Annotated in this window: 66 protein-coding genes, 1 tRNA gene and 1 pseudogene (1 of these 68 cut by a window edge); 50 read left to right on the top strand and 18 right to left on the bottom strand. The window is 52.0% G+C overall.

Features of this window, described 5'->3' with window-relative positions; genetic code table 11:
• From tuf to WNY38_RS05650, 5 genes and pseudogenes are all read left to right on the top strand, one after another.
• Positions 1–183: pseudogene (tuf, locus tag WNY38_RS05670) on the top strand (elongation factor Tu); the annotation flags it as partial.
• A gap of 345 nt (positions 184–528) precedes the next feature.
• Positions 529–837, top strand: coding sequence for a 30S ribosomal protein S10 (gene rpsJ / locus WNY38_RS05665; RefSeq protein ID WP_342856354.1), 309 nt, complete (start codon positions 529–531; stop codon positions 835–837).
• A gap of 14 nt (positions 838–851) precedes the next feature.
• Entirely contained in the window at positions 852–1,577 is a 726-nt protein-coding gene (gene rplC / locus WNY38_RS05660; RefSeq protein ID WP_342856353.1) for a 50S ribosomal protein L3, read from the top strand.
• Positions 1,574–2,194, top strand: a complete 621-nt coding sequence (rplD, locus tag WNY38_RS05655) for a 50S ribosomal protein L4 (RefSeq protein WP_342856352.1) — start codon at positions 1,574–1,576, stop codon at positions 2,192–2,194. The genes rplC and rplD overlap by 4 nt, the downstream gene beginning before the upstream one ends.
• A complete protein-coding gene (locus WNY38_RS05650) occupies positions 2,191–2,487 on the top strand; it encodes a 50S ribosomal protein L23 (RefSeq protein ID WP_085848209.1) in 297 nt (98 codons plus the stop codon). The genes rplD and WNY38_RS05650 overlap by 4 nt, the downstream gene beginning before the upstream one ends.
• A 72-nt stretch (positions 2,488–2,559) precedes the next feature.
• On the opposite strand, the gene WNY38_RS05645 is transcribed toward WNY38_RS05650, so the two are convergent.
• On the bottom strand, positions 2,560–3,504 hold the full coding sequence (locus tag WNY38_RS05645; RefSeq protein ID WP_342856351.1) for an NYN domain-containing protein: 945 nt from the start codon (positions 3,502–3,504) through the stop codon (positions 2,560–2,562).
• A 407-nt stretch (positions 3,505–3,911) separates the two neighbouring features.
• On the opposite strand from WNY38_RS05645, the gene rplB reads away from it, so the two are divergent.
• From rplB to WNY38_RS05610, 7 genes are all read left to right on the top strand, one after another.
• Entirely contained in the window at positions 3,912–4,751 is an 840-nt protein-coding gene (rplB, locus tag WNY38_RS05640) for a 50S ribosomal protein L2 (protein WP_342856350.1), read from the top strand.
• A gap of 3 nt (positions 4,752–4,754) precedes the next feature.
• The gene (gene rpsS / locus WNY38_RS05635) at positions 4,755–5,033 is read left to right on the top strand and encodes a 30S ribosomal protein S19 (RefSeq protein ID WP_342856349.1); all 279 of its coding nucleotides are present in this window, start codon (positions 4,755–4,757) and stop codon (positions 5,031–5,033) included.
• A 3-nt stretch (positions 5,034–5,036) separates the two neighbouring features.
• Positions 5,037–5,417, top strand: coding sequence for a 50S ribosomal protein L22 (rplV, locus tag WNY38_RS05630; protein WP_342856348.1), 381 nt, complete (start codon positions 5,037–5,039; stop codon positions 5,415–5,417).
• Positions 5,417–6,124 (top strand): 30S ribosomal protein S3, encoded by a 708-nt coding sequence (rpsC, locus tag WNY38_RS05625; protein WP_342856347.1) that lies wholly within the window; start codon positions 5,417–5,419, stop codon positions 6,122–6,124. Before rplV ends, rpsC begins: the two co-directional genes overlap by 1 nt.
• 13 nt (positions 6,125–6,137) lie before the next feature.
• Positions 6,138–6,551, top strand: coding sequence for a 50S ribosomal protein L16 (rplP, locus tag WNY38_RS05620; RefSeq protein WP_123794175.1), 414 nt, complete (start codon positions 6,138–6,140; stop codon positions 6,549–6,551).
• Between the two features lie 113 nt (positions 6,552–6,664).
• Entirely contained in the window at positions 6,665–7,609 is a 945-nt protein-coding gene (locus WNY38_RS05615) for a hypothetical protein (protein WP_342856346.1), read from the top strand.
• Positions 7,610–7,840: 231 nt separating this feature from the next.
• Positions 7,841–8,617: an ion transporter gene (locus tag WNY38_RS05610; RefSeq protein ID WP_342856345.1), complete on the top strand. Its 777-nt coding sequence runs from the start codon at positions 7,841–7,843 to the stop codon at positions 8,615–8,617.
• Positions 8,618–8,629: 12 nt separating this feature from the next.
• Here the strand turns inward: WNY38_RS05610 and WNY38_RS05605 are convergent, their stop codons facing one another.
• Both WNY38_RS05605 and WNY38_RS05600 read right to left on the bottom strand, forming a co-directional pair.
• The gene (locus WNY38_RS05605) at positions 8,630–9,115 is read right to left on the bottom strand and encodes a hypothetical protein (protein WP_342856344.1); all 486 of its coding nucleotides are present in this window, start codon (positions 9,113–9,115) and stop codon (positions 8,630–8,632) included.
• A gap of 7 nt (positions 9,116–9,122) precedes the next feature.
• Positions 9,123–9,743, bottom strand: coding sequence for a TIGR02466 family protein (locus tag WNY38_RS05600; protein WP_342856343.1), 621 nt, complete (start codon positions 9,741–9,743; stop codon positions 9,123–9,125).
• A gap of 155 nt (positions 9,744–9,898) precedes the next feature.
• Here WNY38_RS05600 and WNY38_RS05595 point away from each other — a divergent pair, with 155 nt between their 5' ends.
• From WNY38_RS05595 to WNY38_RS05440, 32 genes are all read left to right on the top strand, one after another.
• The gene (locus WNY38_RS05595; protein ID WP_342856342.1) at positions 9,899–10,384 is read left to right on the top strand and encodes a bacterioferritin; all 486 of its coding nucleotides are present in this window, start codon (positions 9,899–9,901) and stop codon (positions 10,382–10,384) included.
• 258 nt (positions 10,385–10,642) lie between these two features.
• Positions 10,643–10,843, top strand: a complete 201-nt coding sequence (rpmC, locus tag WNY38_RS05590) for a 50S ribosomal protein L29 (protein WP_215944158.1) — start codon at positions 10,643–10,645, stop codon at positions 10,841–10,843.
• A gap of 14 nt (positions 10,844–10,857) precedes the next feature.
• Positions 10,858–11,085, top strand: coding sequence for a 30S ribosomal protein S17 (gene rpsQ / locus WNY38_RS05585; RefSeq protein ID WP_342856341.1), 228 nt, complete (start codon positions 10,858–10,860; stop codon positions 11,083–11,085).
• Positions 11,086–11,196: 111 nt separating this feature from the next.
• The gene (gene rplN, locus WNY38_RS05580) at positions 11,197–11,565 is read left to right on the top strand and encodes a 50S ribosomal protein L14 (RefSeq protein WP_215944160.1); all 369 of its coding nucleotides are present in this window, start codon (positions 11,197–11,199) and stop codon (positions 11,563–11,565) included.
• On the top strand, positions 11,565–11,870 hold the full coding sequence (gene rplX, locus WNY38_RS05575) for a 50S ribosomal protein L24 (RefSeq protein WP_342856340.1): 306 nt from the start codon (positions 11,565–11,567) through the stop codon (positions 11,868–11,870). The genes rplN and rplX overlap by 1 nt, the downstream gene beginning before the upstream one ends.
• The gene (gene rplE, locus WNY38_RS05570) at positions 11,870–12,433 is read left to right on the top strand and encodes a 50S ribosomal protein L5 (RefSeq protein WP_342856339.1); all 564 of its coding nucleotides are present in this window, start codon (positions 11,870–11,872) and stop codon (positions 12,431–12,433) included. The genes rplX and rplE overlap by 1 nt, the downstream gene beginning before the upstream one ends.
• 19 nt (positions 12,434–12,452) lie before the next feature.
• Entirely contained in the window at positions 12,453–12,758 is a 306-nt protein-coding gene (rpsN, locus tag WNY38_RS05565) for a 30S ribosomal protein S14 (RefSeq protein ID WP_215944163.1), read from the top strand.
• A gap of 12 nt (positions 12,759–12,770) precedes the next feature.
• A complete protein-coding gene (gene rpsH / locus WNY38_RS05560) occupies positions 12,771–13,163 on the top strand; it encodes a 30S ribosomal protein S8 (protein ID WP_215944164.1) in 393 nt (130 codons plus the stop codon).
• A 10-nt stretch (positions 13,164–13,173) separates the two neighbouring features.
• Positions 13,174–13,707, top strand: a complete 534-nt coding sequence (gene rplF / locus WNY38_RS05555; protein WP_215944165.1) for a 50S ribosomal protein L6 — start codon at positions 13,174–13,176, stop codon at positions 13,705–13,707.
• 11 nt (positions 13,708–13,718) lie between these two features.
• The gene (gene rplR / locus WNY38_RS05550) at positions 13,719–14,078 is read left to right on the top strand and encodes a 50S ribosomal protein L18 (protein ID WP_215990156.1); all 360 of its coding nucleotides are present in this window, start codon (positions 13,719–13,721) and stop codon (positions 14,076–14,078) included.
• A 137-nt stretch (positions 14,079–14,215) separates the two neighbouring features.
• Positions 14,216–14,797: a 30S ribosomal protein S5 gene (rpsE, locus tag WNY38_RS05545; protein ID WP_342856338.1), complete on the top strand. Its 582-nt coding sequence runs from the start codon at positions 14,216–14,218 to the stop codon at positions 14,795–14,797.
• 12 nt (positions 14,798–14,809) lie between these two features.
• A complete protein-coding gene (gene rpmD / locus WNY38_RS05540) occupies positions 14,810–15,001 on the top strand; it encodes a 50S ribosomal protein L30 (RefSeq protein WP_085848229.1) in 192 nt (63 codons plus the stop codon).
• A gap of 138 nt (positions 15,002–15,139) precedes the next feature.
• Positions 15,140–15,919, top strand: coding sequence for an MBL fold metallo-hydrolase (locus WNY38_RS05535; RefSeq protein ID WP_342856337.1), 780 nt, complete (start codon positions 15,140–15,142; stop codon positions 15,917–15,919).
• A gap of 232 nt (positions 15,920–16,151) precedes the next feature.
• Positions 16,152–16,370 carry a DUF1127 domain-containing protein gene (locus WNY38_RS05530; protein WP_342856336.1) on the top strand — a complete coding sequence of 73 codons (219 nt, stop codon included), beginning with the start codon at positions 16,152–16,154 and terminating at the stop codon, positions 16,368–16,370.
• A 266-nt stretch (positions 16,371–16,636) separates the two neighbouring features.
• The gene (gene rplO / locus WNY38_RS05525; RefSeq protein WP_342856335.1) at positions 16,637–17,107 is read left to right on the top strand and encodes a 50S ribosomal protein L15; all 471 of its coding nucleotides are present in this window, start codon (positions 16,637–16,639) and stop codon (positions 17,105–17,107) included.
• Between the two features lie 102 nt (positions 17,108–17,209).
• Entirely contained in the window at positions 17,210–18,568 is a 1,359-nt protein-coding gene (secY, locus tag WNY38_RS05520) for a preprotein translocase subunit SecY (RefSeq protein ID WP_342856334.1), read from the top strand.
• Positions 18,565–19,140 (top strand): adenylate kinase, encoded by a 576-nt coding sequence (locus tag WNY38_RS05515; protein WP_342856333.1) that lies wholly within the window; start codon positions 18,565–18,567, stop codon positions 19,138–19,140. The genes secY and WNY38_RS05515 overlap by 4 nt, the downstream gene beginning before the upstream one ends.
• Positions 19,141–19,514: 374 nt before the next feature.
• Positions 19,515–19,883, top strand: coding sequence for a 30S ribosomal protein S13 (gene rpsM, locus WNY38_RS05510; protein ID WP_342856332.1), 369 nt, complete (start codon positions 19,515–19,517; stop codon positions 19,881–19,883).
• Positions 19,884–19,898: 15 nt separating this feature from the next.
• Entirely contained in the window at positions 19,899–20,288 is a 390-nt protein-coding gene (gene rpsK, locus WNY38_RS05505; RefSeq protein WP_215942223.1) for a 30S ribosomal protein S11, read from the top strand.
• Positions 20,289–20,408: 120 nt separating this feature from the next.
• A complete protein-coding gene (locus WNY38_RS05500) occupies positions 20,409–21,425 on the top strand; it encodes a DNA-directed RNA polymerase subunit alpha (protein WP_215942224.1) in 1,017 nt (338 codons plus the stop codon).
• A gap of 154 nt (positions 21,426–21,579) precedes the next feature.
• Positions 21,580–22,005 carry a 50S ribosomal protein L17 gene (gene rplQ / locus WNY38_RS05495; RefSeq protein WP_342856331.1) on the top strand — a complete coding sequence of 142 codons (426 nt, stop codon included), beginning with the start codon at positions 21,580–21,582 and terminating at the stop codon, positions 22,003–22,005.
• Between the two features lie 316 nt (positions 22,006–22,321).
• A complete protein-coding gene (locus WNY38_RS05490) occupies positions 22,322–22,933 on the top strand; it encodes an autoinducer binding domain-containing protein (protein ID WP_342856330.1) in 612 nt (203 codons plus the stop codon).
• A gap of 53 nt (positions 22,934–22,986) precedes the next feature.
• The gene (locus WNY38_RS05485; protein ID WP_342856329.1) at positions 22,987–23,574 is read left to right on the top strand and encodes an acyl-homoserine-lactone synthase; all 588 of its coding nucleotides are present in this window, start codon (positions 22,987–22,989) and stop codon (positions 23,572–23,574) included.
• Between the two features lie 85 nt (positions 23,575–23,659).
• A complete protein-coding gene (locus tag WNY38_RS05480) occupies positions 23,660–24,973 on the top strand; it encodes a replication-associated recombination protein A (protein ID WP_342856328.1) in 1,314 nt (437 codons plus the stop codon).
• Between the two features lie 68 nt (positions 24,974–25,041).
• Positions 25,042–25,416, top strand: a complete 375-nt coding sequence (gene crcB / locus WNY38_RS05475) for a fluoride efflux transporter CrcB (protein WP_342856327.1) — start codon at positions 25,042–25,044, stop codon at positions 25,414–25,416.
• Positions 25,413–26,453, top strand: coding sequence for an RluA family pseudouridine synthase (locus WNY38_RS05470; protein WP_342856326.1), 1,041 nt, complete (start codon positions 25,413–25,415; stop codon positions 26,451–26,453). Before crcB ends, WNY38_RS05470 begins: the two co-directional genes overlap by 4 nt.
• On the top strand, positions 26,450–27,118 hold the full coding sequence (locus tag WNY38_RS05465) for an HAD-IA family hydrolase (protein ID WP_342856325.1): 669 nt from the start codon (positions 26,450–26,452) through the stop codon (positions 27,116–27,118). The genes WNY38_RS05470 and WNY38_RS05465 overlap by 4 nt, the downstream gene beginning before the upstream one ends.
• 3 nt (positions 27,119–27,121) lie before the next feature.
• Positions 27,122–27,832 (top strand): ATP12 family protein, encoded by a 711-nt coding sequence (locus WNY38_RS05460; protein ID WP_342856324.1) that lies wholly within the window; start codon positions 27,122–27,124, stop codon positions 27,830–27,832.
• 314 nt (positions 27,833–28,146) lie between these two features.
• Entirely contained in the window at positions 28,147–29,181 is a 1,035-nt protein-coding gene (locus WNY38_RS05455) for an amino acid ABC transporter substrate-binding protein (RefSeq protein WP_342856323.1), read from the top strand.
• A 137-nt stretch (positions 29,182–29,318) separates the two neighbouring features.
• Positions 29,319–30,539, top strand: a complete 1,221-nt coding sequence (locus WNY38_RS05450; protein WP_342856322.1) for an ABC transporter permease subunit — start codon at positions 29,319–29,321, stop codon at positions 30,537–30,539.
• 1 nt (position 30,540) lies between these two features.
• A complete protein-coding gene (locus tag WNY38_RS05445; RefSeq protein WP_342856321.1) occupies positions 30,541–31,845 on the top strand; it encodes an amino acid ABC transporter permease in 1,305 nt (434 codons plus the stop codon).
• A 15-nt stretch (positions 31,846–31,860) separates the two neighbouring features.
• Entirely contained in the window at positions 31,861–32,652 is a 792-nt protein-coding gene (locus WNY38_RS05440) for an amino acid ABC transporter ATP-binding protein (RefSeq protein ID WP_342856320.1), read from the top strand.
• Positions 32,653–32,730: 78 nt separating this feature from the next.
• Here WNY38_RS05440 and WNY38_RS05435 read toward each other — a convergent pair whose 3' ends face one another.
• The 9 genes from WNY38_RS05435 to rpmH form a co-directional block, all read right to left on the bottom strand.
• Entirely contained in the window at positions 32,731–33,228 is a 498-nt protein-coding gene (locus WNY38_RS05435) for a histidine phosphatase family protein (RefSeq protein ID WP_342856319.1), read from the bottom strand.
• A 12-nt stretch (positions 33,229–33,240) separates the two neighbouring features.
• Complete coding sequence (gene argB / locus WNY38_RS05430) at positions 33,241–34,122, bottom strand: acetylglutamate kinase (RefSeq protein WP_342856318.1); 882 nt, start codon at positions 34,120–34,122, stop codon at positions 33,241–33,243.
• A 71-nt stretch (positions 34,123–34,193) separates the two neighbouring features.
• Positions 34,194–34,841, bottom strand: a complete 648-nt coding sequence (gene yihA / locus WNY38_RS05425; protein ID WP_342856317.1) for a ribosome biogenesis GTP-binding protein YihA/YsxC — start codon at positions 34,839–34,841, stop codon at positions 34,194–34,196.
• A 17-nt stretch (positions 34,842–34,858) separates the two neighbouring features.
• Positions 34,859–36,670: a membrane protein insertase YidC gene (yidC, locus tag WNY38_RS05420; protein WP_342856316.1), complete on the bottom strand. Its 1,812-nt coding sequence runs from the start codon at positions 36,668–36,670 to the stop codon at positions 34,859–34,861.
• Between the two features lie 103 nt (positions 36,671–36,773).
• Positions 36,774–38,306, bottom strand: a complete 1,533-nt coding sequence (locus WNY38_RS05415) for a bifunctional diguanylate cyclase/phosphodiesterase (RefSeq protein WP_342856315.1) — start codon at positions 38,304–38,306, stop codon at positions 36,774–36,776.
• An 80-nt stretch (positions 38,307–38,386) separates the two neighbouring features.
• Positions 38,387–39,280: a tRNA 2-thiocytidine(32) synthetase TtcA gene (gene ttcA / locus WNY38_RS05410; protein ID WP_342856314.1), complete on the bottom strand. Its 894-nt coding sequence runs from the start codon at positions 39,278–39,280 to the stop codon at positions 38,387–38,389.
• Between the two features lie 3 nt (positions 39,281–39,283).
• On the bottom strand, positions 39,284–39,541 hold the full coding sequence (gene yidD, locus WNY38_RS05405; protein WP_342856313.1) for a membrane protein insertion efficiency factor YidD: 258 nt from the start codon (positions 39,539–39,541) through the stop codon (positions 39,284–39,286).
• Positions 39,538–39,984, bottom strand: a complete 447-nt coding sequence (rnpA, locus tag WNY38_RS05400; RefSeq protein WP_342856312.1) for a ribonuclease P protein component — start codon at positions 39,982–39,984, stop codon at positions 39,538–39,540. Before rnpA ends, yidD begins: the two co-directional genes overlap by 4 nt.
• A 24-nt stretch (positions 39,985–40,008) precedes the next feature.
• Positions 40,009–40,143 carry a 50S ribosomal protein L34 gene (rpmH, locus tag WNY38_RS05395; protein WP_342856311.1) on the bottom strand — a complete coding sequence of 45 codons (135 nt, stop codon included), beginning with the start codon at positions 40,141–40,143 and terminating at the stop codon, positions 40,009–40,011.
• A gap of 361 nt (positions 40,144–40,504) precedes the next feature.
• Here rpmH and WNY38_RS05390 point away from each other — a divergent pair, with 361 nt between their 5' ends.
• From WNY38_RS05390 to WNY38_RS05370, 5 genes are all read left to right on the top strand, one after another.
• Entirely contained in the window at positions 40,505–41,173 is a 669-nt protein-coding gene (locus tag WNY38_RS05390; protein WP_342856362.1) for a TVP38/TMEM64 family protein, read from the top strand.
• A 22-nt stretch (positions 41,174–41,195) separates the two neighbouring features.
• On the top strand, positions 41,196–42,617 hold the full coding sequence (locus WNY38_RS05385; RefSeq protein WP_342856310.1) for an FAD-dependent oxidoreductase: 1,422 nt from the start codon (positions 41,196–41,198) through the stop codon (positions 42,615–42,617).
• A 16-nt stretch (positions 42,618–42,633) separates the two neighbouring features.
• A complete protein-coding gene (locus WNY38_RS05380; RefSeq protein ID WP_342856309.1) occupies positions 42,634–44,064 on the top strand; it encodes a HAMP domain-containing sensor histidine kinase in 1,431 nt (476 codons plus the stop codon).
• Between the two features lie 88 nt (positions 44,065–44,152).
• Positions 44,153–44,229, top strand: a tRNA-Arg gene (locus tag WNY38_RS05375).
• A 257-nt stretch (positions 44,230–44,486) separates the two neighbouring features.
• On the top strand, positions 44,487–45,164 hold the full coding sequence (locus WNY38_RS05370) for a YdcF family protein (protein ID WP_342856308.1): 678 nt from the start codon (positions 44,487–44,489) through the stop codon (positions 45,162–45,164).
• A 378-nt stretch (positions 45,165–45,542) separates the two neighbouring features.
• On the opposite strand, the gene WNY38_RS05365 is transcribed toward WNY38_RS05370, so the two are convergent.
• The 6 genes from WNY38_RS05365 to WNY38_RS05340 all read right to left on the bottom strand — a co-directional run bounded on the left by WNY38_RS05365 (position 45,543) and on the right by WNY38_RS05340 (position 51,397).
• Positions 45,543–46,943 (bottom strand): FAD-binding oxidoreductase, encoded by a 1,401-nt coding sequence (locus WNY38_RS05365; RefSeq protein ID WP_342856307.1) that lies wholly within the window; start codon positions 46,941–46,943, stop codon positions 45,543–45,545.
• Positions 46,940–48,241 carry a cytosine deaminase gene (locus WNY38_RS05360; protein ID WP_342856306.1) on the bottom strand — a complete coding sequence of 434 codons (1,302 nt, stop codon included), beginning with the start codon at positions 48,239–48,241 and terminating at the stop codon, positions 46,940–46,942. The genes WNY38_RS05365 and WNY38_RS05360 overlap by 4 nt, the downstream gene beginning before the upstream one ends.
• Positions 48,238–49,053, bottom strand: coding sequence for a creatininase family protein (locus WNY38_RS05355; protein ID WP_342856305.1), 816 nt, complete (start codon positions 49,051–49,053; stop codon positions 48,238–48,240). The genes WNY38_RS05360 and WNY38_RS05355 overlap by 4 nt, the downstream gene beginning before the upstream one ends.
• Positions 49,050–49,445, bottom strand: coding sequence for a RidA family protein (locus WNY38_RS05350; RefSeq protein WP_342856304.1), 396 nt, complete (start codon positions 49,443–49,445; stop codon positions 49,050–49,052). The genes WNY38_RS05355 and WNY38_RS05350 overlap by 4 nt, the downstream gene beginning before the upstream one ends.
• Before the next feature lie 91 nt (positions 49,446–49,536).
• Entirely contained in the window at positions 49,537–50,463 is a 927-nt protein-coding gene (locus WNY38_RS05345; RefSeq protein ID WP_342856303.1) for a LysR family transcriptional regulator, read from the bottom strand.
• On the bottom strand, positions 50,453–51,397 hold the full coding sequence (locus WNY38_RS05340; protein ID WP_342856302.1) for a LysR family transcriptional regulator: 945 nt from the start codon (positions 51,395–51,397) through the stop codon (positions 50,453–50,455). The genes WNY38_RS05345 and WNY38_RS05340 overlap by 11 nt, the downstream gene beginning before the upstream one ends.
• A gap of 609 nt (positions 51,398–52,006) precedes the next feature.
• Between WNY38_RS05340 and WNY38_RS05335 the strand changes: the two genes are divergently transcribed.
• Positions 52,007–52,190, top strand: the start of a protein-coding gene (locus WNY38_RS05335) for an ABC transporter substrate-binding protein (protein ID WP_342856301.1). Its footprint extends 812 nt past the window's final position; only the first 184 of its 996 coding nucleotides appear in the window; it begins with the start codon at positions 52,007–52,009; the stop codon falls past the right edge of the window.

Genomic DNA, 52,190 nt, shown 5'->3' with positions numbered 1-52,190 from the left:
ACAACTGACGTGACAGGCACTGTTGTTCTTCCTGAGGGCACAGAAATGGTCATGCCAGGCGACAACTTGAAGTTCACCGTTGAACTCATCGCCCCAATCGCGATGGAAGACGGTCTTCGCTTTGCGATCCGCGAAGGCGGCCGCACAGTTGGCTCCGGTGTTGTGTCTAAAATCATCGAGTAATTTACTCTTCGAATGATCTACACAAAGAGCCGCCCTTCGGGGCGGCTCTTTTCATTTGAGGCTTAGGTCGAGCTGGATGATGTTGATCAAAGTCGCCACAAATCTTTGTCCGAAATGGCCCAAATGATGCAGGTCTCAGGCCACTGATCGTCTACCCTGTCTGACTCATTTCACATTTTCACACCAAGGGTATTGCCACACAGCATTTCGCGCTGTATTGGGCGTGAATTCGTATCTAACGAAGTCTACGGGTGAGATTCGTCTCGCCCTTTTTCGAGTTCGATGTGGGGATCGCAATGGTGCGGTTTCGACCTCTCAATTCGTGAAGCCGCGAAAGGCTATATTATGCAATCGCAAAATATTCGCATTCGGCTGAAGGCATTCGATTTCCGCGTTCTTGACGCATCTACACAGGAAATCGTGAGCACTGCTAAGCGCACCGGCGCTCAAGTACGTGGCCCGATCCCACTGCCAACCAAAATCGAAAAATTCACTGTTCTTCGTGGTCCACACGTCGACAAGAAATCCCGCGATCAGTTTGAGATCCGTACGCACAAGCGTCTTCTCGACATCGTAGACCCAACACCACAGACTGTGGACGCGCTGATGAAGCTCGACCTCGCTGCCGGCGTTGACGTCGAAATCAAAGTATAAGGGGGCAATTGAATATGTTGCGCTCTGGTATTATCGCGAAAAAAGTGGGCATGACCCGCTTGTTCATGGAAGACGGCAAACAGATCCCTGTAACCGTCCTTCAACTCGAAAACTTGCAAGTTGTTGCGCAGCGCACATCTGAGAAGCACGGCTACACAGCTGTTCAACTCGGTTGCGGCAATGCAAAAGCAAAACGCACATCCCAAGCTATGCGTGGCGTTTTCGCCGCTGCGAATGTTGCGCCAAAACGCAAAATCGCAGAATTCCGCGTAGACGAAGCGAACCTCATCGCTGTTGGTGAAGAAATCTCAGCTGAGCATTACTTCGAAGGCCAATACGTTGACGTTGCCGGTACATCTATCGGTAAAGGCTTCCAAGGTGCGATGAAGCGTCACAACTTTGGCGGTTTGCGTGCGACACACGGTGTGTCTATCTCTCACCGTTCGCACGGTTCAACCGGTCAGTGTCAAGATCCAGGTAAAGTTTTCAAAGGTAAGAAAATGGCTGGTCACATGGGCGCTGCTCGTGTCACGACACAAAACCTTCAGGTTGTCCGCACAGACGCTGACCGTGGCTTGATCATGGTCAAAGGCGCTGTTCCTGGCTCCAAAGGTGGTTGGGTCACCGTCAAAGACGCTGTGAAAAAGCCGTTCCCTGAGAACGCGCCACTTCCAGCTGCTCTGAAATCTGCTGTTGTAGAAGCTCCGGCTGAAGCACCTGCTGAAGGAGGTGAAGCATGAAACTTGACGTAATCAAACTTGACGGCGAAAAAGCTGGCACATTGGATCTCGACGAAGCACTTTTCGGTCTTGAACCACGTGCAGACATTCTTCACCGTGTGGTTCGCTGGCAGCGCAACAAAGCGCAAGCTGGTACACACAAGGTAAAGACACGCTCAGAAGTTAGCTACTCCACGAAGAAGATCTACCGCCAAAAAGGCACCGGTGGCGCTCGTCATGGTTCCCGTAAAGCGCCGATCTTCCGTAAAGGTGGTATCTACAAGGGTCCTACACCGCGGTCTCACGCTCACGAGCTTACGAAGAAATTCCGTAAACTTGGCCTGAAACACGCGCTCTCCGCGAAAGCTGGAGCAGGTAACCTCGTAATCCTCGACGACGCCAAATTGGCTGGCGCGAAGACTGCGATGCTTGCAAAAGCCGTCAAAGAGCAGGGCTGGAAACGCGTCCTCATCATTGATGGTGCAGAAATCGACACAAACCTCAAAGCCGCAGCTGCGAACTTGACCGGTGTTGATATCTTGCCAACTATGGGCGCCAACGTATACGACATCCTGAAGCGTGACACACTCGTGCTCACCAAATCAGCTGTCGAAGCTCTGGAGGCTCGCCTCAAATGACCACTAAAGCAGATATGTACGACGTAATTCGTAAGCCTATCATCACTGAGAAAGCCACTATGGCATCTGAGAATGGTGCGGTTGTGTTCGAAGTTGCGATCGACTCTAACAAACCACAAATCAAAGAAGCCGTCGAAACGCTCTTTGGTGTGAAAGTTAAAGCCGTGAACACATCGATCACAAAAGGTAAAGCAAAACGCTTCCGCGGGATGCTCGGCAAACGTAAAGACGTTAAAAAAGCCTACGTGACACTTGAAGAAGGCAACTCCATCGACGTGTCCACTGGTCTCTAAGTTCGATCCGAACTGGAACTGGTTAGAAATTGAAAAGCCCTCCGAGCAATCGGGGGGCTTTTTGTTTTGGCGTTAAGTTGACAGGTGTTTTGCGATGTAGGTCTCAATGTACTTAAAAACCAAAGCAGCGCCTTCGTCTGTTTCAAGCAGGTCGATCGGCCTCTTGTTTTGCAGATACTCGCTCTGCTCATGGGCCCAACGTAACGTTTGTCCCTCTGTTTTCTTAACGAGTTTTGATAATTCTATCATCTTCTCTACATGATGAGGTTTTCGATACCACGATTTGGGCTTTTTGCTATGTCGCCGAGCTCCGCTGATTGTATACGGCAATTGAGAACTGTGCAGCTCTTCATCGGTAATGTAAGTCCGTGTCCAGTCCGCCAAATCGCTTAAGTCTCGGTTTGCAAGGCGTTCAACGTTTCCGCTTTTAGCGTGCTTCCGAGTAGGGATGACAAGGCCTCTGACAATATTTGGTTTGCGGTCTTTGATCATTTGAAGTGCAGGAGCTAAGTCGGTGTCGTTTGTGACTAATATGATTTGGTCGACGTCACCTGATATTGCGTCATCGTACATCTGCAATGCGATATTCACATCAGATTGCTTTTCTTCTAGCTTCCAGACTTGAACTTTGGCGCAGTCTCTGGGGAGACGGTTAGGTTGGCTTTCGTCAACTAGAAATTGATTGGACTTAAATTTGGAGTAGCTACCTAATATTATTTCTATTTTGTTGCCGCAGTGTTTTGCTAGAGCATTATGGTAAGTTGCTTGTGAGGATACTGAATCTTCGGCTCGTGCGGCACTGTCAATGATCTTTGCTGTGAAGTACTTGAGTGCACTCGCGTCAGTTAAGCGCATTTTACTCGGTGGTAGGCTTTGATTTGGTTGATATAAAATCGTTGGTAGTATGTGTTTTTCAAATAATGCTGGAACATCTAGCCATTTAAACGGTGTCCCGCGTAGGCAGCCGTAATAGAAGTTATACCCATCTATATAAATACGGGTTCGAAGTTCGGCCATAATTGCCTCCCGAATGCAAAAAAACCGGCTTGCGCCGGCTTTTTATCCCAACCCCTATGAGTTCAAGCCTCGCTAGGTGAAGGGTTAGTTGTTACCTCTAACTACCTCTTCCAACCGGCTATTGTCAACAAAAATTTGACCGCGAAACTAAGTGGATCGATCGATTCTAAGTTCTTTAGTGGGTTTAAGTGTTTATATCAGATTCTATAAAGATAGTTGAAGAGAGCGTAAAACCCCACTCCCCACTAGACACCCTACACCCCCTCTGATACTTCCCAGCAATCTTGTGGCTATAGATTCGTTCTATGGCCTCTCGATATTTGAATTTGGGCACCTACGGGGGCCTACACACAGACCTTCAGGGCAACCTGAGCACAAGGTCACAAAGCAAACGGAAGACAGAAACTATGGCACTAAAGTCGTATAAACCAACGACGCCTGGCCAGCGCGGGCTGGTTCTGATCGACCGTTCGGAGCTTTGGAAAGGACGTCCAGTTAAATCTCTCACTGAGGGTTTGACGAAAAAGGGCGGCCGGAACAACACCGGACGGATCACGATGCGTCGCATCGGCGGGGGCGCTAAGCGTCTTTACCGCATCGTCGATTTCAAGCGTAATAAATTTGATGTTCCTGCGATTGTTGAACGGATCGAATATGACCCGAACCGCACCGCGTTCATCGCACTGATCAAATACGAAGACGGCGAGCAAAACTACATCATCGCTCCTCAGCGTCTTGCAGTTGGTGACACAGTCATCGCATCTGCTAAAGCTGACGTGAAGCCTGGTAACGCTATGCCGTTCTCCGGTCTCCCAATCGGTACCATCGTACACAACGTTGAGATGAAACAGGGCAAAGGCGGCCAGATCGCTCGTGCTGCTGGGACATACGCTCAGTTCGTTGGTCGTGACGGTGGCTACGCTCAGATTCGCCTTTCTTCGGGTGAGTTGCGCATGGTTCGTCAAGAATGCATGGCAACGGTTGGCGCAGTTTCCAACCCTGACAACTCGAACCAAAACCTTGGGAAAGCCGGCCGTAACCGCCACAAGGGCATCCGCCCATCCGTACGTGGTGTTGTTATGAACCCGATCGATCACCCGCACGGTGGTGGTGAAGGTCGTACGTCAGGTGGTCGTCACCCAGTGACACCTTGGGGTAAGCCGACTAAAGGCGCGAAAACGCGTAAAAACAAAGGGAGCGATAAACTTATCATCCGTTCCCGTCATGCTCGGAAGAAGGGTCGCTAGAATATGGCACGTTCTGTCTGGAAAGGCCCATTTGTGGACGCTTACGTCCTCAAGAAAGCCGAGAAAGCTCGTGAGTCTGGTCGTAATGAGGTCATCAAGATCTGGTCACGCCGCTCAACAATTTTGCCTCAGTTCGTTGGTCTCACCTTTGGTGTGTACAACGGCCGCAAGCACATTCCTGTAAACGTCACAGAAGACATGATTGGTCAAAAGTTTGGTGAGTATTCACCAACACGTACCTACTACGGTCACTCTGCAGACAAAAAAGCGAAACGGAAATAAGTCATGGGTAAGGTATCAAATCCCCGCCGCGTGGCCGACAACGAAGCAATGGCGAAAACGCGCATGCTCCGTACGTCTCCGCAAAAGCTCAACCTCGTTGCTCAGATGATCCGCGGTAAGAAAGTCGACAAGGCCCTCACGGACCTGACGTTTTCTAACAAGCGTATCGCAGCAGACGTGAAGAAATGTCTTCAGTCCGCAATTGCCAACGCCGAAAACAACCACAACCTTGACGTCGACGAACTCGTCGTTGCTGAGGCTTGGGTTGGTAAAAACTTGACTATGAAACGTGGTCGTCCACGTGCACGTGGTCGCTTCGGCAAGATCTTGAAGCCATTCGCCGAAATCACCATTTTGGTGCGTCAGAATGAGGAGCAAAGCTAATGGGTCATAAAGTCAATCCAATCGGCATGCGTCTGCAGATCAACCGCACCTGGGACAGCCGCTGGTACGCAGAATCCAAAGACTTTGGTAATCTTCTTCTGGAAGACATCAAAATCCGCGAATTCGTTAAAGAAGAGTGCAAGCAAGCTGGTATCTCTCGCGTGATCATCGAACGTCCACACAAGAAATGCCGTGTGACTATTCACACTGCACGTCCTGGTGTGATCATCGGTAAAAAAGGCGCAGACATCGAAACACTTCGCAAGAAGATCGCTTCCATGACTGACTCTGAATTGCACCTCAACATCGTTGAAGTTCGCAAGCCAGATCTTGATGCTGCTCTCGTTGCTGAGTCTATCGCTCAACAGCTGGAACGTCGTGTTTCTTTCCGTCGCGCTATGAAGCGTTCGGTTCAGAACACAATGCGTCAGGGTGCTCTTGGTATCCGTGTAAACGTTGCTGGCCGTCTTGGCGGCGCGGAAATCGCGCGTACTGAATGGTACCGCGAAGGTCGCGTTCCGTTGCACACTTTGCGTGCGGACATCGATTACGCAGCTTTCGAAGCTATGACTGCTTACGGCATCATCGGCATCAAAGTTTGGATCTTCAAAGGCGAGATCATGGAACACGATCCACAAGCACGTGATCGTCGTCTCGAAGAAGCCCAACAAGGTCCGGCGCCCCGTGGCGACCGCGGCCGTCGCTAAGGAGATCTGATAAATGCTTCAGCCAAAGCGTACGAAATTTCGCAAGATGCACAAAGGCAGCATCAAAGGTCTCGCCAAAGGCGGATCTGATCTGAACTTCGGCACTTACGGTCTTAAGGCTCTCGAGCCTGAGCGCGTAACTGCTCGTCAGATCGAAGCTGCTCGTCGTGCAATGACACGCCACATGAAACGCCAAGGCCGCGTTTGGATCCGCATCTTCCCAGATGTACCGGTAACATCCAAACCGACCGAAGTTCGTATGGGTAAAGGTAAAGGCTCTGTTGATTATTGGGCATGCAAGGTCAAACCTGGCCGCGTTATGTTCGAAATCGACGGCGTTGGTGAAGACGTTGCACGTGAGGCCCTGCGCCTTGCTGCAATGAAATTGCCTGTCAAAACCCGCACCGTGGTGCGCGAAGACTGGTAAACGTCGACGGTGCCTTCGGGCGCTCTTGACCACCAAGTCGAACGAAATAAAAACCCCCGTCGAACAATCGGCGGGGGTTTATTGCTTTTTGTTCCGGTTTCTAAGAAACATGTTTGATGAAATATCTATGCTTGGACCAAAATCAATGGAGCGCTTTGGATGCTGCTCGTCATGACCCCGTGAAGTATAGGGAAACGTTTGAAGTTCTTAGAGTGATTTCAAACAATGTGGCGAATGGGACCTTGATTGTACCTATCCTGGCTGGAAACATCTTTGAAACGGGTAAGATTTCTGATGAGCAAACCAAACGCGCTCGACTTTGTTTGATGAATACACTCAGCTGCGGTCACTTTTTGGTCGGAGCTGATCTGAGGCGACATATCGAAATCTGCGATGTCCTTGCTCGAGAATTTGGAGCTATCGTTCCAGACCGAGAAATTGATTGGTTCATTACGCGAAAATTTTGGGAGGCGACGTCGGTGCTCTCTTTAGATCTTTCTGAGGGAATTCATCAGCTGACAGAGCTTTGTCCGGAAATGATGTTCTTTTCCTATATGTGTGATTTGCCTTCAGATACGCGTTCTGCTGCTTATGCTGAGTATGAAGCTGGGGCGCAAAATCTGTTGTTTGAAATTCAGAAGCGTCGAGCGAAGGCCCATTCTCAAAGTCTTTCGATGAGGCGAAAAATTTTGAGTGTTCAGTTGTGGATGGATGCGCAAGACGCATTTTGGAAGGCTATCGACCGCCTTAAAATACCTAGTGAAAGATTTAAGGAGGCAAGCAGCACAGTAATGAAAAATTTAATTCGTGACGTGCCTTCCTTATTTGTGGAGAGAGAATTGTCGTTGTGCATCGAAGCAGAAGAGACAACTTTGAACAGTCATGATTTGGTTGATATGCAATTTTTCACGGGGGCTATTGCGTATATGGATATTGTCGTAGCGGAAAAAGGCTTTGTGAATAGAGCCATGCAATGCAAGCTGGACGAAAAATTTAACACACGTATGATTTCAAATTTGCACGACCTTCCTGCAGTTCTCAATGAGGTTGATGAATAGGCGCAATCGGGTTTTGCTTTGCCAAATTGGCCAAGTGTTTTACATATTTGCACGGTTTTACCTGTTATCGCTTTACATGTTTTAAACAAACCTAAGCTAATTGCGTGCTCAACAACCGAGCAGTTCGCAAGGCGAGCGTGACCGTGGTTCAGCGATTTTCCCACCGAGACTTGATCCCACGCGCCACACAGGTCATATCTAACGGCAACTTACCCCAATAAGGCCCCCCCAATGCGCGCGCAGATTGCAGATATTCTCGACCGGTCTTTGACCCAAAATATCATCATGGGCGTGATCTTGTTCAATGCTGTGATTTTGGGGTTAGAAACCTCTGATGCCGTTATGGCGCGGGCAGGTGGGCTGATCCACGCCTTGGACGTGACCTGTCTCGCCATCTTTGTGATCGAAATTATCGCCAAAATCTATGCGCGTCGTTTGGCCTTTTTCAAATCCGGCTGGGGCCTGTTCGATTTGGTCATCGTTGGCATCTCGCTTTTGCCCTTTGCTCAAGGTCTGGCCGTGCTGCGCGCTCTGCGTATTTTTCGCTTGCTGCGGGTCATCTCTGTGGTGCCGTCTTTGCGCCGCGTGGTCGAAGCCTTTATTATGGCTTTGCCCGGCATGGCCTCGGTGTTTTTCCTGACTGGGATCATTTTCTACATCGGGTCCGTGATGGCGACCAAACTTTACGGCGAGACCTTCCCCGAATGGTTCGGCACGTTAGGCAGCTCGCTCTATTCATTGTTCCAAGTTATGACGCTGGAAAGCTGGTCCATGGGCATCGTGCGCCCTGTGATGGATGTGCACCCGAACGCTTGGCTGTTCTTTATCCCGTTCATTTTGGTCACAGCTTTCGCGGTGATGAACCTCGTCGTTGGTCTGATCGTCAACTCCATGCAAGACGCCCACGCCGAAGAAGCCAATGCCTCGACACAAGATCACCGAGACGAGTTGATGGCGCGTCTGGATCGGATTGAGAAGGCTTTGGGGGCAAGGACTGCCGGGCGTTAGCGAGCAACCTATTCACGCATCGTTAATGTATTTTAGTCCATCGATAAGTGGAGCGATCATCGAATTTGGTAATTCATTAAGTTTTGTGTACTTTAATCCGCCTTGACGAAGTTCAGTCTTAGGGAGAGCAAAAGCGCCCTTGTCCAGCAAGTGGTGGCGTCTCAAATACATCTTAATATTGCTTGTTTCTGGGAAACGTCGTGCAGATCGCATCAAAGTTGCTTCACCGATGACTTCGCCATGAAATTCTATCCAAGCATGTCCGTCCCAGACGACGCCTGTTTTGGGCCTTCTTGGAAAGGGTTTTTTGTATTGAAAGGCTTTGATGCCATCACAAGACAACGATCCCAGTGCAACACAAAGTGCAATTCCATCCTTCGCTAGCTCCGAAGATATTAACGAACAAACGCTCACACATTGATTGTCAATATACCTGTAGGATTTAAGTACTTCAGTTGAAATTTCTAAGAAGCGCTTGGCTGCGGAATCAAAATCCATCAACACTTCACCCCCAATTATAATTAAAGCTCACAGAAATACGGTGCTCTTCGGACATGTTCATCGGCACCTCGTGGCGCAGCCAGCTTTCCCACAAAAGCACATCACCGACTTCTGGTTTTACGTAAACGAAGCTCTTCATCTCTTCGCGGGCGTCTTTGATACGTGGCGGAGCGGCCATCATCATCGCATGGCGGGGGTCTTCGAGTTTGAGCGCAGAGGCGCCTTCGGGCATGGCCACGTAAGTGGTGCCAGAGATCACAGAATGCGGGTGGATATGTGCTGAATGCGCGCCGCCTTCGGGCAGTATGTTGATCCACAGGTCTTCCAACACCAGTTTGCGATCATCTAAATCGAATTGCAGATCGGCTGCAAAGGCGGCGACATGTTGATCAAGACTGTCTGTGATGTCTTTGAAGATCGGAAAGCGCCACGCAAGGTCGGTCAAAGACGCGTAGCTGGTATAGCCCGCAAAATCATTGGCCTCACACCAATCTTGGCCCGCCTCGTCATCCTCGGCTATCGACAGGCAAGAGTTTTCCAACTCGTCCGCATCCACAGGCGTGCCAAATTCACGAAGGGCCGCGCGGTACAGGCGGGTGACGAACAGAGATGAGATGTTGGACATGATGTGTTCCTCAAAATTGGGGATGCCAAAGGCATTTTCTCACATCGCATGTGTGTGAAAAAAGTGCAATCATGGGGTGTAAACTTGGCACAGGCCCCTATGTTAGAACTAATCTAATTCGGCTCTCAAAGGGCTCTTCGAAAGGACGTAATGTAATGAACAACGACACGACATTGAAAAATCTCAATACGGCGTTTCAACTGGAATTGACTGCAGCGCATCAGTATCAGCTTCATGCGCATGTTCTCGACGATTGGGGGTTGGATAAGCTGGCCGAAAAAATGCGCGAAGAATTTGCAGAAGAGACCGAACACTCGAATCTATTCCTTGAGCGGCTGTTCGAACTTGGCGGCACGCCAGAGGTAGCGTTTGCTTCGACACCAAAGATTGCGGCCTCGTTGAAAGATATGTTCAACATGGACTTGGTTGATGAACGTGCAGCAGCCGAGTTCTACACTAAAGCGGCCAAAACGGCCTATGACGCTGGCGATCTGAAATCAAAGGCGCTTTTTGAATCTATCGCGATTGACGAAGTTGGCCATAAAAGCTGGCTGGAACTACAGCTCAGCTTGCTGGAGCGTATAGGCGAACAAAACTACGCGTCCAAATATGTGTCTGCAGGCGTGTCTGAACAAGAGTGATCGGCCGAGTGGTGTGAAGCGCAAACCCCGTCCTATGTGGCGGGGTTTTGAATATATGCGGGTTGGTCGTAGACCCGCTATGCTGCGCTTGGTGAGCGAGGCCTAAGTTCAAAGCTTTCGCTTGCTATGGCGTTGCATCCCCCCTATAGAAGCACATCGCTCGAACCCCGTCAGGGGATTCGTGTGTTTTGACATTACCCACCAGATCCTGGGTGACCCTAACGGGGGCCCACTGGTGCTTAGGAAAAGGATAAGGCTATGAACGCCGACGAACTGCGCGCCAAAACGCCAGACCAGCTTCGCGAAGAGCTGGCAAATAACAAAAAAGAGTCTTTCAACCTGCGCTTTCAACAAGCAACTGGTCAGCTCGAAAACACCGTTCAAATCCGTAAAGCGCGCCGTGCAGCTGCACGTGTGAAAACGATTTTGAACGAAAAAGCCGCAGCTGCGGCTGAGTAAGAGGAGCTGAGACTATGCCAAAACGTATCCTTTCTGGTGTTGTGACATCTAACCAAAACGAGCAAACAATCACTGTTTCCGTTGAGCGTCGCTTCAAGCACCCAGTTCTGAAAAAGACCATTCGTAAGTCCAAAAAATACCGGGCACACGATGAGACAAACCAATTCAACGTAGGTGATCTTGTTCGTATTCAAGAATGCGCACCTAAGTCGAAAACCAAGCGTTGGGAAGCTCTCGTATAAGCGATCGATTTTAACGCAAGTTGAAATCGGTTGTGCGGGAATAACTCAGCATAATCGAAACCCTGGGGATCCACGCCGCTGCAGGCAGCCCCAAAGGTCGGGAGAAACCACATGATCCAGATGCAGACCAATCTGGATGTAGCTGACAACAGCGGCGCTCGCCGTGTTCAGTGCATCAAGGTTCTCGGCGGTTCACACCGTCGTTACGCGTCAGTGGGTGACATCATCGTTGTATCGGTGAAAGAAGCCATTCCACGCGGCCGTGTGAAAAAAGGGGACGTGCGTAAAGCCGTCGTCGTTCGCACAGCAAAACAAGTTCGTCGTGAAGACGGCACAGCAATCAAATTTGACAGCAACGCTGCTGTGATTTTGAACAACAGCAATGAGCCAGTAGGTACACGTATCTTTGGCCCAGTTGTTCGCGAATTGCGTGCGAAAAACTTTATGAAGATCATCTCACTTGCGCCGGAGGTGCTGTAATGGCTGCTAAACTCCGCAAAGGTGACAAGGTCATCGTTCTCGCTGGTAAAGACAAAGGCAAACAGGGCGAAATCGCTTCTGTGAACCCGTCTAAAGGCAAAGCTGTGATTGAAGGCGTTAACGTCTACTTGCGTCACACAAAAGCGTCCCAAGGCGACCAAGGCGGCAAAACACCGGTATCTATGCCAGTTGATTTGTCCAACCTTGCGATCCTCGACGCCAACGGCAAAGCGACACGTGTTGGCTTCCGCATGGAAGAAGACAAAAAAGTGCGCTTCGCTAAGTCCACAGGAGACGTGATCTGATGCTTGATACTGCAAATTACACACCACGTCTTAAGACTGTGTACGCGGATGTTGTTCGTCCAGCCATGAAAGAAGAATTTGGCTACAAGAACGACATGCAAATTCCACGTCTGGACAAAATCGTTCTCAACATCGGTTGTGGCGCTGCAGCTGTTCGTGATTCCAAAAAAGCAAAATCTGCTCAGGAAGATCTGACACTCATCGCTGGTCAAAAGGCTTTGACTACGATCGCTAAGAAATCCATCGCTGGTTTCCGCGTTCGTGAAGACATGCCTCTTGGTGCGAAAGTTACTCTTCGCGGCGAAAAGATGTACGAATTCCTCGATCGTCTGATCACGATTGCTATGCCACGTATCCGCGACTTCCGCGGCGTATCTGGCAAATCCTTTGACGGCCGTGGCAACTACGCCATGGGTCTTAAAGAGCACATCGTCTTCCCTGAAATCGACTTTGATAAAGTTGATGAAAACTGGGGTATGGACATCGTAATCGCAACCACTGCGAAAACTGACGCAGAAGCTAAGGCAATGTTGAAAGCTTTCAACATGCCTTTCAACAGCTGATCGCGAGGAGTTAGAGAACATGGCTAAGAAATCCATGATCGCACGTGAGCGTAAACGCGAGAAATTGGTAGCAAAATACGCTACCAAACGCGCCGCTCTCAAAGAGATCATTTATGACCAAGAGAAGCCCATGGAAGAGCGTTTTCGCGCAACCATGAAGCTTGCTGAATTGCCGCGCAACAGCTCGGCTGTCCGTCTTCACAACCGCTGTCAGCTGACTGGCCGTCCTCACGCTTACTACCGTAAGCTCAAGGTCAGCCGTATCATGCTGCGGGAACTTGGCTCATTCGGCCAAATCCCTGGCCTCGTGAAATCAAGCTGGTAAGGAGAGCATAATATGAACGATCCTATCGGCGATATGCTCACACGTATCCGTAACTCTCAAATGCGCGGTAAATCCGTAGTCTCTACACCGGCGTCAAAGCTGCGTGCATGGGTCTTGGACGTGCTTGCAGACGAAGGCTACATCCGTGGCTACGAAAAAGGCACAAACGAAGTTGGTCACCCAACTCTCGAAATCAGCCTGAAATACTTCGAAGGCACTCCTGTTATTCGCGAAGTGAAACGGGTTTCAAAACCTGGTCGTCGCGTATACCTCGGTGTCAAAGACATCCCAACTGTCCGTCAGGGCCTGGGCTTGTCAATTGTCTCCACACCTAAAGGTGTGATGTCTGATGCAAACGCTCGTGCCAACAATGTTGGCGGCGAAGTGCTTTGCACAGTCTTCTAAGGAGGGTCTGATGTCTCGTATTGGTAAAAAACCGGTCGAGCTGCCCAGCGGCGTTACTGCCTCTGTTTCAGGTCAGACCATCGAAGTGAAGGGGCCAAAAGCCACTCACGCATTCACTGCAACCGACGATGTGACAATCACTGTCGACGGCAACGTGATCACAGTGACACCACGTGGTAAATCCAAACGTGCGCGTCAACAGTGGGGCATGTCCCGCACTGTTATCGCAAACTTGGTAACAGGTGTTTCTACAGGCTTCAAAAAAGAGCTTGAGATCAACGGTGTTGGTTACCGCGCAACTATGCAAGGTAACGTGCTCAAACTCGCTTTGGGTTATTCACATGACGTCCTCTTCGAAGTTCCTGCTGGCGTCACCGTCACAGCTCCGAAGCAGACTGAAATCGTTGTTGAAGGTACAGACGCACAACTCGTTGGCCAAGTCGCGGCAAATATTCGCGAATGGCGGAAACCAGAGCCCTACAAAGGCAAAGGTATCAAATACAAAGACGAGTATATCTTCCGCAAAGAAGGTAAGAAGAAGTAAGGACGTAGATCATGGCAAACAGCAAAAGAGACCTGTTCTTGAAGCGCCGCCTGCGCGTCCGGAACAAACTTCGCAAGATGGCAAACGGACGTGCGCGTCTGTCTATCCATCGTTCGAACAAGAACATCAGCGTTCAGTTGATCGACGACGTAAAAGGCGTGACTCTCGCGTCTGCTTCTACACTCGAGAAAGATCTCGGCGTAGTCGGCAAAAACAACGTCGAAGCAGCGACAAAAGTCGGTGCAGCGATCGCAGAGCGTGCGAAAAAAGCCGGTGTGGAAGTATGTTACTTCGACCGTGGCGGTTTTCTCTTTCACGGTAAAGTTAAGGCCCTGGCCGAAGCTGCACGTGAAGGTGGCTTGAAGTTCTAAAAACTTGTGGAGGGCGCCCGATCTTAGGGTTGGCGGCCTCCCGATGATCCAGGAAAAGCGTGGGACCTCGCGTCTCACGTTTTTCACTTGGATTGATAACATTGGCGCCTCGCGCCACCTATGTAAAGGAATGCCCAATGGCAGATAATAACCGCGGGAATAACCGTCGCGATCGCGATGAGAACCCCGAATTCGCAGATCGCCTTGTCGCGATCAACCGTGTGTCTAAAACAGTTAAAGGTGGTAAGCGTTTTGGCTTTGCTGCTCTTGTTGTTGTTGGCGACCAAAAAGGCCGCGTAGGCTTCGGTAAAGGTAAAGCGAAAGAGGTCCCTGAGGCCATCCGCAAAGCCACCGAGCAAGCGAAACGCCAAATGATCCGTGTACCTTTGAAAGAAGGCCGCACATTGCACCACGACGTCGAAGGACGTCACGGCGCCGGTAAAGTTGTGATGCGGACTGCACCACAAGGTACTGGTATCATCGCTGGTGGTCCAATGCGTGCTGTGTTCGAAATGTTGGGTGTTCAGGACGTTGTGTCCAAATCCATCGGTTCTTCGAACCCATACAACATGATCCGTGCAACCGTAGAAGGCCTCAAAAAAGAAGCTTCTCCACGGTCCGTCGCTCAGCGTCGCGGCAAAAAAGTGGCTGACATCTTGAAAAAAGATGACGCCCCTGCTGCTGAAGCAGCTGCACCTGCTGAAACAGCAGAAGCGTAAGGAATAGACATCATGGCTAAAACAATCGTTGTAAAACAGATCGGTTCTCCGATCCGTCGCCCACAAGATCAACGTGCTACGTTGGTTGGCCTTGGCCTCAACAAAATGCACAAAACACGTGAACTCGAAGACACACCTTCAGTTCGCGGAATGGTGCGTAAGATTTCCCACATGGTGGAAATCATCGAAGAGCGTGACAACTAAGTCGTTCTTGTCGATCTAAAGTCTTTGAAAATGCCCTGCTGGAAACAGTGGGGCATTTTTCTTTGAATTTCATGTGTTTGTGACGTTGTCTTGGAGAGCTTCTGCTCTACATCTCGTATCAGACATGGAGGTCTTATTATGACACATACACGCAGATCATTTTTGATACAGGCTGGCGCAGCTGCCGGCATAATTACAATTCTCCCATTTGCCGCGCGCGCAGACGGCCATATGTCCGATGTTTTCGCAGATGGCGCGATCAAAGTGCACCCGATTGCCCACGCATCGTTTGTGATGGAAACACCTAAAGGCGTGTTCTACGTCGATCCAGTGGGCGATCCAGCGCAATACGCTGATATGCCTGCTGCAGATTACATCTTGGTCACACATGAGCATGGCGATCACTTCAATGTAGATACGCTGGCAGCGCTCAAAACTGATGCGACGCAGATGATCACCAACCCCGGTGTCTTTGCAAAACTTACCGACGCGCTGAAGTCCAACACGCAGGTTCTGGCCAATGGCGAGGCCGCGATGTGGGGTGAAATCGGTGTAGAGGCGATTCCTGCTCATAACACCACAGAAGAGCGGATGAATTTCCACCCAGTTGGGCGTGACAACGGTTATGTCGTGACTGTAGCGGGCTTCCGTACCTATATTTCAGGCGATACAGAGCCAACACCTGAGATGCTTGCGCTCAAGGATATCGATTTGGCGTTCTTGTGCATGAACTTGCCTTTCACTCAGACCGCCGAACAAGCGGCTGAAGCGGTGAAGGCGTTCAAGCCAAGCTACGTTTACCCCTATCACTATCATGGCCGCGATGGTGACGTCCAAGATCCAGAGCTCTTTGCCTCATTGGTAGGTGATGCCTCTGACGTGAAGATGGGCCATTGGTACGGCGACGACCACGGCTAACTCAGGGCGACTATGCTTTGAGATAATGAAAGGCCCCCGCGGATCAGCGGGGGCCTTTTTGATTCGCAGATGAAGGCTTTGTGTATCGAGCCATGCAATGTGCGCATGTCGGGTTTGGGATTCTAGCGCTACTCAAAAGTTTTCATTTCGCCTAAATATCAACCAACACCTCAACTGAGGCTTCTGAAAAATAGACACGATGAAAACTCATCCGATTTAAAGGTTTTGCTCAATGGCACATGTTTCCAACTACGCACGGGCGTCAAACGGCTCCGTATTCTCTTCACTCTTCGCTTTTGTTTCAAACGCATACGCGACATTTGCACGCGCACGCGCTGCAGAAAAAACATACGCAATGTTAGAAGCTATGTCTGACCGTGAATTGTCAGACATCGGTTTGGACCGCAGCAACATCGCTGACGCTGCAATGGTGCGTCCACGTACATTCTAAGCGATTGAAAAATGTGAGGCGATAGCGCCTTTTAAAAGCGGCTCGCACCCAGTGCGGGCCCTTTTTGTATTTGGCGCAGTAAGGCTAAACCGTATTGGACAACTGTCGGGCATAAAGAGTCACGCCCTACAGGCATTGTAATACTTGCCAAATAGCGGTCTGGCGTCTATACGCGGCCAGTGGTCCGATGTGACCATTAAGAATCAACATTTAAGCCGTGTTTGGTCTTCCGTCGCTGGGGGCCAGTTCCGGCAAGGAGAAGCGACATGAAACTGCACGAACTTCACGATAACGAAGGCGCAACAAAAGCCAAAAAACGCCGTGGCCGTGGCCCGGGTTCTGGTCTTGGTAAAATGGGTGGCCGTGGTATCAAAGGTCAAAAATCCCGTTCAGGTGTTGCGATCGGTGGCTACGAAGGTGGCCAAATGCCACTCTACATGCGCCTTCCAAAGCGCGGTTTTAACAAACCAAACCGTAAAAAATTCGCAGTTGTGAACCTTGGCCTTATCGAAAAATTCGTCGCCGAAGGTAAAATCGACGCGACTGCAGCGATCACCGAAGATTCACTCGTTGCATCTGGTTTGATCCGCCGCAAATTGGACGGTATCCGCGTTCTCGCCAAAGGCGACGCGACATCCAAATTGAACATCACTGTGACTGGCGCGTCTAAAGCAGCTGTTGAAGCTGTTGCAAAAGCTGGCGGTACTCTCACAGTTACGGCACAAGTCGCCGAATAAGGGTTGTGATAAGGGCCTGAGACCCTTACATCAATCCCATGTTTTCCAAGCGCCGCCGACCGGGAGACCCGTTCGGCGGCGTTATCGTGAAAGAGAGACCTAATGGCATCTGCAGCAGAACAAATGGCGGCGAACTTAAGCTGGGGCACCCTCGGGAAGGCCACAGAACTTCGTCAGCGTATTATTTTCACCCTCGGTCTGTTGATCGTCTACCGTTTGGGCACGTTTATTCCTGTCCCCGGTATCGACGGCAACGCGCTCCGTGACTTTATGGAACAAGCTTCATCCGGCATCGGCGGCATTTTGTCGATGTTCACGGGTGGCGCTTTGGGTCGGATGGGCATTTTCGCCCTCGGCATCATGCCCTATATTTCGGCATCGATTATCGTTCAGTTGCTGACAGCCATGGTTCCCAAACTTGAGCAACTCAAGAAAGAGGGCGAACAGGGTCGCAAGAAAATCAACCAATACACCCGCTTCGGGACGGTCGCCTTGGCGTTGTTTCAGGCTTACGGGTTGGCCGCTTCTTTGGAAGCCGGCGATTTGGCCCACGAGGCCGGTTGGTATTTCCGTGCAGGTGTGGTCATCACGCTTGTGGGTGGCACGATGTTCTTGATGTGGATCGGTGAGCAAATCACCAACCGCGGCATAGGCAACGGTATCTCTTTGATCATCTTTGTTGGCATCGTCGCCGAGATCCCAAGTGCCATGGCGCAGTTCTTCGCCTCTGGTCGCTCTGGTGCAATCTCTCCTCTCGTGATCATTATCGTGTTGGCGATGATCGTCGGGGTGATCGCTTTCGTGGTCTTTATGGAACGTGCTCTGCGCAAGGTGCACATCCAGTATCCACGCCGTCAGCAAGGCATGAAAGTGTTTGATGCGCAAAGCAGCCACTTGCCAATAAAAGTGAACCCTGCCGGCGTTATCCCTGCGATCTTTGCCTCTTCATTGCTGTTGCTTCCAACAACCATTGCGACCTTTTCTGGTGACTCTGATCTTGGTCCGGTGATGTCGACATTGCTTGCCTACTTCGGCCCCGGCCAGCCACTTTACTTGCTGTTCTTCACAGCGATGATCGTGTTCTTCGCGTACTTCTACACAGCCAACGTGGCGTTTAAGACCGAAGATGTCGCAGATAATCTTAAGAATCAGAACGGTTTCATTCCCGGAATTCGTCCTGGTAAGAAAACCGAAGAGCATTTGGACTACATTGTGGCCCGTCTGTTGGTGATTGGCTCTGCCTACCTTGCGGCAGTTTGTCTCTTGCCTGAGATTTTGCGTAGCCAATTCACAATTCCTTTCTATTTTGGCGGGACTTCCGTATTGATTGTTGTTTCGGTGACAATGGACACGATTCAGCAAATTCAATCGCACCTGCTGGCACACCAGTACGAAGGTCTGATTGAAAAATCTCAACTGCGCGGCAAAAAGCGTGGCAAAAGAGGGACCGCTAGACGATGAACATTATTCTGCTTGGACCGCCCGGGGCGGGCAAAGGAACACAAGCGCAACGCCTGGTTAAAGAGCGTGGCATGGTGCAGCTTTCAACTGGCGATATGCTGCGTGAAGCGCGGACATCTGGCACCGAAATGGGTCAGAAGGTTGCAGCGGTGATGGATTCTGGTCAGTTGGTGACAGATGAGATCGTAATTGGATTGATCGAAGAAAAAATCCGCGAAGGCAATACGGCAGGGTACATCTTTGATGGCTTCCCGCGAACGCTTGGCCAAGCGGATGCGTTGAACGAGCTTTTGTCGCGCAACGGCGCGCAGCTCGAAGCCGTGATTCAGCTTGAAGTCGATGATGAGACATTGGTTGCACGTATTGTAAATCGCGCGAAAGAAGCGGAGGCTGCTGGTCAGCCTGTGCGCGCTGATGACAATGAAGACAGTGTAAAGATCCGCTTAATGGAATACTATAAAAAGACGTCTCCACTGATTGGCTACTATTATGCCCGCAACGACTTGCGCACAGTCGATGGCCTGCAAGATGTTGAAAAAGTTGCTGCTGATATTTCTGAAGCGCTCGTATAACTTTCGAATGATATTCAAAAAGAGCCATGCCTTTTGGGGGTGTGGCTCTTTGGCATTACACACTTTGAACGCCTGAGGCATTACACACTTTGAACGCCTGAAAAATTAGCACACGCATGGGTTGAGGCGCTCTGTTGGCGTTATAATTCTCAAACGCTTAAACGATTTTTACATGTGTCGGTGCAAAGGGGTTGACCACAGGCAGGTGCCGCATTAAGCAAGCCCATCCCGTAAGGGGCAATAGATTCGCGGTAGGGTCGCACCCGCTGCGAAGATCATCGAATTCAGCTGGCGCCCGTAGGTAAAAACTTGCGGGCTTCCGTTGTGAAAAAAGGTTCCGGGACTACGGAATCGCAACGAAAAAGGAATATACATTGGCTCGTATCGCCGGCGTAAACATCCCGACAGGCAAGCGTCTTCCTATCGCTTTGACCTATGTAACGGGCATCGGATCCAAATCCGCTAAAGACATCTGTGCAGCAGTAGGCATCGAGGAAACTCGTCGTGTTAACGAACTGTCTGACTCCGAAGTTCTGACACTTCGTGAGTACATCGACGCGAACTACACTGTTGAGGGTGACCTCCGTCGTGAAACGCAGATGAACATCAAACGCGCTATGGACCTTGGTTCATACGTAGGCTTGCGTCACCGTCGCAACCTCCCAGTACGCGGTCAGCGTACACACACCAACGCACGTACTCGTAAGGGTCCTGCGAAAGCCATCGCTGGCAAGAAGAAGTAAGGGAGGCTATTCGATATGGCACGTGATACCCGTCGTACTAAGAAAAAAGTTTCCAAGAACATCGCCACAGGCGTTGCTCACGTAAACTCGACTTTCAACAACACCAAGATTTTGATCTCTGACGTTCAGGGCAACGCAATCGCTTGGTCTTCTGCTGGCACAATGGGCTTTAAAGGATCGCGTAAATCGACTCCTTATGCTGCTCAAATGGCTGCTGAAGATGCTGGTAAAAAAGCACAAGAGCACGGCGTTAAAACTCTGGAAGTTGAAGTTCAAGGCCCAGGTTCTGGTCGTGAGTCCGCATTGCGCGCACTTGCAGCGCTTGGCCTGAACGTCACATCTATCCGTGACGTGACGCCTATGGCGCACAACGGCTGCCGCCCACCAAAGCGTCGCCGCGTATAATTTCGTTACTATTTATGGATCGCGGGCGATTTTGCTCGCGATCCGTTTTTGCGTTTTTAAGACCCCTCGGGCGTCCCTTACTTTAGGACATGGGTTCGGGACAAGAATGGAGGCTACAGCATGATCCACAAGAATTGGGCCGAGCTCATCAAACCACAGCAACTTGAGGTTAAGCCTGGCAACGAGCCAGCACGTCAAGCGACTATTATTGCTGAACCACTTGAGCGTGGCTTCGGTCTGACGCTGGGCAATGCCCTGCGCCGCATTTTGATGTCATCCCTGCAAGGTGCTGCCATCACATCTGTACAGATCGACAACGTTCTGCACGAATTCTCTTCGGTTGCTGGTGTTCGCGAAGATGTTACTGACATCATCTTGAACCTCAAAGGTGTGGCTTTGCGCATGGAAGTCGAAGGCCCGAAACGCCTTTCCATCTCTGCAAAAGGCCCAATGGTTGTCACAGCTGGTGACATCTCAGAATCTGCTGGCATCGAAGTTTTGAACAAAGACCACGTGATCTGTCACCTTGATGACGGCGCTGACTTGTTCATGGAACTCACAGTCAACACTGGCAAAGGCTACGTGTCTGCTGAGAAAAACAAACCAGAAGACGCGCCAATCGGTCTTATCCCGATCGATGCGATTTACTCACCTGTGAAAAAAGTGTCCTACGACGTGCAGCCGACCCGCGAAGGTCAGGTTCTCGACTATGACAAACTCACATTGAAAATCGACACTGATGGTTCAGTCACGCCAGAAGACGCTGTGGCTTACGCTGCGCGCATTCTGCAAGACCAGCTCGGCATCTTCGTCAACTTCGACGAGCCTGAGTCTGCTAACCGTCAAGAAGAAGACGATGGTCTCGAGTTCAACCCACTTCTGCTTAAGAAAGTGGATGAACTTGAATTGTCAGTACGCTCTGCGAACTGCCTCAAGAACGACAACATTGTCTACATCGGTGACCTCATTCAGAAAACTGAAGCTGAGATGCTCCGCACACCAAACTTCGGCCGCAAATCTTTGAACGAGATCAAAGAAGTGTTGTCAGGTATGGGTCTGCACCTCGGTATGGACGTTGAAGAATGGCCACCAGAGAACATCGAAGATCTTGCTAAGAAATTCGAAGACCAGTTCTAAGAAATTTGGGGGGACGCGTCAGTGTCCTCCCGCAAATGCCCGTTTGGTACGGGGACTATCAGGGCTCGATTGTAAAATGGGACCCTCAAGGAGAGTAGCTGACACGCATCGGCTGCCGGACAAAGTATAAAAAGCACGCTATAGGAGATATATAATGCGCCACGCTAGAGGTTACCGCCGCCTGAATCGTACACATGAGCACCGCAAAGCGATGTTCGCGAACATGGCCGGCTCGCTCATCGAACATGAGCAAATCAAAACAACTTTGCCAAAAGCAAAAGAATTGCGCCCGATCATTGAAAAATTGATCACTTTGGGCAAACGCGGCGATCTGCACGCTCGCCGTCAAGCCGCAAGCCAGCTCAAGCAAGAGCAGTTTGCTGCGAAACTTTTCGACATCCTCGGCCCACGTTACGCTGAGCGTCAAGGTGGTTACGTGCGTATTGTACGCGCTGGATTCCGTTACGGTGACAATGCACCAATGGCGATCATCGAATTCGTTGACCGTGATTCATCTGCAAAAGGTGCTGCTGATAAAGCGCGCCTTGCAGAAGAAGACGGCACTGTAGCTGACGCATAATTGTGCGTAGCATGTTAAAATTTGGGCTCCACTCTTCTTGAGTGGAGCCTTTTTTGTTTCAACTTTCGCGTGTTCGCGGAACGTTGACAGAACAAATGATCGAAATTTGTTTTCACCCTAGGATTGTATCGAGGTCTAGGGTTTATTGGTTACATCGTTTGTATCGGCTTTAGAGTAAGCTGTTGTGCCGGTAGGTAAGCTGACGTCATCGTTTGAATTTTGGTAATCGAGCCTTTTCAAGTGAGAACCTTTAGTTTAGCGTCGGGATAGGCAGTCGCCTTTAGGTTGTCACCCTTTTGATAGTGAATGAGCTTTCATGACCAGCACCACAGAACTCAATCGTTTATTTGCTCAACTGCGCACAGCTGCGCCAGTTGGTTTTACCGCAGGCCTGCACATTCGTTTTGCGGCGCCTTTGGTGTATCAATCGACGTATGATCCTAAATGGTTGGAACATTACACATCAAATGCTTATGCTCTGCGTGATCCTATGATTGCTTGGGGCCTGAGCTGTGAAGGGCAAACAAGGTGGAGCGAAATAGAACTCCCCGATCCATTTAATATTTGGAGGCAGGCCGCTGAATTCGGCCTGAATTACGGAATGGCCGTGTCTTGTGGGCCGGTTCAATCGCGCTCTATTGTCGGGTGTTCCCGTACGGATCGTGAATTTAATGATGCTGAAATCGCAAAAATTGCGACCGTCGTGCGGACTTTGCATGAAGTATCTGAACCTCAAACACAACTGACACAGGCCCAAATTCAGGCCCTCCGGTGCATCGCGGGCGGTGATCGTCACGCAGCTGCCGCGGCCAGACTCGGGATATCTGAAAGTGCGCTGAAAGCACGATTGGTATCGGCCCGAGAGCGTCTAATGGCGCGGACCACCTCAGAGGCAATCCAAAAAGCCAAGGAGATCAAGCTGTTGTGATGGTATCAGCTCTCGCGTTGCGTTGAAGAAATCAACCAACACCGGAGAATACCATGCAAACTACTACTCTTTCTTTCACAAACCTACACAACTACGGCGATCTTTTTGCGAACATGCTTCGCGCAAGACATGAAACATTCATCCAGCAAGCTAAGTGGGACCTGCCCCAAGCCGATGGAATGGAGTACGACCAATATGATACACCTGCATCTCGTTGGATCGCAGTACATGAGTTTGGCGAGGTTTTAGCCGGCATTCGATTGACCCCAACCACAACAAAATGTGGCATCTACTCTTACATGATCCGCGATGCTCAGCGCGGGCTGTTGGACAGTATCCCGTCAGATCTGCTTTTTGACGAGGCGCCTGTTGCGCAGCACGTTTGGGAATCCAGCCGTATTTTCGTGTCACACCGTGTGCCAGCGAAAAGTCGTATGCGTGTTCAAATGAACCTCATCAACGAAATGACCCTATCTGCACGGGCATTGGGAGCGACTTCTGTGATCGGTTTGATTCCGGAAAACGGACCACGTTGGGGACGTCGTGTCGGTTTGGACATCGATGTGATCGGCCGTGTGATGGATATGGATGGCACCAACAACGCTTGCATCCGCATTAATCTGTCCAACAAACTGCACTAGTATGCATCTAAGACCGGGGCCGAGACGCGCCATGTCGGCCCCGTTTTCTCTTTTATGACCCTGCTTTGCGGCGTAATGTGGGCCTATGTCAGATCTTTTCACCACAGATGAAGCCCCCAAGGCCCCGCTGGCCCCACGCCCGCTGGCGGACCGATTGCGACCTAAGATGCTTGGGGACGTAATCGGGCAGTCGCAGGTGCTTGGGCCAGAGGCGCCGCTTGGTGTGATGTTGGCCTCTGGGTCTTTGTCATCGATCATTTTTTGGGGTCCGCCCGGTGTGGGCAAGACCACAATCGCGCGGCTTTTGGCGGATGAGACCGATCTGCATTTCGTGCAGATTTCGGCGATTTTTTCCGGCGTGCCTGAGCTGCGCAAAGTGTTCGAGGCCGCAAAACTGCGTCGCCAGAACGGCAAGGGCACCTTGTTGTTTGTGGACGAGATTCACAGGTTTAACAAAGCCCAGCAGGACAGTTTTTTGCCACATATGGAAGATGGCACCATCTTGCTTGTGGGCGCGACGACCGAGAATCCAAGTTTCGAACTGAACGCCGCGGTGATGTCGCGCAGTCAGGTATTGGTGCTGGAACGGCTATCATTGGCCGATTTGGCGCTGATGGCCACACGGGCCGAAGCAGAACTTGAACGTACAATGCCGTTAGATGCTCGCGCGCGCAGTACATTGTTTGAAATGGCCGACGGGGACGGGCGCACGCTGTTGAACCTGATCGAACAGGTCATGGCGTGGAAAGTGACAGAGCCGCTGAGTTCTGATCAACTTGGCAAACGTCTGATGCGACGCGCGGCGAAATACGACAAGTCCGGCGAAGAGCATTACAATTTGATTTCTGCGCTGCACAAATCGGTGCGCGGCTCTGATCCAGATGCGGCGCTTTATTGGTTTGCGCGCATGCTGGAAGGCGGCGAAGATCCGCGGTATTTGGCGCGACGTTTCGTGCGCATGGCGGTGGAAGACATCGGTTTAGCCGACCCGCAAGCGCAAACGATTTGCATGCACGCATGGGAAACCTATGAGCGGTTGGGATCGCCTGAGGGCGAATTGGCGCTGTCGCAAGCGGTGATCTATTTGGCTCTCGCGCCAAAATCCAACGCAGGTTATGTGGCCTATAAAGCCGCGCGTGAAGCTGCGCGCAAAACCGGATCAGAGCCGCCCCCCAAACACATTTTGAACGCCCCAACCAAGATGATGCAAGAACAAGGCTACGGGGCTGGCTATGCCTATGATCACGATTCTGAGGATGGATTTTCAGGGCAAAACTTTTTCCCCGATACCTTGCCGCGCACACAGTTCTATGTGCCAATTGAGCGTGGTTTCGAGCGTGATTTGGCCAAAAGGGTCGCCTATTTCGAAAAGCTGCGGACCAAGCGGTCCTCAGAGTGATCGATACGCCTATATCTGTTGACATTTTACCCCCTGCCACCCAAGGAACAGGCAAAAGGACACGGAACATGACACCTCTACTGCAAGTGGCCCTTGGCGGCGCCATCGGGGCTTCGGCCCGTTACCTCACTGGCATGGGCGTGGCACGCCTGCTGGGCAAAGGATTCCCTTGGGGGACAATGACCGTCAACTTTTTAGGGTCGTTCTTGATGGGGGTGTTGGTTGTCGTTTTGGCGGAAAAGTCGGGCAACCGATTTGCGCCATTGCTGATGACAGGTGTCTTGGGTGGTTTCACCACATATTCTGCGTTTTCGCTTGATGCGATCACGATCTACGAGCGCGGCCAATTCGGGCTTGCGGCTCTTTACGTATTCGGGACTTTGGCTTTGGCGCTTGGCGGCATTGCACTTGGTCTCACAGTGGCACGAGGTTTCTTCGCATGAGCAAGGTTCAAATGATAACGATCGGAGACGATCAACCTGAGCAGCGTCTTGACCGTTGGTTCCGTAAATCCTTTCCTTTGGTGACCCAAGGCAACATCGAAAAGATGTGCCGCAAGGGCGATATTCGCGTCGATGGCGGGCGGGTAAAATCTAATACCCGTGTTGGTCCTGGCAATGTTGTGCGTATCCCGCCGCTGCCCGATTCCGAGGCACCAGCGCATAACACCATTCGCATCACCAATGCCGACATCAAAATGATGCGCGACGCGGTTTTGTACAAAGACGACCATATCATCGTGATCAACAAGCCCGCTGGTCTGCCCACCCAAGGCGGATCCAAGCAAACGCGTCACGTGGATGTCCTGTCCGAGGCCTTGCGCTTTGGTTATGATGAAAAGCCACGTCTGGTGCACCGTTTGGACAAAGATACGTCTGGCGCTTTGGTTCTGGCGCGCACCCCTGCGATGGCGACGAAATTGACCGAAGCCTTCCGTCACCGCAACACCCGCAAGATCTACTGGGCCTTGGTGGCTGGCGTGCCTGTGCCGTATTTGGGCGAGATCAAATATGGTCTGGTCAAAGCCATGGGGCGCGGTAAAGGCGGCGAGGGCGAAAAGATGCACGCCGTTCACCCGCGTGATGTCGACAGCACCCCGGGCGCGAAACGTGCGAGTTCGCTTTACGCGACGCTTTACCGTGTGGGCAGCCGCGCGTCTTGGGTAGCGATGGAGCCTTTGACGGGCCGCACTCACCAGCTGCGTGTCCATATGGCCGAGATTGGTCACCCGATTGTGGGCGACGGTAAATACGGCGGCTCTGGTCAAGAAAACATGGGCGACGGTTGGGGCGCGCAGCTTGGCGGCGTGATCAGCAAAAAATTGCATCTGCACGCACGCCGCATCGCGTTTGAACACCCCGTGACCAAAAAAGAGCTGAGCGTGACAGCGCCTTTGCCTGAGCATATGAAAAACAGCTGGGAGACTTTCGACTGGCACGAAAGCTTGGCGGCCGAAGATCCTTTCGAGACATTGCGATGACCAAACTTGTTATCTTTGATGTCGACGGCACTTTGGTCGACAGTCAGGCGCATATCATCGCCTCGATGACAGCAGCTTTTGATGCGGCACAGATCGCGGTGCCGTCGCGCAATGCGATCTTGTCCATCGTAGGTCTGTCTTTGCCCTATGCGATCCGCGAGCTTGCGCCCAATGTGTGCGACGCTACGATTGTGCAGCTGGTTGACGATTACAAAGCGGATTTCAACGCCAACCGGATCAAGCCGCAGTCGTCTTTTCCGTTGTTTGACGGTGCGGCTGAGGCCATCGCGCGATTGGCTGCACGCGGGGGTGTGCAATTGGCCATCGCCACGGGCAACAGCCGGCGTGGATTGAATGGCTTGCTTGAGACGTGGCCCTTTGCGGAACATTTCGTCAGCACACAATGTGCCGATGATCATCCGTCCAAACCGCACCCGTCGATGGTGCAAAGCTGTTTGGCGGATTGCAATGTGACTGCGCAAGATGCGGTCGTCATTGGCGACACAACCTATGACATGGAAATGGCCCGGGCCGCGCGCGTTGCAGCGATTGGCGTGTCATGGGGCTATCACGGTGCAGGCGCGTTGAAAGACACGGGCGCCAGCATCGTTATTGATGATTTTGCTGCGCTGGACGGCGCGCTTGATGAGATTTGGAAGGACTGAACCGTGGCAGACTTTGCGGCCAAACGTTTTTGGAAAGACACAACCGTAGCGGCGATTGAGGACGGGTTTACTGTTCTCTTGGATGGTCGCAATGTGCGCACCCCCGCCAAAGCCCTTTTGGTTGTGCCGACAGAGACGATGGCCGAGCAAGTGCGTTTGGAATGGGATGCGCAAGAGGGGGAGATCGACCCCAATGTCATGCCGTTTACACGCGGTGCCAATGCGGCCATTGATAAGGTCAGTGTCCAGCACGCCGAGGTCGCGGATATGTTGGCAGAATACGGCGACAGTGATTTGCTGTGCTACCGTGCGACGTTTCCGCAAGAATTGATGGCCCAACAGGCGCAAGCTTGGGATCCTATTCTTGAGTGGCTGTTCGACACGTATGGCGTGCGTTTGGAAACACGCCAAGGTGTGATGCCTATTCCTCAAAACGAAACTGCTTTGGGCCAGTTGCGGGCCCAGGTTCATGCGTTGGATAAGTTCCAATTATCGGCTTTTCATGACCTTGTGTCGTTGAGCGGATCACTGGCCTTGGGCTTTGCCGCAACCGAATCATTGCAGCCACCAGAATCGCTTTGGGAGCTCTCTCGGGTTGATGAGAGCTTTCAAATTGCGCAATGGGGTGAAGATGACGAAGCCACGCGCGTGGCAGACATAAAGCGCACAAGTTTTGTGCATGCCTATGACTTCTTCCATATGGCGCAAAAATAGCGACAATGCATTTTGCGGTAGGCCTAATATATTGCTGGACTGGTAGGAAAATGATCGGGTTACGATGAATTCGCCATGCGCTGATGCTATGTGGTGCAGTAAGTGCACCGTTAATGGAGTTGTTTGATTATTGCCACTCATTTGAGCTTACGCTCAGTAAGTATGCAAATTCGTGATCGACCACTTGACCAAATGTGATGATTAACCTCAAATCGTGCGTATTGAAGGTGCTTAGGTGCTTTTTTTTAGAACACGTCCGACAATGGTTTGATCGGATATGCGTTGTAAAAACGTGCAATCAGGAAGAGGTAAAAATGAAAAAAACTGTATTTATCGGTGCTTTGGCTGCCGCAGGTCTTGTTGCGACGGGTGCTATGGCTCAAGACGCCGGTTCATCAACTTTGGCCGCTGTCAAAGAACACGGCGCTCTTAAGTGTGGCGTCAACCCTGGTACTCCAGGCTTTGCTGCTCCAGACGCGAACGGCGTTTGGAAAGGATTTGACGTAGATCTCTGTCGCGCTGTTGCTGCGGCTATTTTCGGCGATCCTGAAAAAGTCGAATACACGCCCCTTACATCTGCTGTGCGTTTCACCGCTTTGTCATCTGGCGAAGTCGACATGTTGGCCCGTAACACAACATGGACATTCTCACGTGACGTTGACCTTAAGCTCGAATTCACTGGCGTAAACTACTACGACGGCCAGGGCTTTATGATTCCAAAAGATCTTGGTGTCTCTTCTGCCAAAGAACTTGAAGGCGCGACTGTTTGTATCGAAACAGGTACAACCACCGAGCTTAACTTGGCGGATTACTTCCGCACCAATGGCATGGACTACGAACCAGTGCCTGTTGAAAGCTTCACAGAAGCGCAAAACCAATTCCTTGCTGGTGCGTGTGACGTCTACACAACAGATGCTTCAGCTCTTGCCGCGTCTCGTGCATCTTTCGAGACCCCAAGCGACTACGTCGTTTTGCCAGAAATCATCTCTAAAGAGCCACTCGGCCCGCTCGTACGTCACGGCGATTCCGAATGGGGTGACGTTGTTCGTTGGACACTCAACGCAATGGTTTCCGCTGAAGAGCTTGGTGTGACATCTGAAAACGCCGTTGAAATGGCGTCTGCTGGTTCTGATAACCCTGAAATCAACCGTTTGCTCGGTGTTGAAGGCGAACTTGGTGGCATGCTTGGTCTGCCAAATGACTGGGCTTACAACATCATCACCATGGTGGGCAACTACGGCGAAAGCTTTGAGGCGAACATCGGTGAAAGCACACCGGTTGGTCTGGCTCGTGGTTTGAACGCGCTTTGGACCGAAGGTGGTCTCATCTACTCCCCACCTTTCCGCTAGGATCTAGTGACTCAAAGGGCGCGGTTCACTCCGCGCCCTTTCCACATCTAAACACGGCTAAAAAATAAATGACCGAAACGACGAAGTGCACTTTCGTCGAATTTAGTGTCAAAAACGGGACATGGGGACAGTCTGCAATGACGACAATGATAGACCCACCAAAGGCCGATGGATTTCGCATCAGCCAATTGATTTACGACACGCGCTACAGAGCTATTACAATCCAAGTCATCGCGGTGATCGCTTTTGCGATGATCGCGGTTTTTTTGCTTGTGAACGTCAATCGCAACCTTGCCAGCTTGGGCAAAGAAATCGATTTCGGCTTTCTTTCAAATCCATCCAACTACGATATTCAACAAGTTCTCGTCGATTATAGCTCGCAATCGAGCAATCTTCGCGCAGCCTACGTCGGATTGCTGAACACGCTGTTTGTCGCGTTCTTGGGCTGTATCTTGGCCACTTTGATTGGTGTGACCGCGGGTGTTCTGCGCCTGTCGAAAAACTGGCTGATCGCAAAAATCATGACCGTTTACGTGGAAACTTTCCGCAATGTTCCTGTTGTGATTTGGATCATCGCCACGATGGCTGTTTTGTCCGAAGCATTGCCGCAACCCAAAGCGTTTCGCGGTGAAAATCCTGATGCCTCTATGTGGTTGTGGGACAGTATTGCCGTGACAGGTCGCGGTACCTACATCCCGAAACCTGAATGGGGCGCGGGCTCTGTCTTTGTCGTTATCACCTTCTTGCTGTCGCTTGTCGGAATTTGGGCGTTTGCCCGTTGGTCGAAGCGTCGCTTTGAGGCCACGGGGCAGATTTTGCCCAATGCTTGGATCAAACTGGCAATTTTTATTGTCCCAACTCTGTTGGTATTTTTTATCTTGGGTCGCCCAATCACTTTGGTTTCTCCGGCTCTGAAAGGCTTTAACTTTCAAGGCGGTATTCAACTGTCCAATTCATTCTTGGCCTTGTGGCTGGCTTTGTCTGTCTACACAGGTTCGTTTATTGCCGAGATCGTGCGTTCAGGCATCTTGGCGATTTCCAAAGGGCAGTCTGAAGCAGCCTTCGCCTTGGGCATGCGTCCATCGCGGACTATGAACCTTGTGATTTTGCCACAGGCGTTGCGGGTGATCATTCCGCCGCTTATTTCGCAATTCTTGAACCTGACCAAAAACTCGTCTCTCGCTTTGGCCGTTGGCTATCAAGATTTGCGCGCCACGCTGGGCGGGACGACGATGAACAATACCGGTCGCGAGCTGGAATGTATGCTATTGATGATGATGATCTATCTTGTTGTCTCATTATTGATTTCATCGGGCATGAACGTTTACAACAAATCCATGAAATTGAAGGAGCGCTAAGATGAGTGATCGAAAATCAACCATCGCCTTTGTGCGCGACCACATGTTGGATCAGCAACCGCCGCCTCGTGGCGAAGTTGGCGCCACGAAATGGATCAAAGAAAACCTGTTTTCCGGCTGGTTCAACACGATTCTAACGCTTGTATCCATCTTCGTGATCTATTCTGGACTGTCCGCGATTATCCCTTGGGCGTTTGGTGGTGTATGGAACGCGAGTTCTTTGGCGGAGTGTCGCGAAATTTTGGACGGCGCTCATGCAGCCTGTTGGGCTGTTATCAATGAACGCTGGCGTCAAATCTTTTACGGTACCTTTTTTCCGGCCTCAGAATACTGGCGCACCCATGTGGCCTTTGTCTTGCTGCTCGTTGCCATTGCGCCTGTGCTGTTCGACCGTGTACCACGCAAGCTTTTGATCGTCACAGCGGCCTACCCATTCTTGATGGTATGGTTGATCTGGGGCGGCTCTTTGTGGGGACCACTTGCTGTTGCAGCAGGCTTTGCTGTGGTGTTTTACGCGGCTAAGGTCGCGGGCCGTTACACTGGTTCAGGCCTGTCTGCATTGATTGCTGTGGTCTCTGGGTTGATCTGGTGGTTCGCAATTGGTCCATTGTTTGTCTGGGCGCTCGACAGTATTGTGCCGCTCTTTCCTTTGCGCGAAATTCAAAGCCGTGAACTTGGTGGTTTTGTGATATCTATGATCATCGGTGTTTCCGGCATCGCGCTGTCTTTGCCCATTGGCATTGTATTGGCGTTGGGGCGTAAGTCTGATTTGCCACTCGTCAAAATGATGTGTGTGGGCTTTATCGAGTTCTTCCGCGGCGTGCCTTTGATCACCTTGTTGTTCACTGCGTCTTTGTTGTTGAACTACTTCCTACCGCCTTCTGTAACCTTCGACCTCACCGTGCGTGTGATCGTTATGGTCACTATTTTCTCGTCAGCCTACATGGCTGAGGTGATCCGTGGTGGCCTTGCGGCGTTGCCAAAAGGCCAGTACGAGGCTGCTGACGCTTTGGGCTTGGATTACTGGCAAGCTCAGCGGTTGATCATCATGCCGCAGGCTTTGAAGATTTCTATCCCGGGCATCGTGAACACTTTCATCGGCCTGTTCAAAGACACCACTTTGGTCTTCTTTATTGGTATCTTTGACATGTTGGCAGCGGCTCAATCCATTCGCGCCAACTCTGAATGGAACGGTATCACTTGGGAGCTGTACATCTTCATCGGACTTATCTTTTGGGTCTGCTGTTTCTCAATGTCCCGATACTCGCAGTGGCTGGAGCAAAAGCTTCGGACCGATCATCGTTAAGAAAGGAGACTATCTATGTCTACTGAAACTACAGACCGCGTCGTCGACCGTAGCAAATTGAACGTCTCTGATGAGGTGGCGATTCAGATCACCAATATGAACAAATGGTACGGCGATTTTCACGTGTTGCGTGACATCAACCTAACTGTTCAACGGGGTGAGCGTATCGTTATCGCAGGGCCGTCAGGCTCTGGCAAATCAACGATGATCCGTTGCATCAATCGTTTGGAAGAGCACCAAAAGGGTCAAATCATCGTCGACGGCACAGAGCTGTCGTCAGACCTCAAGAACATCGACAAGATCCGTTCAGAAGTTGGCATGTGCTTTCAGCACTTCAACCTCTTCCCGCATCTGACGATTCTTGAAAACTGTACTTTGGCGCCAATGTGGGTGCGTAAAACACCCAAGAAAGAAGCCGAAGAACTGGCGATGCACTTCCTTGAAAAGGTGAAAATCCCTGATCAAGCGAACAAGTATCCGGGCATGTTGTCTGGTGGTCAGCAACAGCGTGTGGCGATCGCGAGATCCTTGTGTATGCAGCCGCGCATCATGCTGTTTGACGAGCCTACATCTGCGCTTGACCCTGAGATGATCAAAGAGGTGCTCGACACCATGATCGAACTGGCGGAAGAGGGCATGACCATGCTTTGCGTGACGCACGAAATGGGCTTTGCCCGCCAAGTTGCCAACCGCGTGATCTTTATGGACCAAGGTCAAATCGTTGAACAAAACGAGCCAGAAGAGTTCTTTAACAATCCAAAATCAGAGCGGACAAAATTGTTCCTCAGCCAGATTTTGGGTCACTAAGACGTTCAACCAAACAAAGGAAAAGGCACCGCAGGGTGCCTTTTTTTATGGGATCGTAAATGGTCGCGCGCGTTAGGCTCAGTCTGTGAGGTCTCGAGGGATACAGAAATCCAACACTGTATTTTCCCCAAACCGAACCTGTGACCAGCTGTCAGCTGCCACGTCAAACACTGTGGTCGCACAGGTGGGGTAGCGCGCAAAATCTGCATGTGCGGGCGGCGTCGCTGCAAAGCGCGCTGCAAAATCACCAATCCCAGGATTATGGGCAATCAAGATGACTGTTTGGCCCCGTGCGCCGTGCAGCTGCTGCAAAATACGGTCACTTGATGCGAGATAAAGCCCTTCATGCAGCGAACATTCTGTGCCGCCCAATAAGGCTGCATCTTGGATGCGCGACCATGTTTCTTGTGTTCTACGGGCGGCTGAGACCACCGCCTGTGCTGGCCGGTAACCCTTTGCCGACAACCAGTGACCCACGCGATCTGAGTCGCGTTGTCCGCGCGTATTGAGGCTGCGGTCGATGTCATCAAGCAAAGGATTATCCCAGCTTGATTTCGCATGTCGCGTCAGGATCAATCGCAAACCCATCTAGACGTCAGGTGAGGTTTCGGCATTACGGATCAAAGACCCTGCGCCGTGTTCCGTAAACAGCTCAAGCAAGCAGGCATTCGGCGCACGGCCATCCAAAATCACTACCGCACGCACGCCATCTGCCAAAGCCGTCAGCGCGGTTTCGGTTTTCGGGATCATGCCGCCAGCGATCACACCGTCTTCGGTGAGCTTGCGGATCATATCGGAATCAAGCGCGGTCAAAACCTTGCCATCCGCATCTTTGACGCCGGACACATCGGTCAAAAGCAACAAGCGATCCGCGTTAAGTGCGCTTGCAATGGCACCGGCCGCCGTGTCTCCGTTGACGTTAAAAGTCTCGCCATTTCTACCAAAGCCTAAGGGCGCGATCACAGGGATCAGACCTGCTTGGCCCAACTCGTCGATGATGGACGGGTCCATGTCAGTGGGCGTGCCGACAAATCCAAGGTCTGGGTTCGTTTGCTCGCAGATCATCAGGTTGGCGTCTTTGCCAGAAATACCGACTGCGCGGCCGCCTTGACTGTTGATCGCTTGCACGATGCGCTTGTTCACAAGACCAGACAGAACCATTTCGACGACTTCAACCGTGGCTTTGTCTGTCACGCGCTTGCCATTGACGAATTCAGACTTGATATTCAAATCGGCCAGCATCTTGTTGATCATCGGACCACCGCCATGCACGACCACAGGTTTGACGCCGACTTGCTGCATTAACACCACATCGCGCGCAAAGCTTTCCATGGCCTCATCAGAGCCCATAGCGTTGCCGCCCAATTTGATCACCACAGTGGCCCCCTCGTAGCGCTGCAAATAGGGCAGGGCTTGGGATAAGGTGCGGGCGGTGGCGATCCAGTCTCGGTTCATGTCTTGTGTCTTCATGGCTTAGAGGTCCAAAGGGTTGTGTCCGATTGAGGGTATACCGGTTGCGCGGCATCCCGCAAGAAAAGCGACTATTCTAGCGTGGAAATGACGGCGCGCAGCGTGTCGATGCCCCAGCCTTTTTCCGATGAGGTCACGATCAACTCAGGGTAGGCTGCAGGGTGTTTGGAGACAGCTTCGCGGGTTTGCTCTAGGTTCTTTTCGCGCTCTGCGTCTTTCACTTTGTCAGCTTTGGTCATCACAACCTGAAAGGTTACGGCAGAGCGATCGAGCAAAGACATGATTTCTTCGTCCACAGCTTTCACGCCATGGCGACTGTCGATCAGCACAAAAGCACGACGCAATGTCGCGCGGCCAGACAGGTAGGCTTTCAGCAGGCGTTGCCATTTGGCGACCGTGTCTTTGGGCGCTTTGGCAAAGCCGTATCCTGGAAGGTCGACCACATAATGGCTGTCAGTGCAGGTGAAAAAGTTGATTTCTTGTGTGCGGCCCGGTGTGTTGGACGCGCGCGCCAAAGCTTTGCGGCCCGTGAGCGCATTGATCAAGGTGGATTTGCCAACGTTGGAGCGACCTGCAAAGCAGATCTCGATGCGGTCATCAGGCGGCATGCCGTCCATGGCAACCACGCCTTTAACAAAGTCAGTTTCGCCAGAAAAGAGGAGGCGACCCTTCTCGAGGGCCGCCGCATCTGGTTCCGCAATGGGAAATGTTAGTTTCATAGGGGGTGATACGGCCCTTAGGCCGAACCTTCCTTTTTCTTGAGGCGCATCGATCTAAGGATGTTTCCAAAGACGTCCGGTTTGTGACCGTGACTGCGCATGATGAGGTACTGCTGCGTAAAGGTGATCGTGTTGTTCGAAATCCAGTACAGCACGAGGCCGGAGGCAAAGCTACCGAGCATGAACATGAACACCCATGGCATCCACGCAAAGATCATAGCTTGTGCTGCATCTGTGGGCGCGGGGTTGAGTTTTTGTTGCAGCCACATGGAGAGGCCCAGCAAGATTGGCAGGATGCCAAGGCTGGCAATTGCAAACATGCTGCCGGCCTCTGGTGGTGCGAATGACAACAGGCCGAACAGGTTCAAGATTGAGCTTGGATCAGGGGCTGACAAATCGCGAATCCAGCCGATCCAAGGCGCGTGACGCAGCTCAATAGTTACGAAGATCACCTTGTAGAGAGAGAAGAACACAGGGATCTGCAAGATCAACGGCAAACACCCAGAGGCAGGGTTCACTTTGTTTTTCTTGTAGAGCTCCATCATGCCTTTTTGCATCTTCTCGCGGTCATCACCTGCGTCGGCCTTCATCTTTTCCATCTCAGGCTGCAGTTCTTTCATGCGGGCCATTGAGACGTAAGATTTATAAGCGAGCGGGAACATGATGCCCTTGATCAACACAGTCAGAGCAATAATGGACCAACCCATGTTGCCAATGAGACCGTTGATCGCGTGCAACAAGCGGAAGATCGGTTGCGTGAAGAAAAAGAAGATGCCCCAATCGATGGAGTAGATGAAGCGGTAGATGCCCAAATCGTCTTGGTAGCCTTTGATGGTTTCCCATTCTTTGGCGCCGGCAAAGAGGTATGTTGTGTTCTGGGCCGTGGCGCCAGGTTCAACGACTTGTGCCGGTAGGCGAGATTCAACTTGGTAGATTTCCGATCCGGGGACAAATTTTACAACGGATGTGAAGTTCTGGCCAGGTTGCGGCACCAAAGTTGTCATCCAGTTTTTGTCTGTAAAGCCAAGCCAGCCGTTTTCTTCGACTTGTTCAATTGACACATTCCCGCCTTCGCGTGGGTCAAAATCGTAGTCGGCGATATGTTTGTAATCGGCTTCTTCAAGGTCTTTGTCTGTTTGACGCACAAGGCCTTCGTGAAGAACAAAGTACTTTGAGACATCTGGTGTACCGTGGCGTGCGACGATGCCGTAAGCGGCCAAGCGGGCCGCCTCTGTGCCATCGTTTTCCACAGACTGTGTGATCGAGAACATGTAGTTCTTGTCGATCGCGATTGTGCGTCGGAAGGTCAAACCTTTTGTGTTTGTCCAAGCGAGTGTGATGGGGGTTTCGACCGTAAGTGTATTTCCTGCCTCAACCGTCCAGACCGTGTTGGCTCCTGGCACATCATTTTGGCCAAGATCGCCACCAGGGGCCCAGCCGTATACGGCGTAATAGGGCGCGTCGGTGCCAACTGGGGTCAGAAGGGTCACGATTTCATCGCTGTCGATGTCGACAGTGTAATCTTTCAACGACAGATCGTCGATGCGGCCGCCAGCCAACGAGATCGATCCTTGGACGCGATCTGTGTCGATTGTCACGCGCGGTGCTTGCTCTGCTTCGCTCGGTACAGCTGTTGTTGCATCTATTACGATGTCGCCCCCACTGGTGCTGGGAGGCGCAAGAGCAATCGAGCCATCGCTTGTCTCAAGCACGTTTGTCGAAGTCACAGATGTTGTTGAGTTTTGGGCAGGGAAAAATACCTGCCAGCCCAGTAACACGATCCCGCTGAGTACTACTGCGAGGATCAGGTTCTTATTTTGATCGTCCATCACGGTCGCCTGATTGTTGGAATTGGTCTGGGTGGTTCAACTCCTCCAAGCGCCGAAGGTCAAGTGGATTCGAGGATTTTCCTAGGAAAATCCAAAAAAGTGACTAGCTGGCTTTGCGTCCAATTTGAGGTGTCTGGGCCAATTTTTGACGATGTGCATCCATCCAATCAAGGGTCTTCTCGAACGCCAGTGGTTTGGAAATCGAGAACCCCTGCACATGATCGCAGCCAAGTTGCGCAAGCATGGCGTGTTCGCCGACTGTTTCAACGCCTTCCGTGAGCGTTTGCAAATTGATGCGTTCTGCCATGGTCAAGATCGCCGCCAACATGTCTTGCTGGTTTCGATCAACATCGCAACGAGATACATAGGACTTGTCGATTTTAATGCGTTTGACCGCAAAACGACGGATGTTGGCAATAGACGCATGCCCAGTTCCAAAGTCATCAAGATCAATCCCGCAGCCAAGTTGGCTCAACGCTGCGATGTTGCGGGTGATGGTGTCATTGTCAGAAGATGCGATAACATTTTCGAGGATTTCGACGGTCAGGCGTGACGGATCAAATTCGAACCGATCCAATTCCCATCTGATTTTGTCCACCAGTTTGGGGTTAGATAGTTCTGTGGCAGAGAAATTGACTGATATCGTTGGAACGTTAAATCCGGCCCTGTCCCAAGTCTGCAATGCCGTAAAAGAATGATATAAGATGATTTCACCCAAACGTTCGATAAGGCCACTCTCTTCGATAGCAGATAGGAATTCAGCGGGCGGGGTCACGCCCTTTTCTGGGTGGACCCAGCGTGCGAGAGCCTCCATGCCTGACACGGCTCCTGTGTTTGTCGAAATCTGTGGCTGAAACCATGGAACAATTTCACCGTTTTCCAATGCATCCCCGACATCGGCTAAAATGGAACCGCGATCCAACGTGGTTTGAATGGCACCGGGGGTGAAGGCGCGAATGGATCCAGCTCCATTTGATCTGGCATCTGCAAGCGCGGCTTCCGCTGCATCAAGAAAAGCAGCACCTGATTGGCCTGGTGCGCGGGCAGGCAGGCAAAACCCAATGCTCGCAGTGACGTAGATTTTGGTGGCATCCACGGACAGGGGTTCAGATAAGGCAGCCTGAATGCGTGAGGATAGCTGGATCAACGTTTCCAAATCTGCGCGGCGAACGGGCGCGAGAGCGATGGCAAAGCGCGGTCCATCAAGGCGCGCCACGATGTCATGGTCGCGCAGTGTGTCTGCCAAGCGACGTGCCGTGGTTCTTAGGATATCCTGAGCGGTTTCTGTGCCAAAGCTTGCCTCCAATCCGCGGAAATCGTCAATAGCCAAGGTTATGCATGCGGTGGTGCGTCCCGTTGCGTGCTGGGCGTCAAGAGTTTGATCGATTGCATCAATAACCGCAGGACGTAGCGGTAGCGCCGTTACGCCGTCGGTACTGATGACATGCATCGAGGATAAAGAAACGATGTTGGTCAACGCGAGGAGCGCCGGAAGACCTAGCGCCGTTGTCATGAGGGTCGTTTCACCGCCCAGCCAATACGCGCCCAAACAAATCGCGGGCAAGAACGCGAGGGTGTGCTGGCCTGACAGCAGAGTTTGCAAACGGCGTAGAGTTGCGGCGATATCGTTGCGCATTGGGCGATCCTCGTCAATGATAGCATGCTTACGCTTGCCTAATTCATTGCCACACTATCGCCAATTTAGTGGCTGCAAAGTTAACGCAGCTTGGGGATTTCGATAGAATTATCTCTATTTCCCGCAGTGTCCGCCTCATCGTTGGTTTGTGGTGTCGCCAGCAGGCCAAGGAAATCGTGCAGCTTGGGATCCAACATGTGAGACGGGCGGATATTGGTCAGCGCCTTGAACATCACTTGACGTCTGCCAGGGCTATTTTTTTCCCAGCCGTCCAGAATCTGTTTGACCTGTTGGCGTTGCAATCCGTCTTGCGACCCACATAAATCACACGGAATAATAGGGTAATTCATAGCTTTAGCGAACTTTTCGCAATCTGCCTCAGCCACATGTGCCAAGGGGCGGTAGAGGAAAAGATCGCCTTCATCATTGAGTAGTTTTGGCGGCATGGTCGCCAAGCGCCCACCGTGAAAGAGGTTCATGAAAAAAGTTTCAAGAATATCATCGCGGTGATGACCCAGAACCACGGCTGAGCAACCTTCTTCGCGGGCAACGCGGTACAGATTCGCGCGGCGTAAGCGAGAACATAGGGCGCAATAGGTGCGTCCAGCAGGCACTTTATCGGTGACGATGGAATAGGTGTCTTGGTATTCTATCCGGTGCGGCACCGTCATTTTTTCCAAAAACTCAGGCAAAACCGTGGCAGGAAACCCAGGCTGGCCCTGATCCAGATTGCAGGCCAAAAGTTCGACCGGCAACAATCCACGCCATTTGAGTTCATACAAGATAGCCAAAAGCGTGTAGCTGTCTTTGCCGCCAGACATGCAGACCAGCCATTTGGCGCCACGTTCAATCATACCGTATTGCTCAACGGCTTCGCGGACATTGCGCACGATGCGTTTGCGTAGTTTTTTGAATTCGGTGGTTGAGGGCGCGCCGTGGAACAGCGGGTGAATGTCGTCGAGGTCGTCCAGCATATTTCAGTCCTCAGAGGTCGTGCGCTTTGGCGGCGCTTTCGGGTCGGGCACGGGGTCGTAGCCCGATGCGCCCAAAGGATGACAGCGTCCGACGCGGCGTGCGGCCAAATATGCGCCTTTGACTGCGCCGTGTTTTTCGAGCGCTTCCAAAGCGTAAGCGCTGCAAGTCGGCTGATAGCGGCAATTGAAGCCGATCCACGGGCTGAACACCAGACGGTAAGCGCGCACGGGCAAGGACACGATCATCGCGAAAGGCGTCATCGCGTTTGTCCTTTGTTTGTGTCGCCATGCACTTTGCGCAGGGCATAGCGCAGGTCTTTGAGCAAAAGCTGAAAATCGCGAGCGCTGGTATCGCCAGATTTGCCGATCAAGACATAGTCCCACCCATCAAGGCCCGCATCGGGAATCACCAAACGCGCCGCTTCGCGCAGTCGTCGCTTGGCGTGGTTGCGTTTGACCGCATTGCCAACTTTTTTGGAACAGGTGTAGCCGACGCGAATGCCTGTTGCAGATTCGGTGTCACGGCGCTGGCGGCCTTGTAACAAAAAGCTAGAGGTGCCTTGACGCCTGGCGCGGGCGGCCAACAAAAAGTCAGCCCGCTTTTGCAGTGTTGTAATACCCGCAACCGAACATGACAAAACCGCCGATTGCGATCCCGTAGCTTCGGCAGGAGCCATAACCATGGGGGCATTCGACGGTGTCATTCTCATAGCCTTTCGGCTCAACTTTTACGCTGACAAGTTCTTCCGACCTTGCGCACGACGTGAGTTGATTATTTTACGGCCCGCTTTAGTTGCCATACGCGCACGGAAACCGTGGCGGCGTTTGCGGACGAGGTTGCTCGGTTGAAAGGTGCGTTTCATCGCAACGTCTCCATCGGTTTATTTGAGGCCCAAATCCTTTAAGGGGATTCGAAGGCGTGTATACGTTCGAAGCGCAGTCTTTAGGCAGGACCGGGGGGCTTGTCAATTGATTGCGCGGCAATTCGCAAAGAATTCTCAGGCATATTACAGTTTTCTCGCGCTGGGTCACCAGTCGTTCACTGACGCGTGAGACAAAGGGATTTCTCTGGCTAAGTTGGTGTCGTGCGACCATTTTGCCTGTCAAACACCATATTTGCTCGCCAAACACCATAAAGGAAAGCCTTTGTCCAATCATCTTCCCCCTCTCGCGCCAGAGAAGACCGACCCCTCTAAGGGGCAGGTGAAGCGATTCTTACCGCTGATGCTGTTTGTCATAATTGCTGTCGGTTTGGCCGTAACATTCCGCGATCAGCTGAGTTTTGACAGTTTTAAGGAACATCGCGAGGCTCTGATTGCCTATCGTGATTCTCATTACGTTGCAGCTGTCGCTCTGTTCATGATTACCTATGTAGTCATCGTAACGTTTTCATTGCCGGGTGCTTCTGTGGCCACTTTGACGGGCGGGTTCTTGTTCGGGGTCTTTCCGGGCGTGTTTTTTAACGTGGCAGGGGCCACCATCGGCGCGAGCTGTCTGTTTCTGGCTGCGCGTTGGGGACTTGGTGATTGGTTGGCGTCTAAGATGGACACCGGTTCGGGACGCATAAAGCAGTTGAAAGACGGTATCGATCAAAACCAATGGTCGATGTTGTTCCTAATCCGTCTGTTGCCGATTGTTCCCTTCTTTGTGGCCAATCTGCTGCCTGCCTTTGTGGGCGTACCCTTGCACCGCTTTGTTATTTCCACTGGGCTTGGCATTATTCCTGGCACGTTCATCTTTACCTCAGTGGGGGCAGGTCTTGGGTCTGTGCTTGAAACAGGTGGTATGCCTGATTTGGGCGTGATTTTCGAGCCGCAAATCTTGTTCCCGCTTCTTGGGCTGGCGGCTTTGTCTGCGCTGCCGATTATCTACAAACGCTTCAAACGCACTTAAGCAGCCCTTGGGAGGTCGCAACATGAAAAAGATTAAAACGGATATTTGTGTCATTGGCGGCGGCTCAGGCGGGCTGTCTGTGGCCTCGGGCGCGGTTCAAATGGGCGCAAAAGTTGTACTGATTGAAGCTGGCGAGATGGGTGGCGATTGTTTGAACTATGGCTGTGTGCCCTCAAAGGCGCTTTTGTCGGCGGCCAAACAGGCTCATCTGATGCGCAAAGGCGGAGCGGGGGTTGCAGGTGTGACCCCTCAGGTCGATTACGCGGCCACAATGGAGCACGTGCAAGCGGCCATCGGCACCATCGCACCGCATGACAGTCAAGAACGTTTCGAAGAATTGGGCTGCACCGTCATCCGCGCTTTCGCCAAATTCACTTCACCCACCACAGTGCAAGCGGGCGACACGGAAATCACCGCGCGTCGTTTTGTGGTCTCGACTGGCTCGCGTGCCTTCATTCCGCCCATCGATGGTTTGGATGCCGTGCCTTACCTGACCAACGAAAGCCTGTGGGCGCAACGCCAAGCGCCCAAGCACCTGTTGGTGCTGGGGGGTGGTCCGATCGGTATGGAAATGGCGCAGGCGCATCGCCGCTTGGGCTGTGAGGTCACCGTGATCGACGCGATGGAGGCACTGGGCCGTGATGATCCAGAAGCTGCCAACGTCGTCAAAGCGGCTTTGCGTGGCGAAGGTGTTACGATTTTGGAGAACGCGCCAGCGGTTTTGGTTTCTGGAACAGCTGGCGACATCACTGTGCAGCTCAAAGATAGCACTGAGGTCAAAGGTACGGATTTATTGGTCGCTGTTGGGCGCATCGCCAATACTGACAATTTAGATTTAGAAAAAGGTGAGGTGGATCGCACCCGCGCGGGCGTCAAAGTGGACGCCTCTTTGCGATCAAGCAATAAACGTGTCTACGCCATTGGTGACGCTGCTGGCGGGATGCAGTTCACCCATGTTGCGGGCTATCATGCAGGCGTTCTGATCCGCTCTATGTTGTTTGGTCTGCCTGCCAAAGCCGCGACGCATCACATCCCGCGCGCCACTTATACAGACCCTGAACTGGGCCAAGTTGGCCTGACAGAAGCTGAAGCCCGCGAAATTCACGGGGACGCGCTCACCGTGTCGCGGGCCGAGATTTCCGGCAATGATCGCGCCATTACCACAGGGCGCGCTGGCGGGGGCGGATTTATCAAAGTGATGATCGTAAAAAACCGACCCGTTGGGGTCACGATCGCCGGTCCAGATGCCGGTGAATTGATTTCGTTTTGGGCTCTTGCGGTGTCTGCAAAGCTCAAGATTGGACAAATCGCTGGCATGGTCGCGCCATATCCGACATTGATGGAGCTTAACAAACGCGCGGCGGGGGCCTATTTTACCCCTAAGCTGTTTGACAACCCGCGTGTGAAAACCGTGGTCAAACTGGTTCAACGGTTCCTGCCCTAGGGGCAAATGAGGGTCTATGACGCTTCGGCGCTTTTTCAACACGCTTAATGGGCGGTTCCTGATGTTGACGGTCATCTTTGTGATGGCCGCCGAAATCATGATTTTTGTGCCGTCCATTTCGCGGTTCCGTGAGGACTTTTTGCTATCGCATTTAGAGCGCGCACAAATCGCGTCGTTGGCACTTTTGGCCAATGATTCGATTGATATGCAGCTCGAAGATGAGTTGCTGGCCAATGCGGGGGTTTATAACGTGGTGCTGCGGCGCAATGAAATTCGCCAATTGGTGCTGTCCTCGCCTATTCCCGCACAGATATCGGGTACATATGACCTGCGTTCTCCCTCAGCTTGGGATTTGATCAAAGATGCTGCCTCTGTGTTGGTGAATCCAAACGATCAGGTCATCCGCGTCATCGGCGATCCCGTCAAAGAAGCGGGCCTGTTGATCGAGGTCACTTTGTCCACCACGCCGTTGCGCATGGCTATGATCGAGTATGGCATCCGCATTTTAATGCTGTCGGCTGTGATTTCGTTCTTTACGGCGGCTTTGCTGTTTGTTGCTGTGCGCCAACTTATCGTGAAACCGATCAAACATGTGGTCGGCGCCATGACGTCCTATGCCTTGGCGCCAGAAGATGCGCGCCGTATTATTGAGCCCTCGGCGGGCGTTACTGAGCTGCGTGAGGCGGAAATCGCCTTATGTGAAATGCAGATGGAGCTGACAGGGGCATTGCGGCAAAAAGAGCGCTTGGCGCAACTGGGCGGTGCTGTTGCCAAGGTGTCTCATGATCTGCGCAACATTTTGACCACCGCACAACTTTTCACGGACCGTTTGGAATATTCCGATGACCCTGCGGTGATACGCTCTGCGCCGAAACTTGTGAACTCGATCCAGCGCGCTGTGAACCTATGCGAATCCACTTTGGCCTTTGGTAAAGCTGAAGAGCCTGCGCCCGCCCTCAAAGGCGTGCGTATTTCCGAGCTCGTGGCCGAAGTGATTGACAGCGAACGCCTTGCTATTGGTGATTTCGATTTGTCCTTCTCCGAAGATGTGCCCGCCACCTTGGTCCTGCGCGCGGACGACGAACAACTTCACCGCGTGATATCAAATTTGGTGCGCAATGCCCGCCAAGCGATCATGGCCACAGGCAAGTCTGGTGAAATTTCTGTGTCCAGCTTTGAGGATACAGATGAATGGCTTATTCATATCGCGGATACCGGACCTGGCTTGCCCAAGAAAGCCCGTGAACACCTGTTCCAACCGTTCCAGGGGGGCACGCGCAAAGGTGGCTTTGGCCTTGGTCTCGCGATCGCGTCCGAGCTTGTGAGAGGGCACGGAGGGCATTTGATCTTAGAAAACAGCGACGAGACCGGCACGCGATTTGCGATTCACCTTCCCAAAGGGTTTGCTCAATCTGAGGGTGCCGCGCAAAAGCCTATTCTTGCGTAAAATATGCTCGCAAACCAAACTTTTTTACAAAAAGCGCGATTGGCCCCTTGCGCCCCCCCGCCACACTCGGTAAATCGCCCCCATGAGCGCACCCGTAGCTCAGCTGGATAGAGTACCTGACTACGAATCAGGGGGTCAGAGGTTCGAATCCTCTCGGGTGCACCATTTTACTCAACATATTTTATATAAATCAATCGATTGAAGTTTTCTTCGTTCGTCAACCCACCTCTGGTAGATTGCTTGGAGTGTGAGACCTATTGGGTCTCATCTTGTATTTCGAACTACTAGGCAGTGTAGAGAAAAGCAAACGAGCCCACCGCCCTTAGTCTCGATCAACGCGAACGGCCCACAGCGGACATTGACACACCTTGCAGCGAAGGACAGGATTGAGCCCATCTTGACACGATTTTGCAGTGCAGCGAATGTTCATTGTACTTGAAGTAGGCGGACTAAATGTGACCGATTACCTAGAAAACGCCGAGCGGCTATGGAGCTTCCACTGCGTATTCGATGAACTAGTGCCTTCAGATGTTATCGTCGGCTTAGGGTCCTACGATTTACGGGTGGCGTCGCGTTGCGTTGATCTTTTTGGACGTGGCCTCGCTAAAAAGATGGTTTTCTCGGGTGCTTCAGGGAATTGGACGAAAGATCTTTATGCCGCAACTGAAGCAGAGGCGTTCGAACTGCACGCAAAGGAGATGGGGGTGCCCGAAGAAGCCATTTTGCTAGAGCCGTCGGCGACGAACATTGGTGAAAACATGCGGTTTTGCGCTCGAATCGTGCCGGATGCGGCGTCGGTAATCATCGTCACAAAGCCGCAGACACAGCTGAGAGCACTCGCCACGGCCAAAGCGCAATGGCAAGGCGTATGTGTTTCGGTCACAGCGCCAGAAGTTAGCTTTCTAGACCAGCAGCTTCCTCACCACGACGAACGCGCATTGATCTGTGAAATGGTCGGAGATTTTGCTCGAATGGAAGACTATGCGCGCAAAGGGTTTCAAACCGAGGTGGATGTCCCACCTGAAACTCAGGCCGCGTTTAGTGCTTTGGTAGCGGCGGGCTATGTTGACCATTTGCCAAAGCAGACATCATGCAGTTGATCTGCAATGGCGGCAAAGTCCCGCATTGCGGACCTCGATGCATCACGTAGCGAACGACGGCTCTCCGCCCTTAGTTATCGCTGCAGGCCATAGCTCTTTCAATCAGAAACATGTCTTCCAATGCCCGCTGATAGGGCGGCGTTAGGGCGTACCAGCTTTTTTGTTTTCGCACTAAGCGCATGACGCCTCTTGATCGAAGCTTCCGAACGGCCTTCAGCAAGCTTTCATTATACTCGGGTATACCCCCATGCACTATGCGTTGCCGCTTTAGGGTGTGTCGAAGGCTTGATAGCGCTCTCGTCATCGGCCTTTTCAATCAACACCATCAGGGCCAGCACCAATGATGACGGCGTGGGTCTTTTCGATTTGTGTCATAGGCTATGTCTGTGCTTTTTTTATGCCGGGGTAGAGATACACTTTGTCGTCGGAAAAATCGAAATCTGGATCGTCCCATGCGACCATCTTGCCGGGATTTAAAAGCCCTTTTGGGTCTGTTTCTTTTTTGAACGCGAGCTGCAACTCGTCAGTCTGTTTCATCCCGCCCTCTTCAAGCGTGTAGCGGTGAGGATTGAACACAGGCACGCCAGCATCATCATGCTGGCGCATGATTTCGTTCAAGCGATCATCTGTGGAGTAGCGCACCATGGACAGGCCAAAACAGGTCACATTGCCATCAAAGCGTAGGAATTCGAGGTGATGCGGGACCTCATCGCCAAACATCTCGAACGTCTTCGCGACCAGTTCAACCTGATTGGGATAGGGATACAAAGACTGGATATAAGTCATGCCGGGTGCGACCTTCATCGCTCGCAGGGTGGTGTGGTTCCAGCTCAGCTCGAAGACGGACGGTATACCCTTGAGGTCGTCGATTTCGTCGCTGCGAAACGCCACATGCGCGGGGTAGTGCGTGGTGAGCGCCAATAAGGGCATCATTGCATGGGGCGCGGCCATGATCAGGACAACATGTTTGCCCTCAGTCATAAATTTCTGGTGGCGCTTGAAGGTTTGAAACGGGATTGGGGCAGCAATGACAGAGACCAGTTTGGTCAAAATTCCGTCTTGGCTTCCTAAATCATTGGCGTATTTTGTGGCCTCAATAAAATCATCAAACTCGACGATCATATCCACCCAATCATAGGCGACGGTCAGTGGCATTTCGACCTCTGTTATGATGCCGTTTGTACCGTAAGCATGGGCCACCTTTTGCAAGTCATCACCATGTAAATCGATAATGCGGGGCTCTGCCTCCATTGTGATGACACGTAGGCGGATGATGTTACCTGGATCGCGAAGACCACCCCACTGGATCGACCCAATACCAGATGAGCCGCCTGCAACAAAACCGCCAATCGTGGCCGTATGTGCGGTGGATGGATGCATGCGCAATTCTTGCATGGAGTGCGCGCGGGTGGCTTTGTCGATGTCTGAAATAATCGCTCCCGCTTGGGCGATCACGCGGCCTGGGGCGATCTCGCGGATTTCTGTTAAGGACGTTAGGTCCAGAACCACGCCGCCGGACAGAGGCATGGCTTGTCCGTAGTTGCCTGTGCCGCCGCCACGCACAGTGATGGGAACGTCATGCGCAAAACAGGCGCGGATTGTTGTAAGCACGTCCTCTTCCGTTTCTGGAATAACCACCAGATCGGCAATGACGTGATCCAGTTCTGGTTTCAGGATCGGCGAGAAATAAAACGCATCGCGGCTTTTCAGGCGAACCAAATTAGGGCTGTCGATGATGTTGAGTCCGCAGAGGTCGGCCTTTAAAGAGTTAATGTTCATTTGGGTGGCTCCATGAGTGCGTCGAGTTCGCTATAATCAGGTAGGGTGGAGTTAATTTGTACGCCGTCCCGCAGGACAATCCGGTCGCTTTGCGGGCGCGACAGGAGTTCGGTCCAACTGCGCGCGCGAAACATGATCATGTCCGCGGGCTGACCCGTTGCTATGACGGGAGCTGCTATTCCCATAAGGTTGGCGGGAGCCGCCGTAATGGCTGCAGGCCACTGGTCGATGGGGTGATCTAGGTGCAAAATTCGCGTCGCCATTCGGTAGACTTCAACCATGTCGAGGTCCCCAAAAGCGTAAAACGGATCGCGCGTATTGTCGGATGCGATGGCAACGTTGATGCCACGTGCTTGCATTTCATGAACCAAAGTCACGCCACGCCAGCGCGGGGTGGTTCCGTCATGGCGGCGGTCTTGTAGGTAGAGGTTGCACATGGGTAGGGTCGTTATGGACAGACCCGCCTTAGCGACAAGATCAAGGGTATGGCGTGCCGTATCGTCAGGTTGATGCGCGATTGAACAGCAGTGACCGACGTTAATGCGGCCTGCGAAATTATGGCGTAGGGCGGCCAGTGCTATGAGGTGCAGGGAATTGACATCAGGATCACCGGTTTCATCGGCATGAAAATCTAGATCAAGGCCGTGCGCTATCGCCGTCACGAATATCTGATCGATCAAGGCTTCAATATCGGGCACCATATATGTGACAGCCCCAAGCACGCCGTTAGCGGCTTGAACGCGTCTGGCGAGAGCTTCGAAACTGTCCAAGTCGCGGACGGCATCGATCCCGACGAGGCAGACAGCTTGCAAGGTAATCTTACCCGCCCATGCGTTACGTATTTTTTCAAAAACGGGCCAAGAGATCGCGTCTTGCGGAGTCTGTGAATCGATGTGCGTGCGTATGGCACTGGTGCCATGGGCGTAGGCGCAGCGCAGGGAAAAATCCATTCGGCCGGCCAGATCATCGGCCGACCAGTTTGCCGCAGTGTCGGTCGCGACAGCATTGAGCGCTCCACCAAAGCTGCCATCTGGATTCGGTTGACGGCTCCAGATGTGCCCCTTGTCCAGATGGGTATGACAATCCACCAATGTCGGGGTGATTATACGCCCCGCCAAATCAGTTGTAGGGCCTTCAGTGGGCTGGCCATATGCGGTTACGGCATCGATTTTTCCACGCTTTAAGCTGACATTGACCCGTTGAAAACCACCGTCATCGGGCACACCAATGATCTGCGCAAGATGAGTAGAGTGGACACGCGTGTTGCTCAGAGTGATGTCGCCGCCTAATAGGGTCACAAGCATGCCTCTTGAGGTGAAAAGATGTCGCTAGGATCGGTTTGGATCATGTCCGCTATAAGGCCGGCAAATCCCTTTGCGGCCCATTTTGCACTTGCCGCGCCTTTGGTCGCGCTTGCTGCCGCAGCATTTCCAATCGCGCCTGAAAGGTTCAGGTCTGCAGCGATCCAGCCAAATCCATGGGGGCCTGTGGCGTTTAGATATGTGTTCGTGTCGGCGATTTTTACGTTCTGTGAAACGAAATTCTTGGCCTGTGTCATGTCGACCAAATCAGGTCGAAAATGCAGCATCAAAGAGGTCTCGATATCGCCGCCGTGAATGCCGTGCCGCAGCTCGAGTTCTTCGTAAAGCCCCTCTGGTTGTCCAAACCGAAACCAACTGGTTTTGGCAACAAGAAGACCGTGCTTGATACGGAGGTTCCGAGCGACAATACCCATGATGTCTTCATTGCCGCCGTGGGAATTCATGATGATCAACTTTTGAATGCCTGTGCGGGCAACGGCATGACCCAGCGCCGTCCACATGTCGATCAGGGAGCTTGCATCAAGGCTGAGCGTTCCGGGCGCAAACAGATGTTCATCAGATTTCCCAACCCGTTGGATGGGCAAAATGCGTAGGTCCACATCGATCGGTAAATGTTGCGCGACGGTTTCTATCATGCCTTTGGTGAGCGCCGTGTCCGTACAAAGAGGCAGGTGTGGGCCGTGTTGTTCTGTGGCCGCAATAGGCAGCATTGCTATGGTGTTTTTAGGATCAATAGAGTCGAAGTCACGGGTGCAAAAATCGTCCCACCAAATACGCCGCACGGTCACGAAAGCACCTGTTGGGCTGCGACGATCTCGACTTCGACCTTGAAATCAGGGTGGGTGAATCCTCCAACGATCATCAATGTTGATGCGGGAGGCGGTGCGCTAAAAAACGTGTCGCGCGCCTCCATGTAGGGGCTCATATAGGCACGATCTGTAACATAGGCATTCACACGCACAACGTCGTCCAGTGACATGCCCGCAGCAGACAAAATCTTTGATGCGTTTTCGAAACATACCTTTGTTTGCGCCCCCGCATCTTCAGGGATGAGGCCTGTATCGTCCATGCCAAGCTGACCAGAACACCAGACCCAACGGGCAGGATCCGTGACTTCAATCCCGTGGGAATATCGGGCGAACGGGGCGGGTAAGTCTGTCGGTGTAAGCGCTTTGCGCATGTGCAATCTCCAGTCGCGGTTCTAGTTCATTAAGCACGTGCGCCTGATGCCGCGAAAGAGACCGCTTGTTATAGCGGGTATGGCATTTGGCTTATGATGGAATGCGCAGCGTTTGTTTCGCGACATTTCGAACCGTGCGGCGCAACCAATGCCCGAAAGGGGAATGGTGCGATTTCTCGTGCCAAAAGAGCCACGCAGTCATCAAGCCAAGTTCTGATGGCGCTTCGAGGACTGTGACGGGCAGTGTGGCGGCCATCTCCTCAGCAAACGGGCGCGCCGTGGTTAAAACCAAGTTGGATTGGGGCACAATCTGGCGGGCAAGCGCAAATTCAGGCACCGTAACCACCACGTTGCGCGATTTGCCGAGTTGAAGAAGTCGACCGTCAATTGGCGTACCGGCCACCACCGCGGCCGGGCTCGGAGAAATATGATCCAGTGTGAGATATTCATCCAAGGTCAATTGGTTTTGAGCCGCATGTGCATGGCTGCTTGAAACAACACAGGCGATGTCGCATTCCATAAGGGGGGCGAAGCGCAGGTTAGGGTAGGGATCTTGCCGACTGGAGATAACGAGATCAATGTCCCCGTCATGAAGCTGCTGTTTTATTTGCTCGGGTGTGCCGGGTTGAATGATTTCGACACACGCATGGGGCGAAGCAGTGTGAATGGCCTGTATGAGCGGTGGGATTAAAAGAGATCCAAGACCAAAATATGCGACAATGCGGATGTCGCGCTCAGATGTCGCTGGGTCAAATCCTCCGGGAGGGGTCAGCAATAAATCGATATCAGTCAAGACACGATCTACGGCGGCAGAAATATCTTGTGCGCGCTCAGTACACACCATCCCAGCGCCAGAGCGCACCACAAGCGGGTCATCAAAGGTGTCTCGCAATTGGCGTAGCGTTGCGCTGACAGCAGGTTGACTCAATCCAAGTTGCACGGCCGCGCGCGACACGCTGCTTTCGTGCAGCACAGCTTGCAGGACCTGCAAATGCCGAAGGTCAATTTTAGATGCCAACGCGGATCCTCCGTTTCGGTCCATGCTCTTTTTCGTCAGTTTCGATATCGCGCAATGCGTTGCGGATTTCGATTTCGAGAATGTTGATCGCCGAATTTGTTATGCCTTTTTCGTGTCGAGCAAGACTGATTTCCACCGGAAGCGTGATGGCTGACAGGGGTGCGAACATCAACGTTTGGCGCTTTAGATCCTCGACCACATCAATGCGTGGTAGGACAGCAATGGCCCCGTGGTGACGCGCCATTTCTATCAAATTGCTGACGGAGTTTGAGCTGTGGTGCGGCCTTAAATCCAGTCCCGCCCGCGCCAAAAGGTCGGTGATAGGTCGATGAAGGCGTTGCGATCCGTCCGGCAAAACGATCCCGTGATCTACATAATCTGCCAGACGTTCAGATGAGCGATGGGCGATGGGGTGATCACTGGCAAACACTGCGCCGACACGGCTGATGAAACGCGCAGTGACATTGATAGAGGGGTGTTCCGGCAGAAATTGCGCGACGGCAATATCAGCCTCGCCTGAAACCAGTTTTTGCAAGGCGATGTCCGGTGTCGCGATCGTCAGGTCAATTGAAATGCTCGGATGGCTTTCGCGGATCTCTGCTAGAATCGGAAGTAAAACCCCATTGGCCAGCCCATCGGTGGCAAAAATATGAACAACCCCCCCATGGTTGCCGCGTAGTCGTTCGATCCGGTCCAGTGTTTTACTGTGTTCCTTAAGCGTTTCACGAATGTGTTCGATCAGAACTTCACCGACGGCTGTGAGACGAAGCGTTTTGGGGAGCCGTTCGAAAATGGGCGCGCCCAGTTCTTCTTCGTAGGTCAAAATTTGACGATTGATTGAGGATGCAGAAATATTGAGGCGTTCGGCTGCGCGCCGAATGGAGCCCGTCCGCGCAACCATATCGAGATATCGCACTAATCGTGAATGAAGCATCAGAGCCTGTATCCAAGTTGGGGTGAGCATGGTTGTGAGTGTTGTTATCGTCAGTATGGATGCATTTGTAGTATGGATGCATTTATTGTGTAGATAAATAGGCAACGCAATGTGCACGGAGATTGTGCGCCTCTCGATGGCCTTCAGTATAGATAAGGGCATATATTGGGTATGTATCGTTCAATATGCCCGCCGAACCTTGGCCCCCAACAATACTCAGGGTGCCTATATTTTATCCAATTTGACACTATTTTGATCATTTATCGGTATTTTTTAGCGGCTTTATCAACTTTTCATGTTTCGGTCTGGTGGTGTTTTTGATGAAAACCTCACAACCAGACTGAAAGTGTCGCGGAAGTGTGCGCCGCAGGCCCTGACGTTTAATAATTGTGCGCCGTTCTCTTTTTGCGCTCACAGTGTCCGTAAAATGGTGCTGTAGCCTCGGGATTTTGAGACATATCAAGTTCATACTGATCGCAGTCTTAACGATTGGACAGGCAGACAGTCACAGGCCGAAATCAACCTTTTTCGCCTCGCTGACACTGATTGTGACACAAACTTGCCGGCGCGACTGATCTCGCATGCTGGTCAACAGGAAGGAAAACCAAAATGAAGTTCCTACCCATTACACGCCGTGCAACGTTGGGCCTATTGGCTGGTGGCGCTGCGTCATTGGTTGCGCCCGTTCGCTTTGCATCTGCTCAAGCAAGCTCGACTTTGAATTTCCAACTCTCGTGGCTGCCCTCTGTTCAGTTCGGCGGATCCTACGTCGCTGAAGAAAAGGGGTTTTGGT

It is taken from the genome of Pacificibacter sp. AS14, from assembly GCF_038899935.1.
Classification (GTDB): domain Bacteria; phylum Pseudomonadota; class Alphaproteobacteria; order Rhodobacterales; family Rhodobacteraceae; genus Celeribacter.
This window is presented reverse-complemented; position numbering and strand designations above follow the sequence as displayed.

What these genes read in the sequence shown, in the direction of transcription:
- WNY38_RS05415 (WP_342856315.1), bottom strand. Translation starts at nt 38,306, where the DNA reads ATGCGCAACGATATCGCCGCAACTCTACGCCGTTTGCAAACTCTGCTG.
- WNY38_RS05515 (WP_342856333.1), top strand. Translation starts at nt 18,565, where the DNA reads ATGAACATTATTCTGCTTGGACCGCCCGGGGCGGGCAAAGGAACACAA.
- WNY38_RS05610 (WP_342856345.1), top strand. Translation starts at nt 7,841, where the DNA reads ATGCGCGCGCAGATTGCAGATATTCTCGACCGGTCTTTGACCCAAAAT.
- rplO (WP_342856335.1), top strand. Translation starts at nt 16,637, where the DNA reads ATGAAACTGCACGAACTTCACGATAACGAAGGCGCAACAAAAGCCAAA.
- WNY38_RS05455 (WP_342856323.1), top strand. Translation starts at nt 28,147, where the DNA reads ATGAAAAAAACTGTATTTATCGGTGCTTTGGCTGCCGCAGGTCTTGTT.
- rpsH (WP_215944164.1), top strand. Translation starts at nt 12,771, where the DNA reads ATGAACGATCCTATCGGCGATATGCTCACACGTATCCGTAACTCTCAA.
- WNY38_RS05385 (WP_342856310.1), top strand. Translation starts at nt 41,196, where the DNA reads ATGAAAAAGATTAAAACGGATATTTGTGTCATTGGCGGCGGCTCAGGC.
- WNY38_RS05500 (WP_215942224.1), top strand. Translation starts at nt 20,409, where the DNA reads ATGATCCACAAGAATTGGGCCGAGCTCATCAAACCACAGCAACTTGAG.
- rpsJ (WP_342856354.1), top strand. Translation starts at nt 529, where the DNA reads ATGCAATCGCAAAATATTCGCATTCGGCTGAAGGCATTCGATTTCCGC.
- WNY38_RS05445 (WP_342856321.1), top strand. Translation starts at nt 30,541, where the DNA reads ATGAGTGATCGAAAATCAACCATCGCCTTTGTGCGCGACCACATGTTG.
- WNY38_RS05600 (WP_342856343.1), bottom strand. Translation starts at nt 9,743, where the DNA reads ATGTCCAACATCTCATCTCTGTTCGTCACCCGCCTGTACCGCGCGGCC.
- WNY38_RS05340 (WP_342856302.1), bottom strand. Translation starts at nt 51,397, where the DNA reads ATGCTTCATTCACGATTAGTGCGATATCTCGATATGGTTGCGCGGACG.
- rpsS (WP_342856349.1), top strand. Translation starts at nt 4,755, where the DNA reads ATGGCACGTTCTGTCTGGAAAGGCCCATTTGTGGACGCTTACGTCCTC.
- rpmH (WP_342856311.1), bottom strand. Translation starts at nt 40,143, where the DNA reads ATGAAACGCACCTTTCAACCGAGCAACCTCGTCCGCAAACGCCGCCAC.
- rplE (WP_342856339.1), top strand. Translation starts at nt 11,870, where the DNA reads ATGCTTGATACTGCAAATTACACACCACGTCTTAAGACTGTGTACGCG.
- WNY38_RS05390 (WP_342856362.1), top strand. Translation starts at nt 40,505, where the DNA reads ATGCTGTTTGTCATAATTGCTGTCGGTTTGGCCGTAACATTCCGCGAT.
- yidC (WP_342856316.1), bottom strand. Translation starts at nt 36,670, where the DNA reads ATGGACGATCAAAATAAGAACCTGATCCTCGCAGTAGTACTCAGCGGG.
- rplV (WP_342856348.1), top strand. Translation starts at nt 5,037, where the DNA reads ATGGGTAAGGTATCAAATCCCCGCCGCGTGGCCGACAACGAAGCAATG.
- WNY38_RS05440 (WP_342856320.1), top strand. Translation starts at nt 31,861, where the DNA reads ATGTCTACTGAAACTACAGACCGCGTCGTCGACCGTAGCAAATTGAAC.
- rpmC (WP_215944158.1), top strand. Translation starts at nt 10,643, where the DNA reads ATGAACGCCGACGAACTGCGCGCCAAAACGCCAGACCAGCTTCGCGAA.
- rpsE (WP_342856338.1), top strand. Translation starts at nt 14,216, where the DNA reads ATGGCAGATAATAACCGCGGGAATAACCGTCGCGATCGCGATGAGAAC.
- WNY38_RS05470 (WP_342856326.1), top strand. Translation starts at nt 25,413, where the DNA reads ATGAGCAAGGTTCAAATGATAACGATCGGAGACGATCAACCTGAGCAG.
- rpsQ (WP_342856341.1), top strand. Translation starts at nt 10,858, where the DNA reads ATGCCAAAACGTATCCTTTCTGGTGTTGTGACATCTAACCAAAACGAG.
- rplR (WP_215990156.1), top strand. Translation starts at nt 13,719, where the DNA reads ATGGCAAACAGCAAAAGAGACCTGTTCTTGAAGCGCCGCCTGCGCGTC.
- argB (WP_342856318.1), bottom strand. Translation starts at nt 34,122, where the DNA reads ATGAAGACACAAGACATGAACCGAGACTGGATCGCCACCGCCCGCACC.
- rnpA (WP_342856312.1), bottom strand. Translation starts at nt 39,984, where the DNA reads ATGACACCGTCGAATGCCCCCATGGTTATGGCTCCTGCCGAAGCTACG.
- ttcA (WP_342856314.1), bottom strand. Translation starts at nt 39,280, where the DNA reads ATGCTGGACGACCTCGACGACATTCACCCGCTGTTCCACGGCGCGCCC.
- WNY38_RS05450 (WP_342856322.1), top strand. Translation starts at nt 29,319, where the DNA reads ATGACGACAATGATAGACCCACCAAAGGCCGATGGATTTCGCATCAGC.
- yidD (WP_342856313.1), bottom strand. Translation starts at nt 39,541, where the DNA reads ATGACGCCTTTCGCGATGATCGTGTCCTTGCCCGTGCGCGCTTACCGT.
- secY (WP_342856334.1), top strand. Translation starts at nt 17,210, where the DNA reads ATGGCATCTGCAGCAGAACAAATGGCGGCGAACTTAAGCTGGGGCACC.
- rpsK (WP_215942223.1), top strand. Translation starts at nt 19,899, where the DNA reads ATGGCACGTGATACCCGTCGTACTAAGAAAAAAGTTTCCAAGAACATC.
- crcB (WP_342856327.1), top strand. Translation starts at nt 25,042, where the DNA reads ATGACACCTCTACTGCAAGTGGCCCTTGGCGGCGCCATCGGGGCTTCG.
- rplF (WP_215944165.1), top strand. Translation starts at nt 13,174, where the DNA reads ATGTCTCGTATTGGTAAAAAACCGGTCGAGCTGCCCAGCGGCGTTACT.
- rplX (WP_342856340.1), top strand. Translation starts at nt 11,565, where the DNA reads ATGGCTGCTAAACTCCGCAAAGGTGACAAGGTCATCGTTCTCGCTGGT.
- WNY38_RS05535 (WP_342856337.1), top strand. Translation starts at nt 15,140, where the DNA reads ATGACACATACACGCAGATCATTTTTGATACAGGCTGGCGCAGCTGCC.
- WNY38_RS05645 (WP_342856351.1), bottom strand. Translation starts at nt 3,504, where the DNA reads ATGGCCGAACTTCGAACCCGTATTTATATAGATGGGTATAACTTCTAT.
- rplB (WP_342856350.1), top strand. Translation starts at nt 3,912, where the DNA reads ATGGCACTAAAGTCGTATAAACCAACGACGCCTGGCCAGCGCGGGCTG.
- rplP (WP_123794175.1), top strand. Translation starts at nt 6,138, where the DNA reads ATGCTTCAGCCAAAGCGTACGAAATTTCGCAAGATGCACAAAGGCAGC.
- WNY38_RS05480 (WP_342856328.1), top strand. Translation starts at nt 23,660, where the DNA reads ATGTCAGATCTTTTCACCACAGATGAAGCCCCCAAGGCCCCGCTGGCC.
- yihA (WP_342856317.1), bottom strand. Translation starts at nt 34,841, where the DNA reads ATGAAACTAACATTTCCCATTGCGGAACCAGATGCGGCGGCCCTCGAG.
- WNY38_RS05595 (WP_342856342.1), top strand. Translation starts at nt 9,899, where the DNA reads ATGAACAACGACACGACATTGAAAAATCTCAATACGGCGTTTCAACTG.
- rplD (WP_342856352.1), top strand. Translation starts at nt 1,574, where the DNA reads ATGAAACTTGACGTAATCAAACTTGACGGCGAAAAAGCTGGCACATTG.
- rpmD (WP_085848229.1), top strand. Translation starts at nt 14,810, where the DNA reads ATGGCTAAAACAATCGTTGTAAAACAGATCGGTTCTCCGATCCGTCGC.
- WNY38_RS05365 (WP_342856307.1), bottom strand. Translation starts at nt 46,943, where the DNA reads ATGAACATTAACTCTTTAAAGGCCGACCTCTGCGGACTCAACATCATC.
- WNY38_RS05650 (WP_085848209.1), top strand. Translation starts at nt 2,191, where the DNA reads ATGACCACTAAAGCAGATATGTACGACGTAATTCGTAAGCCTATCATC.
- WNY38_RS05485 (WP_342856329.1), top strand. Translation starts at nt 22,987, where the DNA reads ATGCAAACTACTACTCTTTCTTTCACAAACCTACACAACTACGGCGAT.
- WNY38_RS05370 (WP_342856308.1), top strand. Translation starts at nt 44,487, where the DNA reads ATGTTCATTGTACTTGAAGTAGGCGGACTAAATGTGACCGATTACCTA.
- WNY38_RS05380 (WP_342856309.1), top strand. Translation starts at nt 42,634, where the DNA reads ATGACGCTTCGGCGCTTTTTCAACACGCTTAATGGGCGGTTCCTGATG.
- WNY38_RS05490 (WP_342856330.1), top strand. Translation starts at nt 22,322, where the DNA reads ATGACCAGCACCACAGAACTCAATCGTTTATTTGCTCAACTGCGCACA.
- WNY38_RS05530 (WP_342856336.1), top strand. Translation starts at nt 16,152, where the DNA reads ATGGCACATGTTTCCAACTACGCACGGGCGTCAAACGGCTCCGTATTC.
- WNY38_RS05465 (WP_342856325.1), top strand. Translation starts at nt 26,450, where the DNA reads ATGACCAAACTTGTTATCTTTGATGTCGACGGCACTTTGGTCGACAGT.
- rplN (WP_215944160.1), top strand. Translation starts at nt 11,197, where the DNA reads ATGATCCAGATGCAGACCAATCTGGATGTAGCTGACAACAGCGGCGCT.
- rpsC (WP_342856347.1), top strand. Translation starts at nt 5,417, where the DNA reads ATGGGTCATAAAGTCAATCCAATCGGCATGCGTCTGCAGATCAACCGC.
- WNY38_RS05350 (WP_342856304.1), bottom strand. Translation starts at nt 49,445, where the DNA reads ATGCGCAAAGCGCTTACACCGACAGACTTACCCGCCCCGTTCGCCCGA.
- rpsN (WP_215944163.1), top strand. Translation starts at nt 12,453, where the DNA reads ATGGCTAAGAAATCCATGATCGCACGTGAGCGTAAACGCGAGAAATTG.
- rplC (WP_342856353.1), top strand. Translation starts at nt 852, where the DNA reads ATGTTGCGCTCTGGTATTATCGCGAAAAAAGTGGGCATGACCCGCTTG.
- WNY38_RS05605 (WP_342856344.1), bottom strand. Translation starts at nt 9,115, where the DNA reads ATGGATTTTGATTCCGCAGCCAAGCGCTTCTTAGAAATTTCAACTGAA.
- rplQ (WP_342856331.1), top strand. Translation starts at nt 21,580, where the DNA reads ATGCGCCACGCTAGAGGTTACCGCCGCCTGAATCGTACACATGAGCAC.